At 71.7% G+C, this 44,939-nt stretch carries 28 protein-coding genes; 9 read left to right on the forward strand and 19 right to left on the reverse strand.

Annotated features, from left to right (window positions below):
- Nucleotides 1–190: 190 nt before the first annotated feature.
- Both HCR68_RS11435 and HCR68_RS11440 read right to left on the reverse strand, forming a co-directional pair.
- Nucleotides 191–325 (reverse strand): type II toxin-antitoxin system RelE/ParE family toxin, encoded by a 135-nt coding sequence (locus tag HCR68_RS11435; protein ID WP_167149580.1) that lies wholly within the window; start codon nucleotides 323–325, stop codon nucleotides 191–193.
- 448 nt (nucleotides 326–773) lie between these two features.
- Nucleotides 774–1,025 (reverse strand): hypothetical protein, encoded by a 252-nt coding sequence (locus HCR68_RS11440; RefSeq protein WP_167149582.1) that lies wholly within the window; start codon nucleotides 1,023–1,025, stop codon nucleotides 774–776.
- Between the two features lie 42 nt (nucleotides 1,026–1,067).
- On the opposite strand from HCR68_RS11440, the gene HCR68_RS11445 reads away from it, so the two are divergent.
- A complete protein-coding gene (locus tag HCR68_RS11445; RefSeq protein WP_167149578.1) occupies nucleotides 1,068–1,589 on the forward strand; it encodes a hypothetical protein in 522 nt (173 codons plus the stop codon).
- A gap of 130 nt (nucleotides 1,590–1,719) precedes the next feature.
- Here the strand turns inward: HCR68_RS11445 and HCR68_RS11450 are convergent, their stop codons facing one another.
- Complete coding sequence (locus HCR68_RS11450) at nucleotides 1,720–2,019, reverse strand: type II toxin-antitoxin system Phd/YefM family antitoxin (protein ID WP_243859081.1); 300 nt, start codon at nucleotides 2,017–2,019, stop codon at nucleotides 1,720–1,722.
- 216 nt (nucleotides 2,020–2,235) lie between these two features.
- Between HCR68_RS11450 and HCR68_RS11455 the strand changes: the two genes are divergently transcribed.
- The 3 genes from HCR68_RS11455 to HCR68_RS11465 all read left to right on the forward strand — a co-directional run bounded on the left by HCR68_RS11455 (nucleotide 2,236) and on the right by HCR68_RS11465 (nucleotide 11,883).
- Nucleotides 2,236–8,808 (forward strand): DEAD/DEAH box helicase, encoded by a 6,573-nt coding sequence (locus HCR68_RS11455; RefSeq protein WP_167149584.1) that lies wholly within the window; start codon nucleotides 2,236–2,238, stop codon nucleotides 8,806–8,808.
- Between the two features lies 1 nt (nucleotide 8,809).
- Nucleotides 8,810–11,290 carry a UvrD-helicase domain-containing protein gene (locus tag HCR68_RS11460; protein ID WP_167149586.1) on the forward strand — a complete coding sequence of 827 codons (2,481 nt, stop codon included), beginning with the start codon at nucleotides 8,810–8,812 and terminating at the stop codon, nucleotides 11,288–11,290.
- 389 nt (nucleotides 11,291–11,679) lie between these two features.
- Complete coding sequence (locus HCR68_RS11465) at nucleotides 11,680–11,883, forward strand: DUF3073 domain-containing protein (RefSeq protein ID WP_167149588.1); 204 nt, start codon at nucleotides 11,680–11,682, stop codon at nucleotides 11,881–11,883.
- Between the two features lie 288 nt (nucleotides 11,884–12,171).
- On the opposite strand, the gene purM is transcribed toward HCR68_RS11465, so the two are convergent.
- Together purM and purF are read right to left on the reverse strand one after the other, a co-directional pair.
- Nucleotides 12,172–13,317, reverse strand: a complete 1,146-nt coding sequence (purM, locus tag HCR68_RS11470) for a phosphoribosylformylglycinamidine cyclo-ligase (protein ID WP_167149590.1) — start codon at nucleotides 13,315–13,317, stop codon at nucleotides 12,172–12,174.
- 168 nt (nucleotides 13,318–13,485) lie between these two features.
- Entirely contained in the window at nucleotides 13,486–15,357 is a 1,872-nt protein-coding gene (gene purF / locus HCR68_RS11475; RefSeq protein ID WP_167149592.1) for an amidophosphoribosyltransferase, read from the reverse strand.
- A gap of 205 nt (nucleotides 15,358–15,562) precedes the next feature.
- On the opposite strand from purF, the gene HCR68_RS11480 reads away from it, so the two are divergent.
- Nucleotides 15,563–16,696, forward strand: a complete 1,134-nt coding sequence (locus tag HCR68_RS11480; protein ID WP_208320597.1) for an amidohydrolase family protein — start codon at nucleotides 15,563–15,565, stop codon at nucleotides 16,694–16,696.
- A 47-nt stretch (nucleotides 16,697–16,743) separates the two neighbouring features.
- Here HCR68_RS11480 and HCR68_RS11485 read toward each other — a convergent pair whose 3' ends face one another.
- Nucleotides 16,744–17,589 (reverse strand): DMT family transporter, encoded by an 846-nt coding sequence (locus HCR68_RS11485; RefSeq protein WP_243859082.1) that lies wholly within the window; start codon nucleotides 17,587–17,589, stop codon nucleotides 16,744–16,746.
- Nucleotides 17,590–17,645: 56 nt separating this feature from the next.
- Between HCR68_RS11485 and HCR68_RS11490 the strand changes: the two genes are divergently transcribed.
- Nucleotides 17,646–18,164, forward strand: a complete 519-nt coding sequence (locus HCR68_RS11490; RefSeq protein ID WP_167149594.1) for a TetR/AcrR family transcriptional regulator — start codon at nucleotides 17,646–17,648, stop codon at nucleotides 18,162–18,164.
- A gap of 13 nt (nucleotides 18,165–18,177) precedes the next feature.
- Here the strand turns inward: HCR68_RS11490 and HCR68_RS11495 are convergent, their stop codons facing one another.
- The 9 genes from HCR68_RS11495 to gdhA form a co-directional block, all read right to left on the reverse strand.
- Nucleotides 18,178–19,866, reverse strand: a complete 1,689-nt coding sequence (locus HCR68_RS11495; protein WP_167149596.1) for an RNB domain-containing ribonuclease — start codon at nucleotides 19,864–19,866, stop codon at nucleotides 18,178–18,180.
- Nucleotides 19,867–20,310: 444 nt separating this feature from the next.
- Nucleotides 20,311–20,763, reverse strand: a complete 453-nt coding sequence (locus HCR68_RS11500; RefSeq protein ID WP_167149598.1) for a sterol carrier family protein — start codon at nucleotides 20,761–20,763, stop codon at nucleotides 20,311–20,313.
- 403 nt (nucleotides 20,764–21,166) lie between these two features.
- Nucleotides 21,167–23,314, reverse strand: a complete 2,148-nt coding sequence (locus HCR68_RS11505) for a fructose-specific PTS transporter subunit EIIC (RefSeq protein WP_167149600.1) — start codon at nucleotides 23,312–23,314, stop codon at nucleotides 21,167–21,169.
- Nucleotides 23,315–23,529: 215 nt separating this feature from the next.
- The gene (locus HCR68_RS11510; protein ID WP_167149602.1) at nucleotides 23,530–24,540 is read right to left on the reverse strand and encodes a 1-phosphofructokinase family hexose kinase; all 1,011 of its coding nucleotides are present in this window, start codon (nucleotides 24,538–24,540) and stop codon (nucleotides 23,530–23,532) included.
- Entirely contained in the window at nucleotides 24,537–25,301 is a 765-nt protein-coding gene (locus HCR68_RS11515) for a DeoR/GlpR family DNA-binding transcription regulator (RefSeq protein WP_167149604.1), read from the reverse strand. The genes HCR68_RS11510 and HCR68_RS11515 overlap by 4 nt, the downstream gene beginning before the upstream one ends.
- Before the next feature lie 354 nt (nucleotides 25,302–25,655).
- The gene (locus HCR68_RS11520) at nucleotides 25,656–28,061 is read right to left on the reverse strand and encodes a bifunctional UDP-sugar hydrolase/5'-nucleotidase (protein ID WP_167149606.1); all 2,406 of its coding nucleotides are present in this window, start codon (nucleotides 28,059–28,061) and stop codon (nucleotides 25,656–25,658) included.
- 220 nt (nucleotides 28,062–28,281) lie between these two features.
- A complete protein-coding gene (locus HCR68_RS11525; protein WP_167149608.1) occupies nucleotides 28,282–30,864 on the reverse strand; it encodes a bifunctional metallophosphatase/5'-nucleotidase in 2,583 nt (860 codons plus the stop codon).
- Between the two features lie 82 nt (nucleotides 30,865–30,946).
- Complete coding sequence (locus HCR68_RS11530; RefSeq protein WP_347878331.1) at nucleotides 30,947–33,460, reverse strand: 5'-nucleotidase C-terminal domain-containing protein; 2,514 nt, start codon at nucleotides 33,458–33,460, stop codon at nucleotides 30,947–30,949.
- Nucleotides 33,461–33,887: 427 nt separating this feature from the next.
- Nucleotides 33,888–35,225 (reverse strand): NADP-specific glutamate dehydrogenase, encoded by a 1,338-nt coding sequence (gdhA, locus tag HCR68_RS11535; protein ID WP_167149612.1) that lies wholly within the window; start codon nucleotides 35,223–35,225, stop codon nucleotides 33,888–33,890.
- Between the two features lie 186 nt (nucleotides 35,226–35,411).
- Here gdhA and HCR68_RS11540 point away from each other — a divergent pair, with 186 nt between their 5' ends.
- Together HCR68_RS11540 and HCR68_RS11545 are read left to right on the forward strand one after the other, a co-directional pair.
- The gene (locus HCR68_RS11540) at nucleotides 35,412–36,329 is read left to right on the forward strand and encodes a class I SAM-dependent methyltransferase (protein WP_167149614.1); all 918 of its coding nucleotides are present in this window, start codon (nucleotides 35,412–35,414) and stop codon (nucleotides 36,327–36,329) included.
- Between the two features lie 128 nt (nucleotides 36,330–36,457).
- Nucleotides 36,458–37,459, forward strand: a complete 1,002-nt coding sequence (locus HCR68_RS11545) for a hypothetical protein (RefSeq protein ID WP_167149616.1) — start codon at nucleotides 36,458–36,460, stop codon at nucleotides 37,457–37,459.
- A 97-nt stretch (nucleotides 37,460–37,556) separates the two neighbouring features.
- Here HCR68_RS11545 and HCR68_RS11550 read toward each other — a convergent pair whose 3' ends face one another.
- The 3 genes from HCR68_RS11550 to HCR68_RS11560 all read right to left on the reverse strand — a co-directional run bounded on the left by HCR68_RS11550 (nucleotide 37,557) and on the right by HCR68_RS11560 (nucleotide 43,196).
- Nucleotides 37,557–38,306: a CDP-alcohol phosphatidyltransferase family protein gene (locus HCR68_RS11550; RefSeq protein WP_167149619.1), complete on the reverse strand. Its 750-nt coding sequence runs from the start codon at nucleotides 38,304–38,306 to the stop codon at nucleotides 37,557–37,559.
- Nucleotides 38,307–38,535: 229 nt separating this feature from the next.
- Nucleotides 38,536–42,504, reverse strand: coding sequence for a WD40 repeat domain-containing protein (locus tag HCR68_RS11555; protein WP_167149621.1), 3,969 nt, complete (start codon nucleotides 42,502–42,504; stop codon nucleotides 38,536–38,538).
- 239 nt (nucleotides 42,505–42,743) lie between these two features.
- Nucleotides 42,744–43,196: a cupin domain-containing protein gene (locus HCR68_RS11560; RefSeq protein ID WP_167149623.1), complete on the reverse strand. Its 453-nt coding sequence runs from the start codon at nucleotides 43,194–43,196 to the stop codon at nucleotides 42,744–42,746.
- A gap of 771 nt (nucleotides 43,197–43,967) precedes the next feature.
- Here HCR68_RS11560 and HCR68_RS11565 point away from each other — a divergent pair.
- Nucleotides 43,968–44,165, forward strand: coding sequence for a hypothetical protein (locus tag HCR68_RS11565; RefSeq protein ID WP_167149625.1), 198 nt, complete (start codon nucleotides 43,968–43,970; stop codon nucleotides 44,163–44,165).
- A gap of 245 nt (nucleotides 44,166–44,410) precedes the next feature.
- Here HCR68_RS11565 and HCR68_RS11570 read toward each other — a convergent pair whose 3' ends face one another.
- Entirely contained in the window at nucleotides 44,411–44,803 is a 393-nt protein-coding gene (locus HCR68_RS11570) for a VOC family protein (RefSeq protein WP_167149627.1), read from the reverse strand.
- Nucleotides 44,804–44,939 lie beyond the last annotated feature (136 nt).

The raw sequence follows: 44,939 nt of genomic DNA on the forward strand, positions 1-44,939 counted from the left end.
TCCAGGACGTCACCATCAACCTCAACGGCCACCACCTCACCGCCGCCGACCCCCTGACCCCCGAAGCCGAGAAAATCCTCACCGCCCTGAACATCCCAACAGGGCACTAAAAACTGTGCAACTCAGGCCTCATCGGCACAAGTTCTTTCTGAGCTCTCCTCTGTGTCACTCACCTGGTGAACAACGAAGTTCAACTTCGGCGGAGTAACTCACGTCGATGGTTGACAGCGAGGACGAGGACTATCAGCATTCCGTAATCGATCTCATAGATGATGCGGTTGCTGCAGGTGCTTATGCGCCATTCGCCATATTCTCCAAGGGTCATCTCACCCTCCGCTGCTCGGCGCTCTCCTACGCAAGTAATTCGAGGACTTTCAGGTTCTCAACGAGGAGAATCCCAATTACGCGACATCGCCAGCGGCTGATGAAGACAGGCTCGTAATTTGCGCAAAGCCTCCCACGATTGATGTGACGCATGTATGGACAGATCCAATCGGGCGTGAAGGGCGCGCACCCATGCGGACCAGGCCATTCAGTATGGCTGATGTCTCCCTACAGCGCGGAGTTCTCGTGTGGCGCCATTACCAGGGTGATAACAGCGTGCAGTGCGGTCTCGTCAGAGATATCTCCCCCGCCGTCGAGCACTCCAATGAGTTTCAGGTCGTGCGGTCGAGGGGTAAAGGGTACGACCGCGCGACCTACCCTACGAACACGTGGACGCCTCGTCGTGCTTTCGCAACAGGCCTTAGGATCAGGTGGATATGCACGACTCCTCAGGCGGCGTGGAAGCGCTTGTTCGCACCCTGGCGAGTCATACCCAAGACGTCCCCTATCGCTTGCCACGACAGGCCAACATCGCGTGCGCCCATCACAGCCTCATCGAGCGCACGCTCGGCGGCACGGAGCCGTATCTGCGCGACCGCAATTCTTGTGAGGGCAGGATCCTCAACTGTGGCCACAGGATCCGGACCATCCCCGTTGTTGGCGTTCTCGATCTCGTCAAGCATCTCTTCGGTGGGCTTCATATTTCACTTCCTCCTCAAGAACTTCTCGCGCGCAGACATAGCATGAAAGACGAAGTTGTCATCATTGACACCGACCTCGATCAGGTGACCGGACCGAGAAGGACCGACGATGATGACATATCCGTCGAAATAATGGACTGTCACGGGATTGTTCAGCGCATGGTCGATATCCTCTCGTGTGAAGCCGTGCTTCCACGCACTCTTCAAAAACCCCATGACGGCAACTATATTTGCCACACAACACAGATGTCAACCTTTGTTACCAACGTACAAACTGCCGCGGCCTACAACCGCGGTAGGGCCAAGCTCAGGATGTCAGTGCAGGCTGCCATGATGAGACCTGCCTCCCTTTGGCACCTCCTCCCGGAACGTCCATGTGTCCTTGCCGGGGAAGGAGAGGTCAGGAAGGAGGTGAGGGCCGTGTCCAAGCCGAAAGGCCAACGCACACACGTCCGCAAGGGCAAGGTAACGGCCCGGAAGGTGAGCGACGTTCTCAACGCAATCGCTCACCTTGTCCGGGCCGTCGGTGTCCTTGTGGATGCCCTCAGCAAGTGGTTCGGATAGACCAACCGCTTGCTAGGGGAGTCGCCCGGTGGCACCCGGGTGGCTCCCCACCATTATTGCCGGCGCCGCTCCGCCATGTCCACCAACCGGCGAGGCTCATGAAGGATGCCCGCGAAGGAGGCTCGGTGCCTCACTGAGAACTGCCCGCGAAGTCCGTGGACCGTGAAGGGAATGCGAGACCGAGGTCAGCCTTGACCTCGTCCCAGGGGATGGTGCCGTGCTCAGCGATCTCTGCGCGGGCGGCGTCGGCGGCCTCAATGTCCGCCAGGTCCTCCGCCGCCTGGTTGAGGCGCTCCAGATCCTCGGCGTCGATCACTGCGGCCACGCGGCGGCCCCGGCGAGTCAGGAAGACGGGCTCATGGCTGGTGCAGGCGTCGTCGATGACATCGTCGAGCCGGCTGCGCGCAGCGGAGACAGGCAGGTCAGGCATGGCACCCAGTATGGGCGAAGGGCGCGAATATGCACGTCTTGTCATCAAGAAGCGACTCGGGCTCCGCTTCTCCCGTCCGCTCACTGCGGTAGCCTCTGACCTGCGGGATTCTCCTCCCGGAACAACGGCGATCCGCGCGAAGCCGCGCCGCCCCGGCAGGCTCGGCTCCCGCGCCTCATCCGCACCCCACCGCCCCATCACCAGCACGCTCCACCAATGACTCTCCTCCTCCCTAGCCTTCAGGCCGAACGCATCCGGCGCTCCATTGTCGACTACCTGTCGACGACCTTCGCGCTCACGGATGCCGAGCCCAGGCGGGTGCTCGCCGACTTCCTGGAGGACGAGAAGCAGGGCGTCTTCGTCGGCCCCTTCGTGCGCCTGCGCCTGCCCTACCTGGCCGCGAGCGCGCCCGCCGCCGGCCCCGGCACGGCCTCCCCCGCCAACCAGACCACCCCGGCCGGCAGCCCCCTCGACTGGGACCCGGGCCTGGCCCCCTACCAGCACCAGGAGGACGCCTACCGGCGCCTGACCACCAAGGCCGGCCACCGCCCCGAGCCGACCATCGTCACCACCGGCACCGGCTCGGGTAAGACGGAATCCTTCCTCCACCCCGTCCTCGACCATGTCCTGCGCGCCCGCGCCCAGGGGATCACCGGCATCAAGGCCCTCATCCTCTACCCGATGAACGCCCTGGCCACCGACCAGGCCGGCCGCCTCGCCCGCCTCATCACCAACGACCCCGCCCTGGCGGCAGTGCGCGCCGCCCTCTACACGGGCGACTCCTCGGCCCAGCCGCGCAAGCACGTCACCGCCGACTCCCTCATCACCGACCGCTACGTCATCCGCGACGACCCGCCGGACATCCTGCTCACCAACTACAAGATGCTCGACCAGCTCCTCCTGCGCCCCGAGGACCGCGAGCTGTGGCGGGCCTCGGCGGCCTCCCTCACCTACCTGGTCCTCGATGAGTTCCACACCTACGACGGCGCCCAGGGCACCGACGTGGCCATGCTGCTGCGGCGACTGGGCCTGACCCTGCGCGCCCACCTGCCCACCGACGACCCCCGCCAGGAGGCCTTCGCCGCCTCCCCGCTGGGGCCCGTGTGCCCCGTGGCCACCTCCGCCACCCTCGGCGACGGCGGGGACCCCTCCCGGATGCTCGCCTTCGCCCGTGACGTCTTCGGACCGGACCTGCCCGCCGACGCCGTCGTCACCGAGACCCGCGCCGACCTCGACCAGTGGGCTGACACCCACCGCCGCGCAGCCACCGCCAAGGGCCTGACCGGCCACGCCCTGCGCCTGAGGTCCCTGCCCGGTGAGAACCTGCAGGCCCTGGCCCGACTCGCCCAGACCGCCTCCCCCACCCCCGAGGAGCTGCTGCGCGGCGTCGTCGCCCACCTCTACGACCTGCCCGGGGACCCGGAGGACACCCTCGACGCCGCCCTGGCCTCCGCGCTCCAGGCCCATCCGGACGTCCTGGACCTCGTGCGCGCCGCCGAGCACTCCACACCGCTGGCCGAACTCGCCCGTACCCTGCTGGGCCCCGCCCACGAGCCGGACCTGGCCCGCCAGGTCCTCTCGGCGATCCTGGCGGCCCTGTCGGTGGTGCGCGCCGGGCTGGACGGCCGCCCCGACCGGCGCGCGGTCAACGTGGAGGTGACCCTGTGGATCCGGGAGGTCACCCGCGTCGACCGGGCCCTGAGCTCCCTGCCCGCCTTCCGCTGGAGTGACGCGATCGCCGAGCAGCACCAGGTCGACGAGCCGGCGCGCCCGGCCCTGTACTGCCGCTCCTGCGGGCGCTCCGGCTGGGGGATCGTGCTGGCCCCCACCGGGCAGCAGGAGAAGGAGGACCAGTCCTACGTGCGCCGCGACCGGAAGATCGGCGACCCCCGCTTCCGGGCTCTGCTGCACGCCCCCGGGGAGGACGCCGACTACCGCGCCCGCCTGGAGGCCGGGGAGCCGGCCCCGCAGGCCCGCCACCCCGGGCTGCGCTGGTACTCCGTCAACAGCCGTGAGCTCCTCACCCGCCGCCCCGCCGACGACGACCCGGAGGCCAAGGAGGGCCTTATCCTGCCGGTCCTCACCCTGACCGGCGACGAGCGCAGCATCGCCGAGGACTCCACCCGCGACGTGTGTCCCTCCTGCGGTGACAAGGACTCGATCCGCTTCCTCGGCTCGGCCGTCTCCACGCTCCTGTCGGTGTCACTGACCACCCTGTTCGGCGACGACGCCCTGGACGACGCCGACAAGCGCGCCCTCATCTTCACCGACTCCGTGCAGGACGCCGCCCACCGCGCCGGCTTCGTCAACCAGCGCTCCCACACCATGAGCCTGCGCTCGGCCCTGCGGGGGGCGCTCGCCGCCGAGATGCCCATCGAGGAGTGGGCCGAGGCCGCTCTCGACGACGCCCAGGCCAGCGCCTTCGACCGCTACCGGCTCGTCCCGGCGGACCTGACCGAGCACAAGCGCTTCAAGCCCTACTGGGACCCGAGCGCCCCTGCCTCCAGGCGCAGCCGGGCCAAGCCCCATGTGCGCCGTCGGCTCCTGTTCGACATCGCCCTGGAGGTGGGCCTCCAGTCGACCTACGGGCGCACCCTGGAGGCCACCGGCTCGGTGACCGCCCACGTCCGGGCCGGCGAGGCCGCCGCCCTCATCGACCTGGCCCGCCGGGTCCTCGGCGGTGGCCGGCAGGGCGCCCTCGACGGATTCGAGGACCTCACCGACGCGCGCCTGCTCGCCTGGGTGCGCGGCACCCTGGAGCACATGCGCCGCGACGGCGCCATCGACCACGAGTGGCTGGCACGCTACAAGCGCGACGACGGCAAGCGCCTGTGGATCTGGTACAAGCGCAAGCGCGACCAGGGCCAGCCCGCCTTCCCCACCGGGCGCGCCGCCCCCGCCTTCCCCCAGGTGGGTGGCGGCCTGGACACCCGCAAGTCGGCCTTCGTGCCGGTGGGCTCATCCAGGTCCTGGTACGCCACCTGGACCCGCAAGTGCCTGGACGTGGTGCCCACCCACGCCGCCCGCCTGGCCTGCGCGCTCCTGGCCCACCTGGCCGAGGCCGAGATCCTCACCGCCACCGGCACCGACAGCGGCGGCACCGTCTACGGGCTGCCGGCCGGGCGCGTCGTCGTCTCCCCACTGGGCGAGACCACCGGTGAGGCCCTGCTCCTGGTGTGCGGCACCTGCCGCACCCAGCTGCCCGCCGCCGCGGCCACCGTCGGCCAGCTCGACGGCGCCCCCTGCCCGGCCGCCGCGTGCCCCGGCCGCCTGGAGGCCGGCCCCCACCCGGCGGAGAGCTTCTATCGGAGCATGTACGCCGGGGCCCACGTGCGCCGGGTCGACTCCCATGAGCACACCTCCCTGCTCGACGCCAACGAGCGTGCCGAGGTCGAGACCGGCTTCAAGCGCCCCGATCAGCTGCCGGGCGACCCCAACGTCCTCGTGGCCACCCCCACCCTGGAGATGGGTATCGACATCGGGGACCTGTCCACCGTCATGCTCGGCTCCCTGCCGGCGACGGTCGCCTCCTACGTGCAGCGGGTGGGCCGCGCGGGGCGCCGCAGCGGCTCGGCGCTCGCCCTGGCCTACGTGCCCGGCCGGCGCAACCAGCTCCCGGTGCTCGACAACCCCGGCCGGCTCCTCAACGGCTCGGTGGCGCCGCCGTCGACCTACCTGGGGGCCGAGGAGATCCTGCGCCGCCAGTTCCTCGCCTCCGTCATCGACACCCTCACCCGCGAGAACCACCCGGCCGTCCCCTCCGGCAGCCACAGCCGCGCCACCGCCGAGACCGCCCTGGGCGCCACCGGGGATGGCTCCCTCATCGCCACCATGAGCGAGCGGATCGAGCGCGACGGTCCCCTGCTGGCGCAGGCCTTCACCTCCGCCTTCACAACGCGCACGCCGGCGCTCGACCGACTGACCGCCTGGGTGGTTCAGGACGGTGGCGCCGGACCCCGCCAGATGCTTGAACGGGCCGCCGCCGAGCACCGCGCCGAGTCCGAGCGGCTGCGCCACCAGGAGCGCCAGATCCGCGAGGCCCTGCCCGAGCTGACGGTGGTCGCTGACCGCCCCAACGCCACCGAGGAGGACGCCCGGGCCCTACGCGCCGCCGAGGGCGCCCAGAAGGCGGCCCAGACCCGGATCTTCGAGCTGAAGCAGGAGCACTGGGTCTCGGCCCTGGAGCGCCACGGCATCCTGCCCAACTACACCCTCATCGACGACTCGGTGCGCCTGTCCGCCCGCGTCTCCTGGCGCGACCCGGAGAACGACGAGTTCCGTACTGAGCCCTGCGACGTCGAGCGCGCCTCCGTCCACGCCCTCAAGGAGTTCGCCCCTGGCGCCACCTTCTACACCCGCGGTCTGGAGATGGGCATCGAGGGCATCGACGCCTCCGACCTGCAGGACCAGGCGCAGTGGTGGCTGACCTGCGAGGCCTGCGGGTACGTCGACGTCCACGGCCCCCAGGAGCACGCGCCGGCCGCGCCCTCGCAGTGCCCGAGGTGCGGTGACACTGCCATCGCCGACGTCGGGCGCGCCCGGCGGGTCCTGCGCCTGAGCCGGGTCTTCGCGGACGTCTCCAGGGACGACGCCCGGATCGGGGACTCCAGTGACGAGCGGGTCCGCACCCACTTCGAGGTGCTGCCCCTGGCCGACATCGACCCTGCACGCGCGGTGCGCCAGTGGAGCGTGGAGGCCTCCGGGTTCGGGCTGGCCCGCTACCGCGCCATGAACCTGCGCTGGCTCAACACCGGGCGGGCCCTGGCCGGCCAGAGCGTCGACCGGGTGGCGGGCATTGCCGTGGCCTCGCGGGACTTCCGCCTGTGCGAGGCCTGCGGCAAGCTCGACACGAGCACCGGCACCTCCTCCGCCCGCGAGCACCGGCCCTGGTGCCGGTACCGCAGCGACCCGGTGGAGCACGCCATCGCCGTCGACCTCATGCGCGAGCTGAGCACCGAGGCCCTCGCCTTCGTGCTGCCCCTGGGCTTCGCCACCGACCGGGTGGGGGTGGACTCCCTGGCCTCCGCGATCCTGCTGGGTCTGGAGATCACCACCGGCGGGTCCCCCGACCACCTGGGGATCGTCGGCGTCCCCCACCCCGTCGCGGGCGGTGCCCCCGGAGAGACCCGCCCAGCCCTCCTCCTGCACGACACCGTCCCCGGTGGCACCGGCTACCTCACCGACCACGACGATCCCGCCCGGCTCTGGCGGCTGCTCGTGCGCACCGGGCAGCGCCTGGAGACCTGCCCGTGCCGGGCCGAGGGCAAGGACATGTGCCCCGACTGCCTCCAGCCCCACGCCGTCTCCGGCGACGTCACCCGCATGGCCGCCCTCCACGCCATCGGCCAGCTCCTGGGGCTTGAGGCCGCCGGCGCCGAGGTCCAGTTCGCCGACCTCGACCCGGACATACCCCAGTGGGAGGTTACCGACGAGGCCGTGCGCGCCGGCACCGGGGAGAGCCCCCTGGAGGTGCGCTTCCGGGCCGCCCTCGCCGAGCTGATGAGCAAGGAGATGGCCGTGCGCACCGTCTCCGACCCCTCGGGCGCACCCGCCCTGGAGATCGACGGGGGCCGCTGGAGGATCCGCCCCCAGCTCGACGCGAGCGGAACCCGCCCCGACTTCACCTGCCTGCGCCCCGGGGGCCGCAGCCCCATCGCCATCTTCACCGACGGGCGCAGCTACCACGCCAGCCGCACGCACAACCGCCTGGCCGACGACGCCGACAAGCGCGCCCGGCTGCGCGCCGCCGGGTACCGGGTCGTCTCCGTCGGCGTCGAGGACCTGGACGGACCATGGGACCCGACCTGGCTCGATGACGACGCGGCCGCCCGGCTCATGAACGGCTCCCTGGGGCCCGCCCGCGCAGGCGGCGTCACCAACCAGGCCGTCGCCGCCTGGCGCGGCGGGCCGATGGCACTTCTGGAGGCGATGCTCCTGGACGACTCGGGCGGCCCCGACGCCGGTCCCGACCCCAGCCCGGAGGCGAGAGCCATGAGCGCCCTGGCGGACTCGGCCTGGGGGCCGCTCGTCGTCGGCGCCGCCCAGCACCTGCCCCTGGGCAAGAGCTCCTCCCTGCGCTACTCCCGCGCCCAGGAGGCGGGTGCGGACCCGCTATGGGAGGCGCTGCGCGCCCTGCGGCCCGAGGACGACCTGCCCGAGCCCGGTGGAGAGGCCACGGCGTCGGGAGGCGGCGCCCCGGGGGCCAGGACCTCAGGCTCGGTGTTCGCGATCCCCCACCTCGCCCTGGCGGTCCAGCTCACCGGGACCTCCACCACGGGGATGGCCCTCGTGCTCGACGACTCCGAGGAGGCCCTGGCCTCCCCCGACCACGCCGAGGCCTGGCTGACCTGGCTGCGGTTGAGCAACGTCCTCGCCCTGGCCCAGAGCCCCGTGGACATCACCACCACCAGCCGGGCCCTGGCCGAGCTGCAGGCCCGCGCCGACGCCCGGACCACCGTCACCGACGTCGCGGGCAGCCCCGCCACCATGCGTGATCTCGGTTGGGACGACGTCGACCGGGACCTCACCCCCGCCGCCATCCTCACGCTCCTGCCTCACCTGGCGGCCGCCGGCATCCCCCACGAGGGCGACGGCGTCGAGCTGGCCGGCGGCATCATGACGGACCTGTCCTGGGCCGCACCGAAGGTCGCCGTCCTGGCCGAGCCGCAGGAGGGCGACGTCGAGGCCCTGGCGGCGGACGGCTGGCGCGTCGTCGTCACCGGGGACGATCCGGCCCGCACCACCGCCGACATCTGCGCGCTCATCCCCGAGCTCCTGGAAGGACACTGACATGCCCGCGATCCTGTGGCCCAGCAGCAAGACCAAGGACGCCACCACCAAGGACCCGTCCCTCAGGGCGAAGATCGGGCCATTCATCACCAAGCTCGCCACCATGACCACGAGCTCGGGCCTGCACCTGGAGCACATTCGCGGGGCACATGACCGGCGTGTGCGTACCGCGCGCGTCACCGACTCCTACCGGGCCGTCCTGTTCGAGTTGAGCGCCGAGTCCGGGCCCGTCTACGTCATTCACGGCATCTGGCAGCACGATGAGGCCAACAGGATCGCCGAGTCCGTCACCGTCGGCATCAATCCCTACAACGGGACCACCGAGGTCACCCACATCAGGGACCTCATCGCCCAGGACGCCGACGCCGTCGAGCAGGCCAGGCGCGCCGCCCAGGCCGAGCTCGCCGCCGCCCGGCGTGAGACCGACGAGATCGCCCGTGAGACCGCCCGGATCCAGGCGGCCAATGCCGAGGCCCGCCGCCGCAACGAGGAGGCGGCCAAGGCTCCGGGTGCCGGGCCGGCTGCCGATCCGGACGCGGGACCGGTCTCTAAGGGTGGGGTGGACGGCCGTGACGAGGACCGCCACGGTGAGGGCGGGGCCGTCCCCGTGGCCGGCGCCGTCGTCGTCTCCGGGCGCGACCAGGCACCGAGGTGGCCCGAGGGCCTGAGCGTGGAGGTGCTGCGCGACGAGCTCGGTATCGATGTCCGGCTGGGCGCCGCGGCGCTCGCGGCCACCCGCGAGTCCCAGGTCCTCGACCTGGCCGCCACCGCCCGGGTCGCCTGGCAGGGCGAGGCGCTGCTCAACCTGGCCACCGGTTCGACGATCGCCGACGTCCGTGAGGACTTCGGGCTGCTGCCCGCCGACGAGGTGGCCTCCGACCCCACCGACGCCGACCTCATCGCCGGCCTGCGCACTCGCGCGGCGCGCACCACCTTCACCTGGCTGGAGAACGACGAGGACCTGCGCCGCGCCATCGAGGGGCTCACCTTCGCCGAGTGGCAGCTCTTCCTGCACCCCCAGCAGCGCGCCCTCGTGGAGCGGCGCGCCAGCGGCCCCATGCGCATCTCGGGCGGCGCCGGAACCGGGAAGACCGTTGTGGCGGTGCACCGCGCCGTCGAGCTCGCCGAGCGCGACGAGGCCGCGGGGCGAGAGCCTCGGATCCTGCTGACGACCTACACGCGCAACCTCGCCGACGACCTGCGCCGTCAGCTGGCCCAGCTCGCCCCGGAGCTCACCTTCACCGAGAGGCTCGGCGAGCCCGGTGTCCTCGTCAGTGGTCTGGACCGGGTCGCGCGCATGATCCTCCAGCGCGCCGGGGACGCCATCGCCCAGACGGCGCAGCAGGTCATCGGCCAGCCTCGCCGGCAGGTGCTCACCTACCCCCGGGCCGACGTGTGGCAGGAGGTCCTCACCCTCATGGGCGACGAGCTGCCCGAGGGGCTGCGGTCCGCCGACTTCCTGGAGTCCGAGTACGAGATGATCGTGCTGCCCCAGCGAGTCACCACTCTTCAGCAGTACCTGCGCGTGCGGCGGCCCGGGCGGGGCGTGGCCCTCGACCGCTCCAAGCGCGCCGCCGTGTGGAAGGCCGTTGAACGCTACCGGGACCGCAGCGCCGACCTGGGCGTCACCTCCTTCTCCGAGCAGCTCGCCCTGGCGGCCGCCTGGCTGGACCACGAGGCGGAGCGGGGGGTGCCCCGGCCCTTCCGGCACGTGCTCGTCGACGAGGCCCAGGACCTGACGCCCGCCCATCTCCAGCTGCTGCGGGCCCTGGTGGAGGCCGGGCCGGATGACCTGTTCCTGGCCGAGGACTCCCACCAGCGGATCTACGGCAAGAAGATCACGCTGAGCCACTACGGGATCCAGGTGCGTGGGCGCTCGCGGCGGCTGACCCGCAACTACCGGACCACGCGCCAGAACCTCGACGCGGCCTTCGGGATCCTCGACCCCGGCGCCTACGAGGACATGGAGGGTCAGGCCGAGGAGCACCGTTACGTCTCGCCGCGCTCAGGGCCCGAGCCCCTGCTCCTCCACGCCGCCGACCGCGCAGATGAGCTCAGCAAGGCTGCCGAGCTGCTGAGCCGGTGGCTGGAGCAGGACCGGGACAGTGGCGAGAGCGCCCCGGAGACCATCGCCGTCCTCGTGCGCGACCGCTACCAGCGCGACGCCGTCGTCAATGGCCTGGCGCAGCACGGGGTGGAGGTGCGCGCCGTGGACCGTGAGGCGGCCGGCCGTGGCCGACCGGTGGTGATGACGATGCACCGGGCCAAGGGACTGGAGTTCCGCAAGGTGCTGCTCTTCGACGTCTCGCGCAGCGCGATCCCCCGTTCGCTGCGGGACCAGGAGTACTCCGAGGCCGATATCGCGGACGCCCTGCTGCGGGAGCGCTCGCTGCTGTACGTGGCCGCAACCCGCGCTCGGGACCAGCTCGCCATCTCCTGGGCCGGCGAGGCCAGCCCCCTCATCAGCGCCCTCGCGCAGTAGGGGCCCGCCCCGCACCGCAGGAAGGCAGCCCCTGAGCGTCACCGTCATGTACGCCTCGGGCGAAGCGCAACCGGGCACTCGCCCCTCTGCCTCCCCGCCCCTCCCCCGAGGCCATCCAGGGCAGCAGCATCAACACCTCTGGAGGGGCTTCGGGCGGGCCTTGAGCAGTGTCCGCGGAGTTGCTGTGGGACAACCGGGGGTGGACTGGGTGATCTCTGGGGGCTTCTTGGACCTTACGTCCCATATGTGGGGTGTGCGTCACCACGATCCGCACTCGGTGTCTGAATGGTGTTCGCGCGCATTGACGTTGTACGGTTGGCCCACGACATATTTGACCAGGAAGAGCGCGCCCACGTGCGCGCCGTGACACGTTGGAGGGGGTCGAGCCTATGGGGCGCGGCCGTCAGAAGGCCAAGGCAACCAAGGTTGCCCGTAAGCTCAAGTACTTCAGCCCGGAGACTGACTACAAGGCTCTGGAGCGGGAGCTCGTCTCAGCATCCTCGGGATCTGAGCCTGACGACGAGATCGACTACGAGGAACTGGCCGCCAAGTATGCCGTCGACGACGATGACTGGGACGAGGGCAGCAAGTAGCCCCACCCCCAGTCGAGGAGGGCCGGAGGAACGCACCTACCGGCCCTTCCGCGCGCCTACCAGCGCGTGAGTCGAGGCTGTCAGGCAGCCGTCCGTGTCACTCTCGGCGACTTTTCACTCCTGACCCGGTCAACCTGCGTCGCATCGACCCAGGTCAGGGCCGTGCTGTCCTGGTGCAGCGCTCCAGAGCCGACCCAGGCGGGATTGAATAGTCGCCAAGCGTGACACCTGGCATGGCGAGGGCCCCGTCGGACACGTATCCGACGGGGCCCTGCTCGCGGCGGTCTCTCAGGCGGTCCGGTATGCGCCGTGAATGTCGATAGCGCCACCGTCGACGCCCTTGGTGCCGGAGATGACGCGGTCCTGGGCCTCGTACTTGGCGGCCTCGTGCACCTCGCCGAGCACCCAGGCGGGGATGTCGGATCCCTCGGCGACCCGCAGGACGGCGTCGACCGCGGTGGGGTCGACCACAGCGACCATCCCCACCCCGAGGTTGAGGGTGCCCTCCAGGTCCTCCCACGGCACCGAGCCCAGCTCGCGCACGGTGGAGAAGACCGGCGGCACCGCCCAGGAGGCCCGGTCGATGTCGGCGATGAGCCCGGCGGGCAGGACGCGGGCGACGTTGGCGGCCAGTCCCCCGCCGGTGATGTGGGACAGGGCGTGGACCGGCCCGGGGGCGGCCGGCGAGGACAGGGTCTCCAGCATGGCCAGGCACACGCGGGTGTACAGGCGCGTGGGCTCGAGCAGCTCCTCGCCCAGGGTGCGGCCGAACTCGGGGACCTCGCGCTCCAGCCCCCAACCGGCGTGCTCGATGACGCGGCGCACCAGGGAGTAGCCGTTGGAGTGCAGGCCGGAGGCGCCCAGGGCGACCAGGACGTCGCCGGCGCACACCTTCTCCGCGCCGAGCATGCGGTCGGCCTCGACGACGCCGGTGGCGGCCCCGGCGACGTCGTACTCATCGGGCGCCATGAGGCCGGGGTGCTCGGCGGTCTCCCCGCCCAGCAGCGGCGTGCCGACGGCGGCGCAGGCCTGGGCGACGCCGCGCACGATGTCCGCGATCCGCTCGGGGACGACGTGCCCGCAGGCGATGTAGTCGGTCATGAGCAGGGGACGGGCCCCCACCACGACGATGTCGTCGACGACCATGCCCACCAGGTCCTGGCCGATCGTGTCGTGGATGTCGAGGGCCTGGGCGATGGCGACCTTGGTGCCCACGCCGTCGGTGGAGGTGGCCAGCAGGGGGCGACGGTAGTCGCGCAGCGCGGAGACGTCCACGAGCCCGGCGAAGCCCCCGACGCCGCCGACGACGGCCGGGGTCATGGTCGCGGCCACGGCGTCCTTCATGAGCGCGACGGCCCGGTCCCCGGCGGCGGTGTCGACGCCGGCGGCGGCGTAGGTGATTCCCGGGGCGGTCTGCTCGGGCTGCTGACTCATGTGGTGGCTCCTTGGAGGGTCGGGTCTCGGAGGCGGGCGGTTGGCAGGTGGTTGGCGGATGGATGCCGGCCGGTTCGCGGAGGACGGCCGGGCGCAGGCGGGCGACGACGGCTCGGGCGGCATGACCGGAGCACGGCCGGCCGGGGCGCGGCCGATGCCGGGCCCGGGCTACGACGTCGTCGAGCCCAGGGGGCTGCCGGAGGCCAGGTCCGGGCGGGTGATGCTGCCCAGCGGCACGGTGCGCCCGGCGTCGTCGGGCTGCTCGCCGCGGCGCCGTCCCCGGTAGGCGGCCGGCACGCGGCGCACCGGGATGGCGGCGGACTTCAGGCTGCGCACCGGCGGCGGGATCGGGTAGTCGCCGGTGAAGCAGGCCAGGCACAGGTCGTCGGCCTTCTGGCCGCTGGCGGCCACCATGCCCTCCACGGACAGGAAGCCCAGGGAGTCGGCGCCGATGGACTCGCCGATCTCCTCCACGCTCATGCCGGTGGCGATGAGCTCGGCGCGGGTGGCGAAGTCGATGCCGTAGAAGCAGGGCCACATCACCGGCGGGGAGGAGATGCGCACGTGGACCTCGGCGGCGCCGGCCTCGCGCAGCATCCGCACCAGGGCCCGCTGGGTGTTGCCGCGCACGATGGAGTCGTCGACGACGACGAGGCGCTTGCCCTCGATGACCTCGCGCAGGGGGTTGAGCTTGAGGCGGATGCCGAGCTGGCGCAGGGTCTGGGTGGGCTGGATGAAGGTGCGCCCCACGTAGGCGTTCTTCACCAGGCCCTGCCCGTAGGGGATGCCGGAGGCCTGGGCGTAGCCGATGGCGGCCGGGGTGCCCGACTCGGGCGTGGCGATGACGAGGTCGGCCTCGACCGGGTGCTCGCGGGCCAGGGCGGCGCCCATCTCGTTGCGCGAGGCGATGACGCTGCGCCCGGCGATGCGGGTGTCGGGGCGGGCCAGGTAGACGTACTCGAAGACGCAGCCGGCGCGGCGGGCGGTGGCGAAGCGCGAGGAGCGCACGCCGTCCTCGTCGATCTCGATGAGCTCGCCGGGCTCGACCTCGCGCACGAAGGTGGCGCCGACGATGTCCAGGGCGGCGGTCTCGGAGGCCACGGCCCAGCCGTTGCCCAGGCGCCCGAGCACCAGGGGGCGCACCCCGTGGGGGTCGCGGGCGGCGTAGAGGGTGCCCTCGTCCATGAAGACCAGGGAGAAGGCGCCGCGCAGCATGGGCAGGACCCGGCGGGCGGCTTGGGACACGCTCAGGGGGGCCGGCGCGGAGTAGGCGGCGTCGAGCTCGGCGTCGTCGGTGATGCCGGAGGTGAGGATGTCGGCGGCCGAGTCCCAGCCCTCCAGGGCGCCGTGCTCGGAGATGAGGTTGAGCAGGGCGGCCAGGACCGCGGTGTCCGTGGAGGAGCCGCGGCCCAGCTCGCCGCTGAGGTCCTCCCCGGAGGTGGCGTGGACGGCGTCCATGAGCTCGCGGGTGTTGGTGAGGTTGCCGTTGTGCGCCAGGGCGAGGGTGGAGCCGGCGGCCGGGCCGAGCATCGGCTGGGCGTTCTCCCAGGTGGTGGCCCCTTGAGTGGCGTAGCGGACGTGGCCGACGGCCATGTGCCCGGTGAGGTTGGACAGGGCCTGGTCGTCGAAGACCTGGGAGACCAGGCCGAGGTCCTTGTAGACGAGGATCTGGGAGCCGTTGGAGGTGGCGATCCCGGCGGACTCCTGGCCGCGGTGCTGGAGGGCGTAGAGGCCGAAGTAGGTCAGGCGGGAGACCTCCTCGCCGGGCGCCCAGACGCCGAAGACGCCGCACTCCTCGCGCGGGGCGGGCTCGAGCTCGTCGGAGTGGTCATCGGGCAGGGCCGTCAGGCTGGGGGCGCTCACGGGTTCCGCGGAGGCCACGGGGTCCACAGGAGTCAAGGGGGCCGCGGAATCGGCATCACTGGACCGGCCGGGCCGGCCGCCGGACTCGAAGGAGCCTGCCCGGGGTGCTTGGGGGGCGTGGTGGGCGTCGTCGGGGTGGTCAGAGGTGGTCTGCGTGGGGTTCTCACCGGTGCGCACACGCACAGTCTTTCATGGCCCGGGGTCCTCTGCCCATCGACGGGGGCCAGCTCCGGTCCGCCGGTGGGCGCCCGGGCAGCCAGATGCCGCGGTCTTGGAGGTTGTCGACGCCAGGACCCACCGAAGTCTGAAGGTTCCCGGAGGGACTTTTCCTCCCACCCCGGCCGCAGCGAGACGGGACAGGGCGCTGGTTAGGCTTCGGGGCATGACTTCCTCCACGGTCAATGGCATGGCACAGGCAACGACGAGCGACAGCGCAACGGACAGGGCACCCAGCACGGCAACCCCAGTCCCGGCGGCCCAGCGCACGAGGCTCATCTGCGTCGAGGAGCACGCACTGAGCGCCCCGCTGGCCCGGGCCTCGGGGCCGGTGGCCGGGCGCAGCGCCCCGTACCTGGCCGGCTGGGGCAGCCGGGTCACCGACGGGCTCCACGTCGAGGGCGCCACGAGGCCGCACGTCGTCGCCCAGGACGTCTCGGCGCGCAAGCTCATGGACCTGGGCCAGGCGCGGCTGGACGACATGGACGCCGCGGGGATCGACGTGCAGGTGCTGTCCATCGGCGGCTTCCCGCAGCTCGCCCCACCCCAGGAGCAGACCGACCTGACGCGTCGGGCCAACGACCTGCTGGCCGGCGCGGTCGCCGAGCACCCCGACCGCTTCGCCGCCCTGGCCACGCTGCCCTGGCACGATCCCGACGCCGCGGCCGCCGAGCTGCGCCGCGCGGTGACCGATCTGGGGATGCGCGGCACGCTGCTCAACGGCCGCCCCGGCGAGGCCTTCCTCGATGACTCCCGCTACGACGTCGTCCTGGCGGCCCTGGCCGAGCTCGGGGTGCCGATCTACCTGCACCCGGGGCTGCTGGCGGCGGGCGTGGCCGAGGCCTACTACAGCGGTTTCGACGAGGAGATCGACGCGCGGCTCGCCATGTTCGGCTGGGGCTGGCACCACGAGGCCGGGGTCGGCGTCGTGCGCCTCATCCTGTCCGGGGCCTTCGAGCGGCACCCGGGTCTGCAGGTGATGAGCGGCCACTGGGGCGAGATGGTGCCCTTCTTCCTGCGAAGGCTCGACGACGCCCTGCCCCGGGAGGCAACGGGCCTGGAGCGCACGATCCTGGAGACCTACCGCGACCATGTGAGCGTCACCCCCAGCGGGATGCTCAACTCCGAGCAGCTGGCCTTCTGCATCGAGCTGCTGGGGGCCGAGCGGATCCTGTTCTCCACCGACTACCCCTACCAGAGCTTGGACGGGGTGCGGGACTACCTGGACTCCGCCGACCTCACCGAGACCCAGCGGGCGGCGATCGCCCACGGCAACGCCGAGCGCCTCCTGGGGCTCTAGCCCGCGCTGCGACAGCCGGTCAGCCCACTCGCGTCCTTCCGGCGACGCTAGCCGGCCCCCAGGAGGACGCCGACGACGATCATCGCCACACCCAGCGCCGATCGTCTGGTGAATGGCTCGCGCAGGAGCCACACCCCTGCGATGACGCCGAAGACCACGTTGAGGCACCGGGAGGTGGCGACGACGGAGACGGGCCCGAGGCGCATGGCCAGAAGCACCAGCGCATAGCTCGCCGGCACCAGGACCGCGATGGGGACGGCACGCACCCAGCCCGCGGCCAGGGCGGCCGGGAGCTCACGGCGACGTCGGACCAGCACGGCGGTGAGCAGTGCGAGCTGGGCCGCACCGGACAGCGCCATATATGGGATGACCGAGACGTGCAGGTGCGCCACGGCGAAGGCGTCCCACAGGGTGTAGGCGGCAGTGCAGGAGGCGACGGCGCCGCCCGCCCAGAATCCCCGGGCCCGGGTCAGGTTGTGCCAGGCGGCGCCCGAGGCGAGGACGACGCCGACCATGACGGCGGGCAGCGCCACCACCTGCATCGCGCTCGGGGTCCCCGCCCACGGCGCAGCCGCCAATGTCACGAGGACCGGCGCCAGCCCGCGTGAGACCGGATAGACCACTGACAGCTCCGCCGCCGAGTAGGCGCGTTGGAGTACCGCGGCGTAGGCGGTGTGCAGCGCCGTGCTGACGAGGGCCGCCCACCACGCCGGGCCGAGGCCACCGGTCAGCGCCGCCGCCCCCAGCACCCCCAACCACAGCGGCGCGGCAATGGCGCTGTAGACCCACACGAAGGTCACGTCGGAGGTGCCTGACCGCTTGACCAGCACGTTCCACAGGGCGTGCAGCGCGGAACCAACCGCAACCAGGGCGAGGGAGGACCCGAAAACCATCATGTAGACGATGTCTACCAGTTGTAGACGCCGTCTACAACATGCAGGCTATGACCATGAGCGAGAAAACCGAGGACCGCCTGATCCATGCAGGACGCCAGCTGCTCGACGAAGACGGCATCGGCGCGGTGACGGTACGGGAGGTGGCCCGGCGCTGCGGCGTCTCCCACGGCGCGCCGAGGCGCCACTTCCCCACCCTCGCGCTGCTTCTGGCCGCGATCGCCGAGGTCTGCCTCGGCGAGCTTCGCGAACACGTCGCCGACGCCGGAGGGAGTCTCAGGGACACCGCGAGGGCTTACGTCTCCTACGCCGTCGAGCATCCGGACGCCTTCGACCTCATCACCCGCCACGACCTGCTGGCCAGCAGCGGCAGGAACCTGCGAGCCACGTCCCTGCCGCTCCTTGAGCAGTGGCGGGCCCGTTTCGCGAAGGACCACCCAGATGCGCCCGAGGCCGCCGCAACCGCCGCCTGGGCGGCCGTCCACGGCGTCGCCTCGCTCGCCTCGCGCGGCGCACTGGACCTCATCGGAGCCGACTCCGAGGAGCTCCTGGATCAGCTCCTCCCACAGGACTGACGCGCCGAGCTCCTCAGGACTGGTCCCGCAGGAGCCTGAAGCGGATGCCGGTGGCCGGGTCGGCGGACAGCAGACGGACCCGCACGCGCTCACCGACCGGCAGGCGGCCGTCGTCGGAGGCCCCCTTGCCGGCGCGGATCTCGGTGACGACGGCGGGCTCGACCAGAACGAGCTCGCCGCGGCCGTCGCGCTCGGAGGTGATGACGCCGTCGAAGACCTCGCCCTCGTGGCCGCGCAGCACCAGGGCCTCCAGGGCGGTCAGGGCGCCTCGGCCGATCGCCCGGGCGCGCTTGCCGGTCTGCTCCATGACGCCGGGCAGGTCGGGCAGGGACCGGAGCACCCACTCGGGCACGGGCGCCCCGGCGCAGGCGGCGATGCAGACCTCCTCGCCGTAGCGGTCCACCAGGCGGCGCAGCGGCGCGGTGACGTGGGCGTAGCGGGCGGCGATCGCGGAGTGGACGGCCTCCTCGGTGTCGGAGGCCTCGTCGTCGGCCGGGACGCCGATGCCGCCCGCGCCGAAGGACAGGTAGCCCGACCCGCGGAAGAGGGACATGGCCTGGTCCATGAAGGCGGCGTGGGCGGGCACGGCGTGGTCCAGGCCGCGCACGAGCTCGGGGTAGGGCCGGGCGGCCGGCCAGTCGATGCCCAGCGCCGCGGCGACGCGCCGCAGGCGGGCGTAGTCCTCGGGGCGCGCCGGCGGCAGAGTGCGCAGGATGCCGACGCCGCACTCGACCATGATCCGGGCCGCGCACATGCCGGTGAGCAGGGAGATCTGGGCGTTGTACTGCTCGGCGGGTACGGGCACCCGGTAGGCGAGCCGGTAGCCGTCCGGGCTCGTAGCCCCGGCGGGCCCCTCGGGGCCGGCCGCTTCGGCCGCCCCGGAGGCGTCCGCCTCGGCCGGCTCCGGCGCTCCGGCTAACTCCGGCGCTCCCGTCACCTCGATGACCTGCTCGGGCGTGGTCATACTGATGCCGCCGCGGGCGGCCTCCCGCTCCAGGCGCAGACGGCCGATCCGGGCCAGGAGCTCGGGCAGGTCGGCCGGTGCGGCCGGTGGCAGGGAGCCCTCCCCGTCGATGGCCGCCTGGACCTGGCCGTAGGTCAGGCGGGCCCGCGAGCGCACCAGGGCGCGCTCCACATGGGCGGAGACGACCTCGCCGCGGGCATCGAGGTCGATGGTCCACAAGCAGGCCGGGCGGTCCACGTCCTCCAGGAGGGAGGCGGCGCCGTGGGAGAGGGCCTCGGGGTGCAGGGGCGTGGCGGCGTCGGGGGCGTAGATGGTCTCGCCGCGGCGGCGCAGCTCGGCGTCCAGGGCGCCGTCGGGGGTGACGAAGGTGGCCAGCGAGGCGATGGCGTAGTGGACGCGGTAGGCGGGCGCCGGGTCGGATGAGGCCGAGGCAGCAGTGGGTTCCGCCCCGTCCTGGTCCCCTCGCGCCGGCAGGCGTTCCAGGAGCACCGCCTGGTCGAGGTCCATGGACCCGGGCGGGTCGATGGTGACCAGGTTCAGGTCGCGGGCGTCCCGGGCGCCGCCGGCCAGGAGCCGGGCGGGGCCGTCCTGGGCCCAGGCGGTGGCGGCGGCCTCGGCCTCGGCCAGGGCCTCGGGTGGGAAGACGGTGGGCACCTCGTACTGCGCGCGCAGCTCGTCCAGGGCGCGGGTGACCTCGGCGGGTGGGGCGGTGTAGGTGCTCAGGCGCGTGCGGCTCATGGGACGAACCTACCGGCGCCGGCCGCCGACACCGAGATCAACAGGCGGATACGGGGTGGGACCGCCCCAATGTGTCACTGGTGGCGACTTTTCGGACCGGATGCGCACGGCGGAGCAGCAACCGGAACGTGTCTGCGCCGGTCAGAGCCTTACGGCCTGGGGCGCCACGCACAATGCCGCATTGAAAAGTCTCCATGGGTGACACTCTTGCCCCTTACGGAGCCCTCGATCGTGTTGCGACTCAGGGACGGCGGGGATCTGAGCCGTGGCGAGGCACGTACCTCGTCGCGGTCGAGGGGTAGGTCGCGCGGTCGAGGGGTAGAGGGGACGACCGCGCGACCTACCCTACGAACACGCGGACGTCTCATAGGGCCGTCATGCGGCGGCAGAGTCTGGCGGTGGCAGCGATCTCGGCTCCTGCCGGCGTAGGCCGGGGCGAAGCTCTCAGAATCTGACCAGGGGCAGGTAGGCGGACAGGTCGCAGCGCTCGCCGGATGCCTGCAGGGCGCCGTCGGCCAGGGCGTCCTGCCAGGTCATCCGGCCGGTGGCCAGGGCCAGCCAGGTGGGGGCATCGGTCTCGACGACGCTGGGCGGGGTTCCCCGGCGGTGGACGGTTCCGGCGACGGCCTGGGTGACGCCGAAGGGCGGGACCCGAACCTCGACAGAACGTCCGGGAGCGCAGGCGGCGAGCTCCTCGAGGGTGTAGCGCACGGCGGTGGCGGTGATGCGGCGCCGGGCGGCGCGGTCGGCGGGGCTCACGGCACCGGCGGCCCCGCCGGCGCCGGCCGTGCTCACGGCACCGTCGCCCGGGGCCTTCTGAGTCTCGTCATGCTCCTGGGCCCACTGGCGCAGGGCCTGGGCGCCCGCCGCGGGGTCGATGCGTCGTCTGGCAGCCATGGCGCGAAGCCTATGACAGGACGGCCCGGTCTCAGTCCTGTGCACGGCCCCGGAGACGATGTCCGCCACCGCCCTGGGACAGACGTGATCGAGGACGTACTTTCTCCTCGGGAACTGCGTTTCCCCGCAGGCTACTGAGGCCAGACCTCAGTAGCCTGCGAGACAGGCACGTCCCCGCGTGAAAACGCAGTCCCCGATTCGTGGGGCGCACTCTGCCCCGCCCTGCTCAGCCTGAAGCGCTCGCACGCAGTCCCCGATTCGTGGAGCGCACCCATCTCCCCCGGCCACCGGCGCCCCGAGCTCGGGCAGTACCTGCATCGCAGCACACGCCACCCATGGCAGCAACGAGGACGGCCCGGCCCTGGAGGCCGGGCCGTCCTCGTGACAGCGATCGGGAACCGGATCAGGCGGCAGCGGCGGCGGGCTGGGCCTCGGCGGCACTGTCCCGACCGTCCTTGTTGCGCCCCAGCCCCTTGAGGAGGATGACCAGCGCGGTACTCACCACCGTCCCGGCCAGGATCGCCAGGAGGAACCCGCCGAAGTTGGTGATGGCGAAGGCGACGAACACACCGCCGTGGGGCGCGCGCGAGCCGACGTGCATGGCCATGGTCATGGCCCCGGTGACCGCGCCGCCGGCCATGGTGGCCGGGATGACGCGCAACGGGTCCGCGGCGGCGAAGGGGATGGCGCCCTCGGAGATGAAGGACAGCCCCAGCAGCCAGGCGCTGCGCCCGTTCTCGACCTCGGCCTTGGTGAACAGCCGCGAGCGCAGGAAGGTCGCGGCCGACATCGCCAGCGGCGGCACCATGCCGGCGGCCATGACGGTGGCCATGATCTCGTAGGGCGCGGTGTTCTGGGCGCTGGCGGCTGACAGGCCCGCGGTGCCGAAGAGGTAGGCGGCCTTGTTGACCGGCCCGCCCAGGTCGAAGCACATCATGAGCCCGAGGATGACGCCCAGGAGCACCGCGGAGCCGCCCCCGGACATGGAGGTCAGCCCGTCCTGCAGCGCGGTCATGAGGGAGGCCAGCGGCAGCCCGAGGACCATGTACATGATGGCGCCGACCACCAGCGTGGTGCCCAGCGGGATGATGACCACGGGCATGAGCCCGCGCAGCCAGGCCGGCACGTTGAGCCCGGCCAGCCAGGCTGCGAAGTAGCCCGCGAGGATACCGCCGACCAGGCCGCCGATGAACCCGGCACCGACCTCGACCGCGACGACGCCCATGACGAATCCCGGGGCGATACCGGGCCTGCCGGCCAGGCCGAAGGAGATGTAGCCGGCCAGCGCCGGCACGAGGAAGGTCATGGCCGCCTGCCCCAGCAGGAACAGCGTCCACCCGATGTACAGCAGCAGCCCGGACTGGGACACGGTGATCGTCTCGGTACCGACGACTGTTCCCGCCGAGTTCTTGATCTCGTAAACGAACTCGTTGCCGGGAAGGTTCCACAGGGAGTAGTCGCTGATGGAGATCTTCTCGTAGAGGTTGGCGACGTCGTACCCGGCCAGGAGGAAGCCCAGGGCGATGAGCAGACCGCCGGCGGCCACGAAGGGGATCATGTAGGACACGCCGGTCATGACCGAGCGCTGGAGGCGCCGCGCCCAGTGCTCGGAGCCCTCCTCGCTCTCCTCGCTGGACTCGCTGCCGGCCGGCACGCGGGCCGCGCTCGGGTCGTCGGCCGCGGCCAGGGCCTTGTCCACGAGGGACCCGGCGTCGTTGACGGCGGCCTTGACGCCGACGTCGATGACGGGCTTTCCGGCGAAGCGCTCACGTCCCTTGACGGGCAGGTCGTGGGCGAAGATGACGGCGGTGGCGCGTTCGATGAGGTCGGGGTCGAGGGCGTCGATCCTGCCCGAGCCCTGCCCCTCGATGGTCACGGTGATGCCGCGGTCCTTGCCGGCCTGTTCCAGGGCCTCGGCGGCCATGAAGGTGTGGGCGATGCCGGTGGGGCAGGAGGAGACGCCCACGATCACGGTCTCGCCCGCCGCGGGGGCCGACGACGCCGCAGCGGCCGAGCCCTCGGCGCCCTCGGAGTCTCCGGAGTCCTCGGCGGCCCCGCTCCCCTCCTCGCCCGCGCCGTCGAGCAGCTCGGGCTGGACCTGCCCGGTGACGATCCGGGCGACCTCCTCGGCGTCGGGGGCCTGGCGCAGCGCGTCGGTGAACTCGGACTGCATGAGGCCGCGGGCGAGCTTGGCCAGGAGCTGGAGGTGGAAGTCGTCGGCGCCGTCGGGTGCCGCGATCATGAAGACGAGGTCGGCGGCCTGCCCGTCGGCGGCCCCGAAGTCGACCGGCTCGGCCAGTCGGGCGAAGCCGAGGCTGGGGGCCAGGACGTGGGCGCTGCGGCAGTGCGGGATCGCGATGCCGCCGGGGATCCCGGTGGGTGCGGTCGACTCGCGCTTCTTGGCGTCGGCGGCCAGGCCGTCGGGGCTGGAGGCCCGGCCGGCGCCGGCCACGGTGGCGGCCAGGAACTCGATGACGTCTTCCTTGCCCGGGCCGGCGTCGGCGTCGAGCGCGACCAGCTCGGGGATGATCAGTGGGGTGTTCTCGGTCATGGTCTTCCTTGGTGTCCGAGGTGCTGCCGCCCGGTGGGCGGCGGGTGCGTGTCACAGGTGGTCGAGGCGGGCAGGGGTGGTTGGTGGTCGGTTGGCGAACAGTTGGCGGTCAGAGGCGGACGGTGTTGCGGGTGGTCGGGTCGGTGGTCCCGGCGGCCGACGGCGATCAGCGGCGGCGCCGGACTCCGGAAGGTCCGGGCGCCGCCGCCACCGGATCAGTCGAGGCGGGTGACGACGGCCTGCTGCTCGGGCAGGGTGGCGGGCGTGGGCAGGGTGGTTCCGGGCAGGGAGGCGGCGGCCGAGCCGTAGGCCATGGCGGTGCTCAGGCGCTCGGCCTCGCCTCCTCCGTTGACGTCGGCCAGGATGTACCCGGCCACGGAGGAGTCCCCGGCGCCGACGGTGGAGACCACCGGGACCTCGGGGGCGGTGGCGTGCCAGGCGCCGTCGGCGGTCACCAGGACGGCGCCGGCGGGCCCGAGCGTCACCATGACGGCGCCGATGCCCAGCCCCACCAGGAGACGGGCGGCGTCGACGACGGGGCCGTAGCTCCCCTCCAGCGCGCCCTCCTCGAGGGCCATGGCGCGCTCGGCGGGCAGCCCGGCGAGCTGGCCGAGCTCCTCGCCGTTGGGTTTGATGAGGTCGGGGGCCGAGTCGGGCAGCTCGGCGGCCAGGGCGGCCAGGGGCTCGTCGGAGGTGTCGACGGCGATGCGCAGCCCCGGGGCGGCCTCGCGCAGGAGCCGGACCAGGCGGGCGTACCAGTTGGCCGGCACGCCCGGTGGCAGGGAGCCGGACAGGACCGCCCAGTGGTGGGGGTCGGTTCCGGCCGGCGGCGGCGTGGTCGCCAGGGTCTCCAGGAGGGCGTGCTCAACGGCGTCGATCTCCTCCTCGCTCAGGCCGGCCCCCTGCTCGTTGAGCTTGGTGGTGGTGCCGTCGGGCTCGGTGACCGCGGTGTTGATGCGGGCGGCGCCGGCCACGGGCACCGGGTGGACGGTGAGCCCGGGCAGCTCGAGGGCACCCAGGGCGGTGAGGATGGGGTCGTGCTCGGCGGCGGGCAGGACGGTGGTGGCGGCGCGCCCGGAGTTGGACAGGACGCGGGCGACGTTGACGCCCTTGCCGCCGGGCTCCATGACGACGCCGGTCAGGCGCTGGACGGCGCCGCGCTGGAGGGGGCCGGGAAGGGAGACGGTGCGGTCGAGGGACGGGTTGGGTGTGAGGGTCAGGATCATGCGACGAGGACCTCGGTTTCGGTGGTGGCGAGCTGTTCGGTCAGGGCGGGCGGGAGCTCGACGTCGGTGACCAGGAGGTCGACGTCGGTCAGGGAGGCGAAGGAGACCAGGTGTTCCTGGCCGATCTTGGTGGAGTCGACCAGGGCCACCACCTGGCGGGCGCTGCGCACCATGGCGCGTTTGACGGTGGCCTCGTCGGGGTCGGGCGTGGACAGCCCGTGGGCGGCGCTGACGCCGTTGGCGCCCAGGAGGGCGACGTCGACGCGCAGGGTGGACAGGGTCTCGACGGCCTCGGGGCCGACGGCGGCCTGCGTGAGTCCGCGCAGCTGGCCGCCCAGGATCCGCACCCGGGTGTGTCCGGCGGCGGCCAGGGAGGCGGCGGTCAGGACGGAGTCGGTGATGATGGTCAGCTCCCACTCGGCGGGCAGGAGGCGGGCCGCGGCCCCGGCGGTGGTGCCGGCGTCGACCAGGAGGGTGGTGCCGGGTTTCAGATCCAGCCGTTCCAGGGCGGCGCGGGCGATGGCCTGCTTGGCCGAGGTGTTGACCTGCTCGCGCTGGGTCACGCCGGTCTCGGGCGGGGCGGGGGCGGGGATGGCGCCGCCGTGGACCTTGCGCAGGGCGCCGTCGCGGTCCAGGGCGGTCAGGTCGCGGCGGATCGTCTCAGGGGTGACGTCGAAGTGCTCGGCGAGCTCGGCGACCAGGACGCGCCCGGCGCCGCGCACCTGCTCCACGATCTGGCGGTGCCTGTCCTCGATGCGCATGCTCACCCCTGACGTCGGTGTCGTCGGCAGGAAACGCCCGTTCGGGCGCGAATCCGATCAAGAATGTCTGAACGGACACGAGTGTATGTCCGTTCAGACAGTCGCGTCTACCCCTGAGTGACTCACAATACATTTGATTGGTTGTCCTGAAAACGGTTTGCCGCCCGACCACGCACGGTGGTCGGGCGGCAGGGTCTTGTCCGGAACGGGCCGCCTTCGAGCCGTGACGGCCGGTCGCACCGACACGCAGCGCTCTGACCGGCACGGACACGACGGCCACGTCACAGCGGCCCCGTCACAGCGATGCGCTCTGGAGGCTCTCGCACCGAGGAGGCCGTCCCGCGGCGAGCGCCATCAGGCCCGACGCCGGCACAGGCTCAGGTAGGCGCCCGCAGCGAGCAGGGCGAGAGCGAGCGCGCCCGCACCCAGCGAGGCACCGGTGCGGGCCAGGGGGCCGTCGCTGTCCGGCCCGGCTGCCCGAACGGGTTCCTGCGTCGCACGCGCCCCCTCCGCGCCGGGTGCGCCGACCGGAGCAGTGGTAGCGGGAGCTGCCGCCACGCCCACTCCTGTGGACTGCTCCGTACCGCCGCCGGCCTGCGGGCCGGACGTGTCGGCGCCCGAGCCCCCGGTGTCACCGGACTCATCCGCGGCACCACCCGAGTCCCCCGCAGCACTGTCGGAGCCGTCTCCGACGCCACTCGCACCCCGGGCCTCGACCTCGACCGAGTAGCTGTTGAGCACCGTGCCCTCGGAGTCGAGCGTCTCGACGGCGACCCAGCGGCAGGTGTCGGCCTGCACGGTGCGGCAGGCGCGGGTGGGGGCGTCATCGGGGACCGTGAGGTCGAACCCCACCTTCCCGGTGGTCGGACCGGTGGGGTCGACGGTGAGGTCGAGGTCCTGGCTGAGAATCTCCGTGCCCCCGGAGCTCCCGCGTACGCGCCGGGCGCCGGCGGCCTGCTCGGAGGCGTTGGTGTAGGCGAGGGAGTCCATGGTCACCGAGACCCGATCGGGAGCGGTCCTGCCTCCCGAGCCGACGTACACGGGCTCCACCGTCATTCCGACCTGCCGCTTGGAGTAGCCGGCCTTGACGGGCTGGTCGCCGAAGGAGGCCAGGTAGGCGGAGGTGACGTCGCGGTCGAGGACGCCGGTGTTGGTCGCCGGCCTGTCCTTGAGGACCGTGTACCCGTCGCCGCCCGCCAGGAGGAAGGAGTTCGAGGCAACGACGACCGTCTCATCGTCGGCCAGGGGCGCACCATCGACGAGGATCTCGCGGATCGCGGGGGCGGCTCCGTCCCCGCCGCTGACCTCGGTGAGGACATCGACGTTGCTGGACAGCCCCAGGGTGAGGACGGGCCGGCTGGAGCCGGGCTGCCACTGCTGGGACAGGAGGGTCCTCAGCTCCGCACCGGTCAGGGTGGTGTAGGCCATCTCGTTGCCGAAGGGCTGGACGGTGTAGGCCTCCCCGGAGGTCAGGACGCCGTCGCCCTCGGTGCCGGATGCGGCGTGGAGGAGGTCGGCGCGCACACCGCCGGCGTTCATGATGCCGATGTACCGGGTGGAGCCGGCGGGCTGGATGTCGGTGGCGAGCCAGCTGCGGAAGGACTCGGCGATGAGGTCGGAGGCGGTGGACTCGGTGCCGCGATGGGAGCCGGGGCCGGTACCGTCCGATCCGCGCAGGAAGTCCGATCCGATCCGGGCCAGCGGCTTGCCGCCCTCGGTGGCGGAGTCCTTCTCCGCCTGGGAAACGATCCCGGCGACGCCGTAGGCGTCGGCGGTGCAGCTGGAGGTGCGCAGGTCCTGGTTGTCGGCGCTGACCACGGCGGTCTTGCCGGTGGCGGGGTCGTGGCTCAGTCGGATGCGTCCGAGCGCCCAGCCGTAGTGGTCGGCCTGGACGACGGCGATCCGGTTGCCCTCGGCCCCGGTGACGGTCTGGGCGAAGGGCACGTGGGTGTGCCCGGAGAAGACGGCGTCGACGCTCCCGCCGAAGCTCGTGGCGGTGGCGGCGGCATCCTCGTGACTGAGCACGACGACGACGTCGGCCTCGCCGTTGGCGGGGTCCCCGTCCTTGAGCTCGGCCGCCCGGGCGTTGGCTGCGGCGACGGCGGGGCTCAGGGTGAGGGTGGACAGGGCCGAGGGCGACACGAGGGTGGGCAGCTCGTCGGTGACGGCGCCGACGAAGCCGACGCGCACGCCGCCCACCTCCTTGATGTAGGCGCCCCGCCCACCACCCTCGGCGGTCAGGGGCGCCGAGCCGGAGACGTTGGTGGCCAGGATCGGGAAGTCGGAGGCGGGCAGGATGCGGTCCTCGAGGTCGCTCAGGCCCTGGTCGAGCTCGTGGTTGCCCAGGGCGGAGACGTCCAGATCCATGGCGTTGAGCGCATCGATGGTGGGGCGGTCCTGGAGGATGGAGGAGACGTAGGCCGAGCCGCCCACGGAGTCACCGGCGGAGACGAACAGGGTGTTGGGGTTGGCGGCGCGGGCGGCGGAGACCTCGCAGGCCAGGGTGACGGCGCCGGGGTCCTCGACGGATGTCTGGCCGGTGTCGCGGTCGGTCCGGGTGGTGCGGGAGATGTGGCCGTGCAGGTCGGTGATCCCCAGCAGGTCGATGGTGGTGGTGCCGGCGGCCGGAGCCGCGGGGGCCGCAGCCGGCGGGGCCGGTTCCTCGGCGCCGGCGGGCGGGGCGAGGGGGCCGAGGGCGGCCAGGGCGAGCGCCACCAGGGCGGAGCCTGCCCGGGCGGCGCGCGTGGGGAGCAGTCGCATGTCGTTCCTTCGTGGTTCTCTGTCAGGCGCGGGGACGGGGATCGGGGCGGTCATGCCGGGTCTGCTGCGGGGAGGGAACGCGCGCAGCCGGATGGGCCCACCCATTTATATCTTCTTTTTCACGGGGTCGGTTGATTCCCTGGATGATGACGGCGCCCGCCACCCCGAGCGGGGGCGGCGGGCGCGGTCATGGGCTTCTCCGGCCTCTCTCATTGCGGAGTCAGTCGGCCTGCCGTCTGCGTCGCAGGATGAGGTAGCCGCCGACGACGAGGGTCAGGGCGATGACGCCGGCGCTCAGTGACACCCCGGTGCTGGCCAGGGGCCAGCCTCCCGAGCCGCCGGCCGGCTTGCCGTCGGCCCCGCCGCGGGCGTCGGGTGCGCCGGCGCCTCCCCCACGTGTGGTGGGAGGCAGGCCGCCGACGCCGACGGGCGCCGTGGGACTGGCAGCAGACCCGCCTGCGGGCCCGGTCGCCCGATCCCCACTCGGGGCCGCGGTGGAGCCGTCGCCGGGCGTCGGCGTCGGGGAGGCGGCCGCCTGGCCGTCCCCGGGGGCCTCACCCTCCGGCTGCCGGGAGGCGGTCCCGTCGGACGGGGTGGCGCTCGCCCCCGGTTCCGGAGCCGGGGTCGCGGACGGATCCGGCTGCGTGCCGGGTGTGGCCGACGCCGTCGCCTCGGGCTGCGCGGTGGGCTGCTCGGTGGCCGGCACCTCGACGTAGAAGCTGTTGAGGACCGTGCCGACGCCGTCGACGGACTCCACGGTGACCGAGCGACAGCTCGGCGCCTCCACGCTGCGGCAGGCTCCGGTGGGTGCGTCCGCGGGAATGGTGAGGTCGAAGTCGGCCTTGCCCGTGGTGGGACCGGAGGAGTCCACGGTCAGGTCGATGCTCTGGCTGAAGACCTCCTTGTCCCCGGACACGGCGCGCACACGGCGGGCCCCCAGGGCCTGCTCGGTGGGGTGGGTGTAGGCCAGGGAGTCCATGCTCACCGAGACCGTGTCCGTGCTTCCCACCTTGGGTGTCACGCTCATGCCCACCTGCCGCTTGACGTAGCTCGGTCTGAGCAGCTGGTGGTTGAAGGAGGCCAGGTAGCGGGTGGTGGCGTCGCGTCCGAGCGAGCCGACGTTCACGGTCCGGCTCTCGCTGGGAAGGGTGAAGCCGGCCCCACCGGTGAGCAGCTCGGTGGTGGAGGCCACCACGACCGTATCCGTGTCGGCGAGCACCTGATCGTCGACCCGAACCTCGCGGACCGAGGGGGCGGCACCGTCCTCGGTCCGGGAGACGGGATTCATGATGACGTCGACGTTGGCGGACAGTCCCAGCTGGAGAGCCGGCGGTTCGGCGCCGGGGCGCCACTGCTGGGCGATGAGGGCCTTGAGCTCGGCGCCGCTCATGGGGACGTAGCCCATTTCCTTGTCGTCGGGGGACACATTGCGGATCTCGTCGACCGTGAAGACGCCATCGACCTCATCGGCAGGCACCTCTCCGTGATAGTTCCCGGTGCTCCTGTACCGGAAATCGGCTTTGAGGTCGTCGGCCCGAACGACCCCCACGTAGTGAGCGGAGGACGCCGGCTCACCGGCGGGATCGATATCCGCGACCCAGTACCGGTAGGACTCCGCCACCAGATCGGCGGCCGTGGACTCGGTGCCCGAATGAGCCCCCGGGGTCACGCCGTCCGAGCCGCGCAGGTAGTCGGCCCCGATCCACGCGACCTGCCGTGCGGCCCCCAGATCCATCATCTTGTTGTAGAGCTTGCCGGAGAAGATATCGACGGACTCAAAAGGGCTTTCATAGCAGTAGTTCTCCCGTAGGTCCCGGTTCTCCATACTGACGATGGAGACCTGTTTGGCATCCCGGTCGTAGTTGAGGCGAACCATGCCGAGCATCAGACCGTAGTGGTCGGGCTGGATGACGGCGATCCGGTTGCCGTCGACTCCCGTCACGGTCTGTGCGTAGGGGACGTGGCTGCGCCCGGCGAAGACGGCGTCGACGTTCCTGGAGAAGCGTGTCGCGGTGGAGGCCGCGTCCTCGTGGCTGAGCACGACGACGACGTCGGCCTCACCATTGGCCGGATCCCCGTCCTTGAGCTCGGCCGCCCGGGCGTTGGCCGTGGCCACGGCCGGAGCGACAGTGAGCTGCTCCCGCGTGGAGGAGGAGACCAGACCCGGCAGGTCATCGGTCACCACACCGATGAAGCCCACACGAACCCCATCAACCTCCTTGATAGAGACCCCGCGCCCGTTCCCCTCGGCGTCCAGGGCATCCGAGCCCGAGACGTTCGCCGCCAGAACGGGGAAGTTCGCATACGGAAGGACACGTCCCTCCAGGTCACCGAGGCCATGATCGAGCTCATGGACGCCCATCGCCGAAGCGGTCAGAAGAGTCCTGTTGAGGACAGTCAGTGTCCCCTCATCGTCGGTGACCGAGGAGCCGTAGTAGGACGCGCCGATATTGTCCCCCGCGGAGACGAACAGGGTGTTGGGATTGGCGGTGTGCACCTTGCCGACATTGCATGCCAGGGTCACCGCGCCGGGCAGGTCGAGATGAGGGTAATTCGACTCTCCGGTCTCCGGGTCCTTCTGAAAAACCGTCTCGATATATCCGTGCAGGTCGGAGATGCCGACGAGGTCGATGTCGACGCCTCCGTCCGGGGACTGTGCGGGAAGAGCGGCCGTGGAAAGTCCGGCACCCGGGGCGCGCACCATGCCGGCGGGGGCGGCGACGGATAGAGGGCTGAGCGCGGCGAGGGCCAGGGCACCGAATGCGGCGCAGACTCGTCCGCGCCGTCGCGATATGAGTCTCATGATGTTCCTTAAGTCAGTGCGAAAAGCGTGTGGGGATGACGTGGAGGCAGTGGAGGCGATGGCAGCGGGTCATCGGAGCCCTTCACCCTTCCCGCCGTCTGCGGCGCAGGATGAGGTAGCCGCCGGTGGTCAGAGCCAGGGCGATGATGCCGGCGCTCAGCGAGGCACCGGTGCGGGCCAGGGGCCAGCCGCCCGAGCCGCCGACCGGCTTGCCATCGGCCCCGCCGCGGGCGTCGGGGGCGCCGGCGCCTCTCCCGCTTGCCGTCGGGGGCAGTCCGCCGACGCCGACGGAGCCCTCGGGATGTGCAGGAACACCGCCTGCGGGTATTGCGGATGGAGACTCACCCGCGTGCCCGTCTCCGGCGCCGTCACCCGCCGGCTGCCGGGAGTCCTCTCCCCCGGGCGCCGGCGCGCTCGGAGCCGTGGACGGCCCCGCCGACGCGGTGGCGCCCGTCGCGGAGGGGGCCGACTGCGGGCCGCGCGTGGCCGACGGCGTCGCGGTGGGCTGCTCGGTGGACTGCTCAGTGGGCTGCTCAGTGGCCGGCACCTCGACGTAGAAGCTGTTGAGGACCGTGCCGGAGGCGTCCACCGACTCCAGCGCCACCCAGCGGCAGTTCTCCGCGGTGACGGCCCGGCAAGTCGTCGTCGGGGCGTCGGTGGGGATGGTGAGGTCGAAGCTCGCCTTCCCCGTGGTGGGGCCGGTGCGGTCCACGGTCAGGTCGATGCTCTGGCTGAAGAACTCCTTGCCCCCGGACAGGGCGCGGACCCGCTGCGCACCGAGGCCCCGTTCGGAGGCGTTGGTGTAGGCCAGGGAGTCCATCGTGACCGTCACCGTGCCGGCCTGGTCCGGCTTCGGCGTCGCACTCATGCCCACCTGGCGCTTGGAGTATGCGGGCATCACCGGCTCATCCCCGAGGGAGCGCAGGTAGGAGATGAAGACGTGGTGCTGGAGCGAGCCGACGTCGACGATGACCTTCTCGTCGGGGACGGTGAAGTCGACGCCGTCGTAGAGCAGCTCGCGGGTCGAGGCCACCACCACCGTGTCCGAGTCGGCCAGGACCCGGCCGTCGACCCGGAGCTCACGGATCGCGGGAACGGTCCCGCGCTCGGCCGTCGCCCCGGGGTCCACGATGACGTCCACGTTGGAGGACAGTCCCAGGTTGAGGACGGACGGGCCCGCCTGGGGCCGCCACTGCTGGGCCACCAGTGCCTTGAGCTCGGCGCCGGTCAGGGTGGTGTAGGCCAGCTCCTTGTTGTCGGGCTGGACGGCTAGCGCCTCACCGTAGGAGACGAGGCCGTCCTGATCCGGCCGTTTGAGGTCCTCGTAGCTGCCGGACTCGAGGTAGGTGAGGTCGTCCTTGATGTCATTGGCCTTGACCAGGCCGACGTAGTGGTCGGCACCAGGAGGTTTGATGTCGGCCACCCAGCTGCGGTAGGACTCGGCGACCAGGTCGGCGGCTGTGGACTCCGCGCCCGTATTCGTGTCCAGGACGCTTCCGTCCGAGCCCCGCAGGAAGTCGGCCCCGATATGCGCCAGCGGCTGCTTCGCGACGGCGTCGATAGTGCCCCAGTTCCCCCGGGTGATGTCCTCCAGCCCCGGAGTTCCTTGGAAGCAGTCATAGCTTTCGACCGGTGTGGTACTCGCGTAGTAGGCCGACGTCTCCCCGGTCGTTCGATTGAACTCGAGAAGCATGTCGCCGAAGCTCCGACCGTAGCGGCCGGGCTGGACGACGGGAATGATGTTTCCCTCGACCCCGGTGACGGGCTGCCCGTACTCCCGTCCGCTGCGGCCACCGACGACGGCGTCGACGTTCCTGGAGAAGCGTGTCGCGGTGGAGGCCGCGTCCTCGTGGCTGAGCACGACGACGACGTCGGCCTCACCATTGGCCGGATCACCGTCCTTGAGCTCGGCAGCCCGGGCGTTGGCCGTGGCCACGGCCGGAGCGACGGTCAGCTGCTCCCGCGTCGAGGAGGAGACCAGCCCCGGCAGGTCATCGGTCACCACACCGATGAAGCCCACCCGAACCCCGTCAACCTCCTTGATATAGACCCCGTTCCCGTTTCCCTCGGCACTGAGGGAGGCGGAGCCGGATACATTCGCCGCCAGAACGGGGAAGTCGACGGTGGGAAGGACTCGTTCCTCGAGGTCCTTCAGCCCGCCTTCGAGATCATGGACCCCCAGGGCGGAGACATCCAGCCCCATGACGGTGAGCCCACGCATGACGGGAAGGTCCTGCACGAAGGAGGACGTATAGGGCGAGGCCCCGATATTGCCCCCGGTGGAGACGAACAGCGTGTTGGGGAAGTCCTCGCGAATCCCGCTGACGGCGCAGTCGATTCGGTCCAGTCCGGGATCCTTGGGGCCGTCGTAGTCATCGGTGTCAGGGTTGTACCCGGTAGTCGCATAGTAGTGGCCGTGGAGGTCGGCGATACTCACCAGCTTGATACGCACCGTATCGCCGGGCCCCTCAGACTCCTCAGGCTCCTCCGCCTCCTCGGGGTTATCGGGAGGCTTCTCGACGGCGGCGGCCGGTGCCGTCAGGGACGCCGCCGGAACGGCAACCACAGAACCGCCCACGGGAGTCAGTGCTGCCACGAGCAGGGCGCTCAACGCAGCGCAGACTCGTGCTCCCCGAGCTGGAAATATTCTCATGTCAATCCTCATGGGACGTAGGGATGGAGATCGGGATTACGTGAGGAAGGGAACATCTCCACGATACGCCCCTCCCAGAGATTTTGCAGTATTTTTTACGATCTCATCCAGTCGGTAGATTGCTTGGCCGTTACCGACGCACTGCGGGTCACGAGGAGCGGCACCCGAGGCGGGCGGGATCGGCGCTCGTAGGCGTGGACGGGCCTGGCGGGAGCGCGGTGAGGAACGAGCCGCGCGGATGGTTGCCAAGAGCGTCGATCCCGCCCGCCACCCCGTCACGCAACGACGACGGCGTCCGCCACCTCCATGGGGAGGAGACGGACGCCGCCGCTGCGGGCGCAGGCCCGGATCAGCCGGTGTCAGCCGAGCATCAGACGATGCCGTGGGCGATCATGACGTCGGCGACGCGGGTGAAACCGGCCGCGTTGGCGCCGAGCACGTAGTCGCCGGGACGGCCGTACTCCTCGGCCGCTGCGACGCAGGAGTCGTGGATGTCGGCCATGATGCCGGTCAGCTTGGCCTCGGCGGTGGCGAAGTCCCAGCGGGTGCGGCCGGCGTTCTGCTCCATCTCGAGTGCGGAGGTGGCCACGCCACCGGCGTTGGCAGCCTTACCGGGGCCGAACAGGATGCCGGCCTTCTGGAAGGCCTCGACGGCCTCGGGGGTGGAGGGCATGTTGGCGCCCTCGGAGACCACGCCGCAGCCGCCACGCAGCAGGGTGGCCGCGGCGTCGCCGTCGAGCTCGTTCTGGGTGGCGCAGGGCAGGGCGACGTCGCCGGGGACGTCCCACACGGAGCCGCCGGTCACGAGGCGGGCACCGGGGCGGCGCTCGACGTAGTCGGCCACGCGGCCGCGCTCAACCTCCTTGACCTGCTTGAGCAGCTCGAGGTCCACACCGGCCTCGTCGACGACGTAGCCGGAGGAGTCGGAGAAGGTGATGGGGGTGGCGCCGAGCTGCTGGGCCTTCTCGATGGCGTAGATCGCCACGTTGCCGGCACCGGAGACGATGACCTTCTTGCCCTCCAGGGAGTCGCCCTTGGTGGCGAGCATGGACTGGGCGAAGAGCACGGCGCCGTAGCCGGTGGCCTCGGTGCGCACGAGGGAGCCACCCCAGGCCAGGCCCTTGCCGGTGAGGACACCGGCGTCGTAGGAGTTACGGATGCGCTTGTACTGGCCGAACATGTAGCCGATCTCGCGGCCGCCCACGCCGATGTCGCCGGCGGGGACGTCGGTGGACGGGCCGATGTGGCGCTGGAGCTCGGTCATGAAGGACTGGCAGAAGCGCATGACCTCGGCGTCGGAGCGGCCGTGCGGGTCGAAGTCGGAGCCGCCCTTGCCGCCGCCGATGCCCTGGGCGGTCAGGGCGTTCTTGAAGATCTGCTCAAAACCGAGGAACTTGATGATGCCGGCGTTGACCGAGGGGTGGAAGCGCAGGCCGCCCTTGTAGGGGCCCAGCGCGGAGTTGAACTCGATGCGGAAGCCGCGGTTGACGTGGACCTGGCCGGCGTCGTCGACCCACGGGACCCGGAACATGATCTGGCGCTCGGGCTCGACGATGCGCTCCAGGAGGGCGCCCTCGGCGTAGTGGGGGTGCTTGGCGATGACGGGATCGAGGGACTCCAGCACCTCGTGGACGGCCTGGTGGAACTCGACCTCTCCACGGTTGCGAGCCACAACCTGCTCGTAGACCTTCTCAACAACGTCCTGCATGGGGGACTCCTTCGCCTAGCGGAATAAGCTCAGCACCTGGCTGGTCGCCGCGGCGCCGCGAAAAGACTTCCACCGAGACGTTCACTGAGACGAAACATCTCGCGATCCGGAGGAAACATGGCCGTCGCAAAGGCCGCATATCGGACGATCAAGCAGCCGAGGTCACATGTCTCGGATGATCGAGGCATGAGCAGTGAACAGTATCCGGACAACTCAGACAGCTCAGGCGGCTCAGGTCATTCAGTCGACTCGGCCGGTTCGGACGGGCCGACGGCGCCAGGCGCTTCCGGCGGGGACGCCCACGGCACGGTCCGCTACACCCACGGCCACGGCGCGGCGGTCCTGAGTGCGCACTCGCGTCGTCGAGCCGAGGACTCGGCCGCCTACCTGCTCCCCCACCTGCACGCCGGCATGGATCTGCTCGACGTCGGCTGCGGGCCGGCGACCATCACCGCGGACCTGGCCGAGCGCGTCGCCCCCGGGCGGGTCGTCGGCCTGGACGCCGCCGCGGGCGCGCTGGAGGCCGCCCGGGCGACGCTGGGCGAGCGGGGCCTGGCCGGGCGGGTGGAGCTGACCGACGGAGACGTCATGGCCCTGCCCTTCGACGACGACGCCTTCGACGTCGTCCACGCCCACCAGGTCCTCCAGCACCTCGGTGACCCGGTGGGGGCCCTGGCCGAGATGCGGCGGGTGACCCGCCCCGGCGGGATCGTGGCCGTGCGTGACGCCGTCTACTCCGCCAAGGCCTGGTTCCCGCAGCCCCGGGGCATGGAGCTGTGGCGCTCGGTGTACATGGCCACGGCCCGGGCGAACGGGGGCGAGCCCGACGCCGGGAGCCGGCTGCTCACCTGGGCCCGCCAGGCGGGCTTCACGGAGGTGACGGCCTCGGCCTCCACCTGGTGCTACGCCACGCCGGCCGACCGCGCCTGGCAGTCGGAGACCTGGGCGCAGCGGAGCCTGACCTCCTTCGGGCCGCGCGCCGTCGAGCTGGGCCTGGCGAGCAGCGCCGACCTGGCGACGATGGCCGAGGCCTGGCGGCAGTGGGGTGCCAGCGAGGACGCCTGGTTCGCCGTCGTGCACGGCGAGGTCATCGCCCGGGCCTGAGCCCGGAGACGAGGATCGGGCTGCGGCCCCGGCCGGCTGCGCGCCTGCCCGCGACCACCGGTGAGGAGTGAGCCGCATCGGTCCACAGGATGCACACAACTCGGGCCCACTCCTCTAGGCTCGCCTCAATGTCCGAACACGCCCCCGCCTTCCACTCCTCCATGATGGACCTCATGGCCCTGCGCTCCGTCACCGAGCTGCCCGTCGCCCGGCGCCATGTCCTGGACCCCGAGGTCCTGCGAGCGGTGGCGGTCGTCGACCGGGTCGGCGACCTGACGCGCTTCAACGTCGCCGAGGTGCCCGAGCTCGCCCACGTCACCGGCCCCGAGGAGCTCCTGACGCCCGACGAGCACGGCTGGGCGCTGGGGCACGCGCTGTCGCTGGCCGTCGAGCACGGGCAGCGCCTGTGGCTGAGCGAGGTGAGCCCGGCGCAGCTGGACCGGCTGCGGGCGCTCCTGGGCGACCACCTCGTCCACATCGCCTCCCTGGACGAGTCCGACGGCAGCGGGGAGGCTCCCGCCGATGGCACCGACGAGGAGGGCGGGTCGGTCGTCGTCGCCGTGAGCCCGCGCCGGCTGCTGGACGAGTGGGGCACCGGGACACCAGCGCAGATCGGCTACCTGCGCACCGTCCTGGAGGGCACGGACCCGCTGCGGGTCTCGCGGCACACCCTGGCCGCCCTGCGCGAGGCGGAGGTGGACCTGGTGCCCCGCGCTGGCATCGTCCGACTCCTGCACAACCCCCGGTTCCTGGCCTACGCAACGGTGTTCATCTACTCCTCGCTGCGGGCGCTGCCGGCCGTCTACGCCCCCGGCTTCCGCGGCAACCCCTGGGTGCTGTGGACCATCGACATCGTCACCGCGGTGCCCTACACGTGGGGCATCATCGCGATGGTCGCGGGACGACGCCGCCGCATCCGCTTCGCCGGGTTCCTCGTCACCCTCATCACCTTCGTGGCGCCCTACGTGTACTTCTTCCTGGCCGGCGACCGCGGTCGCGGCCACGGCTACCCCGGTTGGGTCATCATGGTGGTCATCGGCCTGGTGCTGGCCACCTTCCTGCTCGAGGGCGGGCGCTGGCTGCGGGACGTGGCCGTCGCCCGGGGCCTGCGCGCCCCGCGCGCCGGCTGAATGCCTTCTGCGTCACAGGATGAGACGGCCACCCGCGTCAGGAGCGGGTGGCCGTTGCGCGTCAGCGGGCCGCCTGATCGCGCGCCCGCAAGGCCCGTCAGGAAGCGGATCCGGCGGGCGCCGTGTCCTGCTCGGCGCCGCGGATCGAGCGCAGGACCCCGGCGAGCAGGAACCAGCCGCCGGACACGACGATGACGGCGACCAGGCCGAGGGGCCGGTGGGGGTGGATCGCCACCAACCAGCAGGTGGCCAGGAACCACACGGCCACCGCGGCGATGTTGAGGGTGCGGAAGCGCTTGACCCGCGCCGGGTGCGCGTAGTGGGTGGGAACGAGGGTGAGCACCACGAAGACGAGGGTGACGATGATGTTGACGGCGGCCGGGGTCTGGAGCACGTAGAACATGAGGGCCACGATGTTCCAGGCGGCCGGGAAGCCCACGAAGTAGTAGTCGGTGGACTTCCACTGCTTGTTGGCGTAGCAGAACATCGACGAGCTCAGGATGAGGGCCATGAGCAGGCCGGCCACCGGCCTGGGCCCCATCGGCAGCGCCACGTACATGAAGACCGCCGGGATGAAGGTCCAGGTGAGGTAGTCGACGACGATGTCCACGATGCCGCCGTCGAACCAGGGGATGATCTCGGAGACCTTGGCACGCCGGGCCAGGGTGCCGTCGACGCCGTCGACGACGAGGGCGACGAGGAGCCAGAACCACATCCAGGCGAACTCCCGGCGGGGGTGAATGGTGGCGAGCATGGCCAGGCTGGCCCACACCAGTCCGGACATGGTCAAGATGTGCACTGCCCAGGCGGCGACACGGGCCCGTGCCGGGTACTGCACCGTCGACACAAACATCCCCTCTCGGTGGGTGACACTGATGGTGGGAAGTCTATGCGGTTCACAGCCCCGGCACATATCCCCTGGCCACAACGCACTCCGCCGCACTCGACACCCCTTCAACCATCCCTTCTCCGGCCGACCCGCCGGCCCTGGCCCAGAACCGAGTGCGTCCCCGCACCAGCAGGTACGGGGACGCACTCTCGCCGCGATGCGCGGGAGGGCGCTCACAGGAGATGACTCACACGCTCACCTCGCGGAAGTCGAAGGGGTAGATCCCCATGGGGTTCCAGTGGGCGATGAGGCGCGCGCCGGTGGCCGCGTCGTGGGCCCACAGCTCGCTGGTGATGACGACGCCGCCGCCCTCCAGCTCGCTCAGGCTCAGCCGGTGGCGGCCGTCGACGTAGTCGTCGGCCTGCTCCACCGGGTAGAGCGCCAGGTCCGAGGCGGAGGCGGACAGGCCGGCCAGCTGCTCGTCGAGGCCGGCCAGGTCATTGCCGGCGATCCCGTAGCGGCTCGCCAGCTCGTTGACGTCGCGGCGCGCGATGGCGGCGACGAACTCCTGGACCTCGGTGTAGATCCGACGGCGCAGCTCCTCGTCCCCCCAGGGGGCCGGGGCGGGCTCGGCGGGCTCCTCGGAGGCCGCCTCGGTCACCTCCGCAACCTCTGCGACCTCTGTGGCCTCTACGGCCTCCGTGGCCTCTACGGTCTCCGTGGCCTCGACAGGCACCTCAGGAGTCTCAACGTTCTCCGGGTTCTCCGGGTTCACCGGGTTCTCTGCGCTCCCCGTGCTGGTCCGCCCGGCCGAAGTCTCGTTCACCACACGGGCCTCGACGTCATCCTCGGGCGTCGAGACGGTCGGCACGGAGACGGGCCCGGATCCGGAGGCCGCCTGGGACTCGGGCGCCTTCCCGTCGGCAGCACCGTCTCCATCCGCGGCGGGTGGCACGGCTCCCTCGACGGAGGCCGCGTACCAGGGGACCTCCGTCTGCACGGGCTCACCGGGCTGATCGGAGAGGTCCGAAGCGGTCTGCTCGCCCTCGTGGCCGATGGCGTCGGCCGGGGTGCGACCGGAGGCCGCCACGTGCTCCCAGGCCTCACCGGAGGCGGCCGTCGGCTGCTCGGGATCCTCCGCCCGGACGGGCTCGGACTGGTCGGCGTGGGCGACGGTCTCACCGGTGGGCGCGGCCACCGGCTCACCACCGACGTGCTCGACGTCGGGGACCGCCACCGGCTCGTAGGCCGACTCGGCCGTCCCGGAGGACTGCGCCACCTGGGTCGGTGCGGCCGGGTCCGAGGCCTCTTCGGCGACTACGTCGGCGGCCGGCTCCGCGACCCCCTCCGTGACCGTTTCGGTGACCGTCTCGTCCGGGGTCTGGGCGGTGGCGGCCGCGTGCCGGGCCCGGCGCGCACCGGCCGAGCTCGTCTGAGGTGCCGGGGCGGCCGGTGTCTCGATGACGGCCTCAGTCAGGCTCTGCCCCTCGGCGGGAGCGACGGGCGCCTCATCCATCGACGGCGTCGTCACGGCCGGCGCGGTCACCTCGCCGTCCACGAGTCCCTGGTCGACGGGGAAGGGCTGGACGAGGAGGGTCTCGCCCGTGGGCGCGGCCACCGGCTCGGTCTCGGCCGGCGCAGCCGGCTGCTCCGAGGTCGCAGGAGCTGCGGCGACCTCGGCGGGCGTGTGGGCGGTCTCGGCCGCGTGGCGGGCCAGGCGGGCGGCATCCGAGTCCTCCGGCTCAGAGGCGGAGACCGGGGTGGTGATCTCGGCCTCGGCGGCGGGCTCCTCCGTCCCCGTCCGCTCCTGCACGGGCTCCGAGATCGCCTCGGAGACGGACTCGGGAGCCGCCTCGATGTTCTCGGAGACGGCGGCCGCCGCCTCAGTCTCCACCGTCACGCCTTCGTCGGCCACGACAGCGGCCGCGGCGGCACCGGTGTCAGCCGGCGCGGGCTCGAGGGCGGAGTCCGCCGATGCCGCGCCGCTCCGCTCCTCCGACTGCTCCGTGACCTGCGCAGACTCGGCGAGCTCAGTGGGCTCGGTGGGCTCAGTGGGCTCAACGGCCTGCGCGGCCTCGACGGATTCGGCGGTCGCGGCGGGCTCCTCCGCCGCCGGGGTCTCATCGACCTGGGCGCCCGGAGCGGGCTGCGCGACGGCCTCGGGCAGCGGCTCGGGGTTGATGTACTGGCGCCGCTCCACCCCCACGCGGGTGAGCTGGCCGGCGAGGATCTCGGGGCGGCCGAGGTAGTCCCAGACCTCACCGGGGCCCGAGCGCAGGCTCAGGGAGGGGGCGTCGAGGATGGCGACCCCGCCGTCGGGCAGGAAGCACAGGAACAGGCCGGTCATCTCGCCGGTGGTGGCGTCCCACAAGCGCACCGTGCCGTCCTCGGAGCCGGTGAGGATCCGGGTGCCGTCGGGGCTCCACTGGGCGTCGGTGACGCCGAAGCGGTGGCCGGCCAGGGACAGGACGATCTTGCCGGAGACCTCGTCCCAGACGCGTACGACGCCGTCGTCGAAACCGGCCAGGACCCGGGCGCCGTCGGGGCTCCACGCGTAGGAGCGGACCATGGCCCCCTCATCGCGCAGCGTCACGAGCTCGCCGGAGGTGATGACGTCCCAGACGTGGGCGGCGCCGTCGGCGCTGCCGGTGACGACGCGGGGGCCGCCCTGGGTCCACACGACGTCGCGCACCCAGTTGCCGGTGTAGGTGTGGATGACCTCCCCGGTGGTGGCGTCCCAGATGCGGGCGGTTCCGTCCTGGGAGCCGGTCAGGACGCGCTGGCCGTTGGGGCTCCAGGCGACCGAGGTGATCATGTCGCCGTGGCCCTCGAGGGTGAGGACGCGCTCGCCGCGGGCGGCGTCCCAGATCGCGGCGCGGTCGTCACCCAGTCCGGTGAGGATGCGCTCGCTGTCCGGGCTCCAGGCGACGTCGTTGACGTCGTCCTCCCCGGCGGTCAGGGCCTGGACGACGTCACCGGTGGCGGCGTCGAGGATGAGGACGCGTGGGGAGAGGTAGGAGGAGGTGGCCAGGCGGGTGCCGTCCGGGCTCCAGGCGACCTCACTCAGCTCGCGGGCGCCGCTGTCCACCGTCAGCCGCGGCTCGCCGGTGGTGGCGTCCCAGACGCGGTTGCCGCCGATCTTGGCACCGATGGTGAGCTTGGAGCCGTCAGGGCTCCAGGAGACGGTCTCGACGGAGTTGCCGGCCCCAAGGACGAGCTGGGTCTGGCCGGTGGCGGCGTCCCAGACGCGCACGGTGTCGTCGTGCGAGCCGGTGGCCACGCGGCGCGAGTCCGGACTCCACGCCAGGGCGCAGGCCCACTGGGTGTGGCCGCGCAGGCTGAGCAGCTCCTCGCCGGTGGCGGCGTCCCAGACGTGGGCGGTGGTGCCGGAGATGTCGTCGGTGACGATGCGGCTGCCGTCGGGGCTCCAGGAGACCACGCTCACCCAGCGACGGTCGCGGCCGTGCAGGCTCAGGACCTCCTCGCCGGTGGCGGCGTCCCAGACCCGGGGCTCGGCAGAGTCGAAGGCGGTGATGATGCGACGCGAGTCCGGGCTCCACGACAGCCCGGTCATCGGCTCGATCGGGCCGACGTGGGCGGGCCTGCCGTCGGGGCCCACCGTGCCGCCGCGCCCCACGAAGGCCATGGGGCCCACGCGCAGCAGCTCGGTGCCGGTGGTGACGTCCCAGACCCGGGCGGTGCCGTCGTCGGAGGCCGTGGCCACACGGGTCCCGTCGGGGCTCCAGGACACGGCGGTGAGGTGGTCCGTGTGGCCGGACAGGGTGCGCACCACCTGACCGCTGGAGGCGTCCCAGATGCGGGCCGAGGCGTCGTCGAAGCTGGTGAGGATGCGGGTGGAGTCGGGGCTCCAGGCCACCGCCCCGCCGACGCCGGAGCCACCGACCCCCAGGGTCAGCAGGTCGGCGCCGGTGGTCGCGTCCCAGACGCGCACGCTGTGGTCCTCCGCCGCGGTGAGGAGGCGCGTGCCGTCGGGGCTCCAGGCCACCGCGCTGATGGACAGACTAGGGCCGGCCAGCGCGAACAGCTCGGTGCCGCGATCCGCGTCCCAGACGCGGGCGGTGCCGTCGTGCGATCCGGACAGGAGCCGCGTGCCGTCCGGGCTCCAGGCCACTCCCCACAGAGCGTCGAAGTGGCCGGCATACAGTGACACCTCGCGAGGGTCGATCGTCCCCGAGGTCTCTGAAGGCACAGTCATGGTTGAAGTCTAGAGATCTCTGCGAGGTATCTGCGGCATCTTGAGCCGATTGCGAGCAGTTACCTGAGTGATATCTGGCAAATCCGGGGCTGAGAGGGCGCCACGCCGGGCGCGCGACACGCGGTGGCAACGCCTTCCGCGCCACCGCGCACCGTTTGGGAGGGCGCTAAGAGGGTCCGGGCAGCCGTCGGCGAACGACTCGCCGAGCGTTTCGATATCTTCCTGAGACACCCGGACATTTATCGGCGGGCGCCGCCGAGGGCGTCGTAGTGGGCGTCGTCGACGGGCTCGAGCCACTCGTTGGAGGGGCTGTCCCCGGGCACGCCCAGGGCGATGTGGGAGAACCAGGAGTCCGCCTTGGCACCGTGCCAGTGCTTGACGCCGGCGCGGGCGAAGACGACGTCGCCCGGCTCGAGGCTGACGGCGTCGCGGCCCTCCTCCTGGTACCAGCCCGAGCCGGCCGTGCAGATGAGGACCTGGCCGCCGCCGGAGGCGGCGTGGTGGATGTGCCAGTTGTTGCGGCAGCCGGGCTCGAAGGTGACGTTGTGGACGCTCACCGCGCACTCGGGATCGGTGACCAGCGGCTTGAGGAAGCTCTCGCCGGTGAAGTACTGGGCGAAGGCGGTGTTCGCCTCGCCTTTGCCGAAGACGTTCTCGGCGGCGAAGACGGTCTCGTCGGTGGTGGCGGTCATGACGGGTCCTTCCTGGAATCGGACTGATAGAGGGTCGGTGCGGGGCCGGCGCGGATCCGGCACCGAGCGGCTGGGCCGGCGGACATGCTGGCAGACATGCGGCGAACATACGGCTGACATACGGCTGACATGGAGGTCGGCGTCGCCCGGCGGCGTCGACGTCTCAACGGGTGGATCGATGGGCGGAGGCCGTGATACCGGGCGGTCTCCGTTGCCGGTCGCCGGCCGACGCCAGTCGACAGCACCAGTCGATCTCGACGGTAGTGCGGCGAGCCCGGAACATCCAGGCCCGGACGGGACTCCCCCGGCGCCCTATCACGCACCCCCGTTCCTCTTCCTCACGTACCCCTCACGTGTTCCGCGCGTACTCCTCACGTGCGGGGACATCTCACGCCAACGGGGACCTTTCCTCACACGCGGGGACATCTCACGCCAACGGGTGCAGGATTTCTGTCCCCGTACGCGCAGAAGGTCCCCGTCCATGGCCGCGCAGGGTGGAAGCGCCTGCAGGGCCTCTACGACGAGGCGCGAACCCCCGTCCACGGCCGCGCAGGACGGAAGGGGCCGGCCGACACCGCCGACAACCGGAAACGCCCCAACCTGGAGCACCCCAGCCGGGACCGCCTCCCGCCGACCGCCTCCAGCCGCCTCTCGTCTCCAACCTGAGTAGGAAGCTCGCCGGCACTCACCCTCCTTCGGATGGATATGGACCGGCGGGGGATCACCCACCAGCCCGATGTGCCGCGGGCCACGATCACGCAGTCTGGAGTCATGACTGCGATGACAACCTCCCGCCCCACGAGCCAGGGCCTTACCCGCGCCGGCGAGCACTCCGGGCGCCGCTGGCTCAAGACCGTTCTGACCGCGCTCCTGACCGGGGCCCTCTGCCTGTGCCTGGTGCTCATCGGCGTCACGCGCGCCGCGTCCGCACTCATCACCGGCGGAAGCACCGACGTCGGAAGTAGATGACCTCTAAGCGCACCGCCTCCCCCTGCCCCGGTCCCGCCTTGGGACCGGCCGGGGACATGCCGCGTCAACGGGGACCTTTCCTCATGTGCGGGGACGTCTTACGCCTACGGGTGCAGGATTCCTGTCCCCGTACGCGTGGAATGCCCCCACCAGGAAACCATCCGTCCCCGGAGGCGTGAGGTGTCCCCGTCGACGACGGCCGTGACAAAGGCGGTAGCGGCGGGGTTAAGCCGCGTGAGCCGGCCTCAGTCGCCGGTGCCGTGGAAGACGGCCTCGAGGTTGTTGCCGTCCGGATCGAGGACGAAGGCGCCGTAGTAACCGGGGTGGTAGTGCGGGCGCTCGCCGGGCCCGCCGTTGTCGGTGCCGCCCGCCGCCAGAGCCGCCTCGTGGAAGGCGTCCACCTGCGCCGTCGACGACGCCGTCACGGCAATGTGGCAGGGCGTCGGCTCCTCAGTCGGGGTCAGCCACAGGTCCGCGCGCACCGAACCATCCTCGGACGCGCCGGGCGCCGGGGCTCCCAGGCCGATGAACGGACCGAACTCCATGGCGACGCGGTAGCCCAACGGCGCGAGCGCCGCCGTATAGAAGGCCTTCGAGGCCACCGGATCACTGACATTCACCGAGATGTGATCAATCATGCCTCCAGGCTAGATGAGTAAGTCCAAGGGGTGGGTTAGTGGTCGTAGGGGGTCAGGGAGCGTAGGACAGGCGCGCTGGTGAGGCTGTTGTGCCAGATGGCGGCTGTCAGGGCCAGGATTCGTTGGGTGATGCGTG

The sequence above is a fragment of the Actinomyces sp. ZJ308 genome (genome assembly GCF_011752065.1).
Lineage (GTDB): Bacteria > Actinomycetota > Actinomycetes > Actinomycetales > Actinomycetaceae > Actinomyces.

Bases quoted from the DNA above. Each gene is read 5' to 3' on its own strand.
- HCR68_RS11440 (WP_167149582.1), bottom strand. From the start codon at position 1,025: ATGAAGCCCACCGAAGAGATGCTTGACGAGATCGAGAACGCCAACAAC.
- gdhA (WP_167149612.1), bottom strand. From the start codon at position 35,225: ATGCAGGACGTTGTTGAGAAGGTCTACGAGCAGGTTGTGGCTCGCAAC.
- HCR68_RS11540 (WP_167149614.1), top strand. From the start codon at position 35,412: ATGAGCAGTGAACAGTATCCGGACAACTCAGACAGCTCAGGCGGCTCA.
- HCR68_RS11560 (WP_167149623.1), bottom strand. From the start codon at position 43,196: ATGACCGCCACCACCGACGAGACCGTCTTCGCCGCCGAGAACGTCTTC.
- HCR68_RS11485 (WP_243859082.1), bottom strand. From the start codon at position 17,589: ATGGTTTTCGGGTCCTCCCTCGCCCTGGTTGCGGTTGGTTCCGCGCTG.
- HCR68_RS11465 (WP_167149588.1), top strand. From the start codon at position 11,680: ATGGGGCGCGGCCGTCAGAAGGCCAAGGCAACCAAGGTTGCCCGTAAG.
- HCR68_RS11435 (WP_167149580.1), bottom strand. From the start codon at position 325: ATGACCCTTGGAGAATATGGCGAATGGCGCATAAGCACCTGCAGCAAC.
- HCR68_RS11500 (WP_167149598.1), bottom strand. From the start codon at position 20,763: ATGGCTGCCAGACGACGCATCGACCCCGCGGCGGGCGCCCAGGCCCTG.
- HCR68_RS11515 (WP_167149604.1), bottom strand. From the start codon at position 25,301: ATGCGCATCGAGGACAGGCACCGCCAGATCGTGGAGCAGGTGCGCGGC.
- HCR68_RS11480 (WP_208320597.1), top strand. From the start codon at position 15,563: ATGACTTCCTCCACGGTCAATGGCATGGCACAGGCAACGACGAGCGAC.
- purM (WP_167149590.1), bottom strand. From the start codon at position 13,317: ATGAGTCAGCAGCCCGAGCAGACCGCCCCGGGAATCACCTACGCCGCC.
- HCR68_RS11545 (WP_167149616.1), top strand. From the start codon at position 36,458: ATGTCCGAACACGCCCCCGCCTTCCACTCCTCCATGATGGACCTCATG.
- HCR68_RS11460 (WP_167149586.1), top strand. From the start codon at position 8,810: ATGCCCGCGATCCTGTGGCCCAGCAGCAAGACCAAGGACGCCACCACC.
- HCR68_RS11525 (WP_167149608.1), bottom strand. From the start codon at position 30,864: ATGAGACTCATATCGCGACGGCGCGGACGAGTCTGCGCCGCATTCGGT.
- HCR68_RS11565 (WP_167149625.1), top strand. From the start codon at position 43,968: ATGACTGCGATGACAACCTCCCGCCCCACGAGCCAGGGCCTTACCCGC.
- HCR68_RS11455 (WP_167149584.1), top strand. From the start codon at position 2,236: ATGACTCTCCTCCTCCCTAGCCTTCAGGCCGAACGCATCCGGCGCTCC.
- HCR68_RS11570 (WP_167149627.1), bottom strand. From the start codon at position 44,803: ATGATTGATCACATCTCGGTGAATGTCAGTGATCCGGTGGCCTCGAAG.
- HCR68_RS11495 (WP_167149596.1), bottom strand. From the start codon at position 19,866: ATGAGCCGCACGCGCCTGAGCACCTACACCGCCCCACCCGCCGAGGTC.
- HCR68_RS11510 (WP_167149602.1), bottom strand. From the start codon at position 24,540: ATGATCCTGACCCTCACACCCAACCCGTCCCTCGACCGCACCGTCTCC.
- HCR68_RS11490 (WP_167149594.1), top strand. From the start codon at position 17,646: ATGAGCGAGAAAACCGAGGACCGCCTGATCCATGCAGGACGCCAGCTG.
- HCR68_RS11520 (WP_167149606.1), bottom strand. From the start codon at position 28,061: ATGCGACTGCTCCCCACGCGCGCCGCCCGGGCAGGCTCCGCCCTGGTG.
- HCR68_RS11450 (WP_243859081.1), bottom strand. From the start codon at position 2,019: ATGCCTGACCTGCCTGTCTCCGCTGCGCGCAGCCGGCTCGACGATGTC.
- HCR68_RS11555 (WP_167149621.1), bottom strand. From the start codon at position 42,504: ATGACTGTGCCTTCAGAGACCTCGGGGACGATCGACCCTCGCGAGGTG.
- HCR68_RS11445 (WP_167149578.1), top strand. From the start codon at position 1,068: ATGAAAGACGAAGTTGTCATCATTGACACCGACCTCGATCAGGTGACC.
- HCR68_RS11505 (WP_167149600.1), bottom strand. From the start codon at position 23,314: ATGACCGAGAACACCCCACTGATCATCCCCGAGCTGGTCGCGCTCGAC.